Annotated in this window: 52 protein-coding genes (1 of these 52 only partly in view); 39 read left to right on the top strand and 13 right to left on the bottom strand. The window is 51.1% G+C overall.

Translation table 11 applies throughout. From position 1 onward, the window contains the following. Window positions 1–158 precede the first annotated feature (158 nt). From AC6R0R_RS16355 to AC6R0R_RS16320, 8 genes are all read left to right on the top strand, one after another. Complete coding sequence (locus AC6R0R_RS16355; protein WP_500627495.1) at window positions 159–1622, top strand: YfcC family protein; 1464 nt, start codon at window positions 159–161, stop codon at window positions 1620–1622. Between the two features lie 699 nt (window positions 1623–2321). After that, entirely contained in the window at window positions 2322–3542 is a 1221-nt protein-coding gene (gene arcA / locus AC6R0R_RS16350; protein ID WP_500627494.1) for an arginine deiminase, read from the top strand. A gap of 102 nt (window positions 3543–3644) precedes the next feature. Further along, a complete protein-coding gene (gene arcC / locus AC6R0R_RS16345) occupies window positions 3645–4556 on the top strand; it encodes a carbamate kinase (RefSeq protein WP_500627493.1) in 912 nt (303 codons plus the stop codon). A 106-nt stretch (window positions 4557–4662) separates the two neighbouring features. Then, entirely contained in the window at window positions 4663–5673 is a 1011-nt protein-coding gene (locus AC6R0R_RS16340; RefSeq protein ID WP_500627492.1) for an ornithine carbamoyltransferase, read from the top strand. 250 nt (window positions 5674–5923) lie between these two features. Next, on the top strand, window positions 5924–6415 hold the full coding sequence (locus AC6R0R_RS16335; RefSeq protein ID WP_500627491.1) for an arginine repressor: 492 nt from the start codon (window positions 5924–5926) through the stop codon (window positions 6413–6415). 112 nt (window positions 6416–6527) lie between these two features. Continuing rightward, window positions 6528–6794: a BrnT family toxin gene (locus AC6R0R_RS16330; protein ID WP_500627490.1), complete on the top strand. Its 267-nt coding sequence runs from the start codon at window positions 6528–6530 to the stop codon at window positions 6792–6794. After that, complete coding sequence (brnA, locus tag AC6R0R_RS16325) at window positions 6781–7023, top strand: type II toxin-antitoxin system BrnA family antitoxin (protein ID WP_500627489.1); 243 nt, start codon at window positions 6781–6783, stop codon at window positions 7021–7023. The genes AC6R0R_RS16330 and brnA overlap by 14 nt, the downstream gene beginning before the upstream one ends. 145 nt (window positions 7024–7168) lie before the next feature. After that, on the top strand, window positions 7169–9019 hold the full coding sequence (locus tag AC6R0R_RS16320; protein WP_500627488.1) for a protein-disulfide reductase DsbD: 1851 nt from the start codon (window positions 7169–7171) through the stop codon (window positions 9017–9019). Between the two features lie 55 nt (window positions 9020–9074). Here AC6R0R_RS16320 and AC6R0R_RS16315 read toward each other — a convergent pair whose 3' ends face one another. Beyond that, window positions 9075–9383, bottom strand: coding sequence for a hypothetical protein (locus AC6R0R_RS16315; protein ID WP_500627487.1), 309 nt, complete (start codon window positions 9381–9383; stop codon window positions 9075–9077). Between the two features lie 319 nt (window positions 9384–9702). Here AC6R0R_RS16315 and AC6R0R_RS16310 point away from each other — a divergent pair, with 319 nt between their 5' ends. Continuing rightward, window positions 9703–10332: a response regulator transcription factor gene (locus AC6R0R_RS16310; protein ID WP_334554691.1), complete on the top strand. Its 630-nt coding sequence runs from the start codon at window positions 9703–9705 to the stop codon at window positions 10330–10332. A 22-nt stretch (window positions 10333–10354) separates the two neighbouring features. Here AC6R0R_RS16310 and AC6R0R_RS16305 read toward each other — a convergent pair whose 3' ends face one another. Continuing rightward, window positions 10355–12076: a potassium/proton antiporter gene (locus tag AC6R0R_RS16305; RefSeq protein ID WP_500627544.1), complete on the bottom strand. Its 1722-nt coding sequence runs from the start codon at window positions 12074–12076 to the stop codon at window positions 10355–10357. A 384-nt stretch (window positions 12077–12460) separates the two neighbouring features. On the opposite strand from AC6R0R_RS16305, the gene AC6R0R_RS16300 reads away from it, so the two are divergent. The 3 genes from AC6R0R_RS16300 (at window position 12461) to AC6R0R_RS16290 (ending at window position 15060) form a co-directional block, all read left to right on the top strand. Beyond that, window positions 12461–12724: a DUF4212 domain-containing protein gene (locus AC6R0R_RS16300; RefSeq protein ID WP_500627486.1), complete on the top strand. Its 264-nt coding sequence runs from the start codon at window positions 12461–12463 to the stop codon at window positions 12722–12724. Window positions 12725–12736: 12 nt separating this feature from the next. Continuing rightward, window positions 12737–14464: a sodium:solute symporter family protein gene (locus AC6R0R_RS16295; RefSeq protein ID WP_487902777.1), complete on the top strand. Its 1728-nt coding sequence runs from the start codon at window positions 12737–12739 to the stop codon at window positions 14462–14464. A gap of 107 nt (window positions 14465–14571) precedes the next feature. Then, window positions 14572–15060: a hypothetical protein gene (locus AC6R0R_RS16290; RefSeq protein WP_334554697.1), complete on the top strand. Its 489-nt coding sequence runs from the start codon at window positions 14572–14574 to the stop codon at window positions 15058–15060. An 83-nt stretch (window positions 15061–15143) separates the two neighbouring features. Here AC6R0R_RS16290 and AC6R0R_RS16285 read toward each other — a convergent pair whose 3' ends face one another. Next, entirely contained in the window at window positions 15144–18635 is a 3492-nt protein-coding gene (locus AC6R0R_RS16285) for a hybrid sensor histidine kinase/response regulator (RefSeq protein ID WP_500627485.1), read from the bottom strand. Window positions 18636–18759: 124 nt separating this feature from the next. Then, window positions 18760–19992 carry a 3-phenylpropionate MFS transporter gene (locus tag AC6R0R_RS16280; protein ID WP_500627484.1) on the bottom strand — a complete coding sequence of 411 codons (1233 nt, stop codon included), beginning with the start codon at window positions 19990–19992 and terminating at the stop codon, window positions 18760–18762. A gap of 338 nt (window positions 19993–20330) precedes the next feature. On the opposite strand from AC6R0R_RS16280, the gene AC6R0R_RS16275 reads away from it, so the two are divergent. The 21 genes from AC6R0R_RS16275 (at window position 20331) to AC6R0R_RS16175 (ending at window position 45140) form a co-directional block, all read left to right on the top strand. Continuing rightward, the gene (locus tag AC6R0R_RS16275) at window positions 20331–22157 is read left to right on the top strand and encodes a DUF294 nucleotidyltransferase-like domain-containing protein (protein WP_500627483.1); all 1827 of its coding nucleotides are present in this window, start codon (window positions 20331–20333) and stop codon (window positions 22155–22157) included. An 8-nt stretch (window positions 22158–22165) separates the two neighbouring features. Beyond that, entirely contained in the window at window positions 22166–22801 is a 636-nt protein-coding gene (locus AC6R0R_RS16270) for a 3'-5' exonuclease (RefSeq protein ID WP_334554707.1), read from the top strand. Window positions 22802–23010: 209 nt separating this feature from the next. Continuing rightward, window positions 23011–24963: an acetate--CoA ligase gene (acs, locus tag AC6R0R_RS16265; protein ID WP_500627482.1), complete on the top strand. Its 1953-nt coding sequence runs from the start codon at window positions 23011–23013 to the stop codon at window positions 24961–24963. Between the two features lie 388 nt (window positions 24964–25351). Beyond that, window positions 25352–25801: a type II 3-dehydroquinate dehydratase gene (gene aroQ / locus AC6R0R_RS16260; protein WP_500627481.1), complete on the top strand. Its 450-nt coding sequence runs from the start codon at window positions 25352–25354 to the stop codon at window positions 25799–25801. Between the two features lie 95 nt (window positions 25802–25896). Continuing rightward, complete coding sequence (accB, locus tag AC6R0R_RS16255) at window positions 25897–26367, top strand: acetyl-CoA carboxylase biotin carboxyl carrier protein (RefSeq protein ID WP_500627480.1); 471 nt, start codon at window positions 25897–25899, stop codon at window positions 26365–26367. A 15-nt stretch (window positions 26368–26382) separates the two neighbouring features. Beyond that, complete coding sequence (gene accC / locus AC6R0R_RS16250) at window positions 26383–27729, top strand: acetyl-CoA carboxylase biotin carboxylase subunit (RefSeq protein WP_487902789.1); 1347 nt, start codon at window positions 26383–26385, stop codon at window positions 27727–27729. Window positions 27730–27910: 181 nt separating this feature from the next. Continuing rightward, window positions 27911–28798 (top strand): 50S ribosomal protein L11 methyltransferase, encoded by an 888-nt coding sequence (gene prmA, locus AC6R0R_RS16245; RefSeq protein WP_500627479.1) that lies wholly within the window; start codon window positions 27911–27913, stop codon window positions 28796–28798. A gap of 153 nt (window positions 28799–28951) precedes the next feature. Continuing rightward, window positions 28952–29914 carry a tRNA dihydrouridine synthase DusB gene (dusB, locus tag AC6R0R_RS16240; protein ID WP_500627543.1) on the top strand — a complete coding sequence of 321 codons (963 nt, stop codon included), beginning with the start codon at window positions 28952–28954 and terminating at the stop codon, window positions 29912–29914. A gap of 71 nt (window positions 29915–29985) precedes the next feature. Next, complete coding sequence (fis, locus tag AC6R0R_RS16235; RefSeq protein ID WP_000462885.1) at window positions 29986–30282, top strand: DNA-binding transcriptional regulator Fis; 297 nt, start codon at window positions 29986–29988, stop codon at window positions 30280–30282. A gap of 302 nt (window positions 30283–30584) precedes the next feature. Continuing rightward, window positions 30585–30758, top strand: coding sequence for an AlbA family DNA-binding domain-containing protein (locus AC6R0R_RS16230; RefSeq protein WP_500627478.1), 174 nt, complete (start codon window positions 30585–30587; stop codon window positions 30756–30758). Between the two features lie 64 nt (window positions 30759–30822). Then, window positions 30823–32490, top strand: a complete 1668-nt coding sequence (locus AC6R0R_RS16225; RefSeq protein WP_500627477.1) for a DUF8451 domain-containing protein — start codon at window positions 30823–30825, stop codon at window positions 32488–32490. Window positions 32491–32953: 463 nt separating this feature from the next. After that, entirely contained in the window at window positions 32954–33970 is a 1017-nt protein-coding gene (locus tag AC6R0R_RS16220; RefSeq protein WP_500627476.1) for a TRAP transporter substrate-binding protein, read from the top strand. Between the two features lie 57 nt (window positions 33971–34027). After that, entirely contained in the window at window positions 34028–34588 is a 561-nt protein-coding gene (locus AC6R0R_RS16215; RefSeq protein WP_500627475.1) for a TRAP transporter small permease subunit, read from the top strand. Between the two features lie 2 nt (window positions 34589–34590). Continuing rightward, the gene (locus AC6R0R_RS16210; RefSeq protein WP_500627474.1) at window positions 34591–35910 is read left to right on the top strand and encodes a TRAP transporter large permease; all 1320 of its coding nucleotides are present in this window, start codon (window positions 34591–34593) and stop codon (window positions 35908–35910) included. 77 nt (window positions 35911–35987) lie between these two features. Then, window positions 35988–36488 carry a gluconokinase gene (locus AC6R0R_RS16205; RefSeq protein ID WP_500627473.1) on the top strand — a complete coding sequence of 167 codons (501 nt, stop codon included), beginning with the start codon at window positions 35988–35990 and terminating at the stop codon, window positions 36486–36488. After that, complete coding sequence (gene gnd, locus AC6R0R_RS16200; protein WP_500627472.1) at window positions 36485–38002, top strand: NADP-dependent phosphogluconate dehydrogenase; 1518 nt, start codon at window positions 36485–36487, stop codon at window positions 38000–38002. Before AC6R0R_RS16205 ends, gnd begins: the two co-directional genes overlap by 4 nt. A 118-nt stretch (window positions 38003–38120) precedes the next feature. Further along, window positions 38121–39122 (top strand): gluconate operon transcriptional repressor GntR, encoded by a 1002-nt coding sequence (gene gntR, locus AC6R0R_RS16195; protein WP_500627471.1) that lies wholly within the window; start codon window positions 38121–38123, stop codon window positions 39120–39122. Between the two features lie 170 nt (window positions 39123–39292). Beyond that, window positions 39293–40279 carry a sensor domain-containing diguanylate cyclase gene (locus tag AC6R0R_RS16190; protein WP_500627470.1) on the top strand — a complete coding sequence of 329 codons (987 nt, stop codon included), beginning with the start codon at window positions 39293–39295 and terminating at the stop codon, window positions 40277–40279. Between the two features lie 203 nt (window positions 40280–40482). Further along, window positions 40483–42075, top strand: coding sequence for a bifunctional phosphoribosylaminoimidazolecarboxamide formyltransferase/IMP cyclohydrolase (gene purH, locus AC6R0R_RS16185; RefSeq protein WP_487902799.1), 1593 nt, complete (start codon window positions 40483–40485; stop codon window positions 42073–42075). Between the two features lie 149 nt (window positions 42076–42224). After that, window positions 42225–43511, top strand: coding sequence for a phosphoribosylamine--glycine ligase (gene purD / locus AC6R0R_RS16180; protein WP_500627469.1), 1287 nt, complete (start codon window positions 42225–42227; stop codon window positions 43509–43511). A gap of 222 nt (window positions 43512–43733) precedes the next feature. Continuing rightward, window positions 43734–45140, top strand: a complete 1407-nt coding sequence (locus tag AC6R0R_RS16175; RefSeq protein WP_500627468.1) for an EAL domain-containing protein — start codon at window positions 43734–43736, stop codon at window positions 45138–45140. 123 nt (window positions 45141–45263) lie between these two features. Here AC6R0R_RS16175 and AC6R0R_RS16170 read toward each other — a convergent pair whose 3' ends face one another. Together AC6R0R_RS16170 and hupA are read right to left on the bottom strand one after the other, a co-directional pair. Next, on the bottom strand, window positions 45264–45968 hold the full coding sequence (locus AC6R0R_RS16170) for a DUF1481 domain-containing protein (RefSeq protein ID WP_500627467.1): 705 nt from the start codon (window positions 45966–45968) through the stop codon (window positions 45264–45266). A 221-nt stretch (window positions 45969–46189) separates the two neighbouring features. After that, window positions 46190–46462, bottom strand: a complete 273-nt coding sequence (gene hupA, locus AC6R0R_RS16165) for a nucleoid-associated protein HU-alpha (RefSeq protein WP_100754166.1) — start codon at window positions 46460–46462, stop codon at window positions 46190–46192. 293 nt (window positions 46463–46755) lie between these two features. Between hupA and AC6R0R_RS16160 the strand changes: the two genes are divergently transcribed. Then, complete coding sequence (locus tag AC6R0R_RS16160) at window positions 46756–47832, top strand: CNNM domain-containing protein (protein ID WP_500627466.1); 1077 nt, start codon at window positions 46756–46758, stop codon at window positions 47830–47832. Between the two features lie 33 nt (window positions 47833–47865). On the opposite strand, the gene AC6R0R_RS16155 is transcribed toward AC6R0R_RS16160, so the two are convergent. The 3 genes from AC6R0R_RS16155 to AC6R0R_RS16145 form a co-directional block, all read right to left on the bottom strand. Then, a complete protein-coding gene (locus tag AC6R0R_RS16155; protein WP_500627465.1) occupies window positions 47866–48828 on the bottom strand; it encodes a hypothetical protein in 963 nt (320 codons plus the stop codon). Between the two features lie 168 nt (window positions 48829–48996). After that, window positions 48997–49584, bottom strand: coding sequence for a YjaG family protein (locus AC6R0R_RS16150; RefSeq protein ID WP_500627464.1), 588 nt, complete (start codon window positions 49582–49584; stop codon window positions 48997–48999). Between the two features lie 239 nt (window positions 49585–49823). After that, the gene (locus AC6R0R_RS16145; protein ID WP_500627463.1) at window positions 49824–49955 is read right to left on the bottom strand and encodes a hypothetical protein; all 132 of its coding nucleotides are present in this window, start codon (window positions 49953–49955) and stop codon (window positions 49824–49826) included. Between the two features lie 122 nt (window positions 49956–50077). Between AC6R0R_RS16145 and AC6R0R_RS16140 the strand changes: the two genes are divergently transcribed. Both AC6R0R_RS16140 and AC6R0R_RS16135 read left to right on the top strand, forming a co-directional pair. Further along, the gene (locus tag AC6R0R_RS16140; protein WP_500627462.1) at window positions 50078–51004 is read left to right on the top strand and encodes a D-2-hydroxyacid dehydrogenase; all 927 of its coding nucleotides are present in this window, start codon (window positions 50078–50080) and stop codon (window positions 51002–51004) included. After that, the gene (locus AC6R0R_RS16135) at window positions 51004–51603 is read left to right on the top strand and encodes a uracil-DNA glycosylase family protein (protein WP_500627461.1); all 600 of its coding nucleotides are present in this window, start codon (window positions 51004–51006) and stop codon (window positions 51601–51603) included. Before AC6R0R_RS16140 ends, AC6R0R_RS16135 begins: the two co-directional genes overlap by 1 nt. Here AC6R0R_RS16135 and AC6R0R_RS16130 read toward each other — a convergent pair. After that, on the bottom strand, window positions 51595–52761 hold the full coding sequence (locus tag AC6R0R_RS16130) for a nucleotide sugar dehydrogenase (RefSeq protein ID WP_500627460.1): 1167 nt from the start codon (window positions 52759–52761) through the stop codon (window positions 51595–51597). The two genes, AC6R0R_RS16135 and AC6R0R_RS16130, sit on opposite strands and share 9 nt — an antisense overlap. A gap of 170 nt (window positions 52762–52931) precedes the next feature. Between AC6R0R_RS16130 and mntA the strand changes: the two genes are divergently transcribed. Then, window positions 52932–53354, top strand: coding sequence for a type VII toxin-antitoxin system MntA family adenylyltransferase antitoxin (gene mntA, locus AC6R0R_RS16125; protein ID WP_500627459.1), 423 nt, complete (start codon window positions 52932–52934; stop codon window positions 53352–53354). Between the two features lie 157 nt (window positions 53355–53511). Here mntA and groL read toward each other — a convergent pair whose 3' ends face one another. The 3 genes from groL to AC6R0R_RS16110 form a co-directional block, all read right to left on the bottom strand. Next, entirely contained in the window at window positions 53512–55155 is a 1644-nt protein-coding gene (groL, locus tag AC6R0R_RS16120; RefSeq protein ID WP_500627458.1) for a chaperonin GroEL, read from the bottom strand. A gap of 72 nt (window positions 55156–55227) precedes the next feature. Further along, the gene (locus AC6R0R_RS16115; RefSeq protein WP_334554749.1) at window positions 55228–55518 is read right to left on the bottom strand and encodes a co-chaperone GroES; all 291 of its coding nucleotides are present in this window, start codon (window positions 55516–55518) and stop codon (window positions 55228–55230) included. A 204-nt stretch (window positions 55519–55722) separates the two neighbouring features. Next, entirely contained in the window at window positions 55723–56607 is an 885-nt protein-coding gene (locus AC6R0R_RS16110; RefSeq protein WP_500627457.1) for a LysR family transcriptional regulator, read from the bottom strand. Between the two features lie 108 nt (window positions 56608–56715). Between AC6R0R_RS16110 and AC6R0R_RS16105 the strand changes: the two genes are divergently transcribed. Together AC6R0R_RS16105 and AC6R0R_RS16100 are read left to right on the top strand one after the other, a co-directional pair. Continuing rightward, entirely contained in the window at window positions 56716–57018 is a 303-nt protein-coding gene (locus AC6R0R_RS16105) for a putative quinol monooxygenase (protein ID WP_487902810.1), read from the top strand. After that, window positions 57015–57671, top strand: the 5' portion of a protein-coding gene (locus AC6R0R_RS16100) for a Gfo/Idh/MocA family protein (protein ID WP_500627456.1). Its footprint extends 321 nt past the window's final position; only the first 657 of its 978 coding nucleotides appear in the window; the start codon lies at window positions 57015–57017; its stop codon lies off the right edge, out of view. Before AC6R0R_RS16105 ends, AC6R0R_RS16100 begins: the two co-directional genes overlap by 4 nt.

Here is a 57671-nt window from a genome sequence, read left to right as displayed (position 1 = left end):
AAAAATATAGGACAGTAATTTGTGACCCGCTCCAAGGTTAATCTTTGAGACGAAATTTACACTAGTTCTAAATTCGATCATGCCTATCAATAATAACGCTATCTATTGTCACAGATTCACTTGTATTCACCCTTTGCAATACAAGTAAGGAGATCATCATGACCACTCAAACTGTCCCTAGAGAACATAAAAACAGCGAAGAGAAAAAACGCGGCTTTTTTTCCAACTTTAAATTCCCTTCCGCCTACACCATCTTATTTGTCTTAATTGCCCTTGTGGCCATGTTGACGTGGATTATCCCCGCTGGCCAATATGACCGCGCCATGAATGAAGACCTTGGCCGTGAAGTGCCGGTGACGGGCACCTATCAGCCTGTGGAAGGTAATCCACAAGGGGTGATTGATGTCTTGCTTGCGCCGATTGATGGTTTTTATGACCACAACAGCTACGAAGCGGCCGCGATTGATGTGTCGCTGTTTATCCTCGTCATCGGCGGTTTCTTGGGCCTAGTGACCAAAACCGGCGCGATTGATGCTGGGATAGAGCGCGTCACTCACCGCCTTGAAGGGCGCGAAGAGATGATGATCCCCATCTTGATGGCACTGTTTGCCGCAGGCGGCACCGTGTATGGGATGGCGGAAGAGTCCTTGCCTTTCTATACCTTACTTGTGCCCGTGATGATGGCCGCACGGTTTGACCCTGTGGTCGCCGCCGCGACCGTGTTGCTTGGCGCCGGGATTGGCTGTTTGGGTTCAACCATCAACCCGTTCGCCACTGTGATTGCCGCCAACGCCTCTGGCATACCGTTCACCGATGGCATCATGCTACGCGCCATCATGTTGGTGATTGGCTGGGCCATCTGTGTCGCCTATGTGATGCGCTATGCACGCATGGTGCGCCAAGACCAATCCAAATCGATTGTGTTTGATAAGTATGAAGAGAACAAAGCGCACTTCTTGGGTAATCAATCCGAGCAAGGCCTTGAGTTCACCACCACACGCAAAGCGATTCTGACCATCTTTGGCCTCTCGTTCGCGGTCATGATTTACGGTGTCTCCATTGCCGGTTGGTGGATGGCCGAAATTTCAGCCATGTTCCTGGCCGCCACCATCATTGTCGGTATTGTGGCACGCATGAGTGAAGAGGAGTTCACCACCAGCTTTATTGATGGCGCCCGCGACCTACTTGGTGTTGCCCTCATCATCGGGATTGCGCGCGGTATTGTGGTGGTGATGGATCGCGGCATGATCACCGACACCATCTTGTACTCAGCGGAGCAGATGGTGACTGGGCTCTCCTCGGTCGTCTTTATTAACGTGATGTTCTTCCTAGAGATTTTGCTCTCGTTCTTGGTGCCGTCCACCTCTGGTCTTGCCGTACTCACCATGCCGATTATGGCGCCTTTGGCCGACTTTGCCGGCGTCGGTCGTGATTTGGTGATCACCGCATACCAATCAGCATCAGGGCTGGTGAACCTCATCACGCCAACCTCAGCCGTGGTGATGGGTGGCCTTGCGATCGCCCGCGTGCCTTATGTGCGCTGGGTGAAATGGGTCGCGCCGCTGCTCGCTATCTTGACTCTGTTCTGTGTGTTGGCGTTAAGCCTAGGTGCGCTACTGTAACCGCTCGCGCAAAGCCGTTAAGCAGGATAACGAAACGGTTGTCCTGCTCTCTCCCTTCTTGCAAGACTCAATCAAGAAAAGCCACGTGTGTGGCTTTTTCTTTATCTGCACTTTCTTTATCTACTCTTTCTTTATCCGTACGTTTCGATTTTTATTCCATTGGGATAATCTGGTTTTATAGACTGGGTTACTTTTTCTTATCCAAAAATAAAACCCATGCATTGATGAATAAAAACAAAAACAAGCGTGATCGCTTAGACAAATTAACACATCCGTTTATTAACAAATGCCGTCAAAAGAGAAAAAAAGTCACTATATAAATAAAAACAGCGCATAAAACCGCACGCTCATTCTATCCATTATAAATGTCGACATGAATACAATTCCCTCTCTTTACCATGACTAGCTCTCACGGCGCTATTTTACTGCCACTCGGTGAATAAAAATCCTTACAGAGCGAAAAACCAACATCATCACAGCTTGATAACAACTGCATGGATATTGTTAAAAACCTAGGCGTAGCAAGGGCTGCAAGAAAAAATGAAGTGTGACTGAGCGCAGAGAATCCTCCTCTCTAGGGCGTAATATGAATATCAGAACAACAAAGTGAATAATTAAATTCACTCTCAAATAATCCCTACACCCTTATTTAATTTGTCACAGATGCATTAAATAAAAAATAAATAGAGAGATACGATTATGAGTAAGTTATACGTAGGTTCTGAAATCGGTCAATTACGTCGCGTGTTGGTTCACCGCCCGCGTCGTGCTCTCACCCACTTAACCCCCTCGAACTGCCACGAGCTACTGTTTGACGACGTGTTAGCGGTCGAACGTGCCGGTGATGAACACGATGTGTTTACCCAGACGCTGCGCGATCAAGGGGTGGAAGTGCTGCTATTGACCGACCTGCTGGCAGAGACGCTGGCAGTACCAGAAGCCAAGGAGTGGCTACTCAATCGTCAGGTATCTGACTACCGCTTAGGCCGAACCTTTGCCAACGACGTGCGCTGCTATCTGGGCGACTTGCCCAATCTTGAATTGGCCAAGATCCTCACCGGTGGCCTCTCCTACGCGGAAATGCCTATGCGCTCTTCCTCGATGATGCAAGCGCTGCATGCACCGACCGATTTTATTATCGAGCCGCTGCCCAATCACCTCTTTACCCGTGATACCTCCTGCTGGGTCTACGGTGGCGTCTCCATCAACCCGATGGCTAAGCCGGCTCGCCAACGTGAAACCAACCATGTGCGCGCCATTTACCGCTGGCACCCAACCTTCGCTGGCCAAGACTTCATCAAATACTTTGGTGATGAAGAGGCGCTGTACGACAACTCAACCATTGAGGGCGGTGACGTATTGGTCATTGGCCGTGGCAGCGTCTTGATTGGTATGTCTGAACGCACCACACCGCAAGGGGTGGAGCACCTCGCTGCCGGCCTATTTAAACACGGCCAAGCCAAACAAGTGATTGCGATGGAGCTGCCTAAACATCGCTCTTGCATGCATTTGGATACCGTGATGACCCACATGCGTGAAGACACCTTCTCCGTCTACCCAGAAGTGGTGCGCAAAGACGTCAAATGTTGGAGCTTGACGGGTGACGAGTCTGGCGCGGTGCGTGTCAAAGAGGAAGGCTACTTTGTCTCGGCGATTGAAAGAGCGCTCGGCGTTGGCCAACTCAACCTCATCACCACGGGCGGCGATAACTTCAACGCTGAGCGTGAACAGTGGAACGACGCCAACAACGTATTGACCGTCAAACCGGGCGTCGTGATTGGCTATGAGGGCAACACCTACACCAATGAAAAATACGACAAAGCCGGCATCACGGTGCTGCCCATCCCTGGGGATGAATTGGGACGAGGCCGCGGCGGCGCTCGCTGCATGAGCTGCCCGATTGAGCGCGATGGCATCTAAGCCCGCGGTCGTCACAGACTCCATCGTTATCAACCCATTCATCCTTATCATCGGATCAACAAGGAGCAAAAGCGGGCGCTTTTGCTCTGTGGAGACAGAGCTATGAACAAACAAACCGTCGTTGTCGCCCTAGGGGGCAATGCGCTACTTCGCCGCGGTGAGCCGCTCGAAGCCGAGGTGCAGCGCCACAACATTGAAATCGCGGTCAACACCATCGCCAAAATCGCCGAGCACTACAACGTGGTGTTGGTGCATGGCAATGGCCCGCAAGTGGGGTTGCTTGCGCTGCAAGGTCTTGAGTACAAGAAAGTCGCGCCCTACCCACTCGATGTGCTAGGCAGTGAAACCCAAGGCATGATCGGCTACATGCTGATGCAAGAGTTTAAAAACCAGATGCCGAGCACCAACATCACTTGCATGTTGACGCAAATGACCGTCGACCCAAATGATCCGGCCTTCGCCAATCCAACCAAACCGATTGGACCGATTTACCAAGAAGCCGAAGCGCGCGAACTCGCCGAGCGTTATCACTGGACCGTCAAACCCGATGGCGCGCATTTTCGCCGCGTCGTACCGAGCCCTAAACCAACAGGCATCATTGAACACGAAGCCATTACCAAGTTGATCGCCGAAGGGCATTTGGTGATCTGTACCGGTGGCGGCGGCATTCCTGTCAAACGGGAAGGCGGTAAATTGATGGGCGTTGAAGCGGTGATCGACAAAGACATGTCCGCCGCCTATCTCGCCAAACAGCTCAACGCCGACGCGCTATTGATCCTGACTGACGCTGACGCCGTCTACCTTGATTGGGGCAAGCCCACTCAGCATCCTCTGCGTGCCACCACCCCTAGCGAGCTGGCGCACTATACGTTCGATGAAGGCTCGATGGGGCCAAAAATTGATGCCTCGTGCGAGTTCATTCGCCAAGGAGGCAAGGTGGTCGGCATCGGCGCCCTCGAAGATGGCCTAGCGATTTTGCAAGGCACCGCCGGCACTAATATCACCAAAGGCTAACAACATCACCAAAGGCTAACAACCAACAACGAGGCTCGGGCCATCTTCGCGCCGAGCCTAAAAAGGCATTGCACGTCATCATCTCTTTTTAAGAAGGAAATTCACCATGGCTTTCAATTTACGTAACCGCAACTTCCTTAAACTGCTCGACTTTACCCCACGTGAGATTGACCATCTGCTCGCGCTCTCTGCTGAACTGAAAAAAGCCAAATACAACGGTTACGAGCAGCCGCGCCTCAAAGGCAAAAACATCGCGCTGATTTTCGAAAAAACCTCAACCCGCACGCGCTGCGCCTTTGAAGTGGCGGCGTTTGACCAAGGCGCGCAAGTCTCCTACTTGGGCCCCTCTGGCTCACAAATCGGTCATAAAGAGTCCATGAAAGACACCGCACGCGTGCTGGGCCGCATGTATGACGGCATCGAATATCGCGGCTTTGGTCAAGAGATCGTTGAAGAGCTCGGCCGATACGCCGGTGTACCCGTCTGGAATGGCCTGACCGACGAGTTCCACCCCACCCAAATCCTCGCTGACTTCTTGACCATGATGGAACATGGCCGCGGCAAAGCGCTGCGCGACATCTCCTTTGCCTACCTTGGCGATGCACGCAACAACATGGGCAACTCCTTGATGGTGGGCGCGGCGAAAATGGGCATGGACATCCGCCTCGTTGCGCCAAAACAGTTCTGGCCAGAGGAGAGTTTGGTCGCCACCTGCCGCGACATCGCCGAGACCACAGGCGCTAAAATCACGCTCACCGACGATGTGCAAGAGGGCGTGCAAGGCTGTGACTTCCTCTACACTGACGTCTGGGTATCGATGGGCGAAGCGAAAGAAGCATGGGCAGAGCGCATCAATTTGATGCTGCCGTATCAAGTCAACATGGCGATGATCAAAGCCACCGGTAACCCGCACGTGAAATTTATGCACTGCTTACCCGCCTTCCACGGCGAAGACACCACGGTCGGCAAACAGCTCGCGAGCGAATATCCCATGCTCAAAGACGGCTGTGAAGTGACGGATGAAGTGGTCGAGTCGGACTACTCGATTGTCTTCGACGAGGCGGAAAACCGCATGCACACCATCAAAGCGGTGATGGTGGCGACCCTAGGTGCGTAACCACCGGCTTTAGATGAACTAAGAGACTCGCGGGGCTGACAACAGCCTCGCCTTATTAGAATAAATGACCAGAAAAACACTTTGTCATTAGTTTTTTATTTGGTGACAAGTGTCATATAGCCACACTTTTATTGGTGATAAACTCAGCGTGCGCGACGGCGCTTTTTCATTGAACAACCCACAAGGGTACATAGATGGAGCTGTGTACTCATTCCCATCAGGATGGCGATAATCATAATAAGGGGTCCTTATGAGTGACACTCTTCATCTCGCGGACGACCAATTTGCCGATGACAAAACCCTCACTTCAGCGTGCAAACGGCTACTGCAACAACAAAGCTTTTCCACTCAAAATGAGCTCAGAGAAGCCCTGGTGAACATCGGTTTCGAGGGCATCAGTCAATCGACCGTCTCTCGCTTACTGTCGCAACTTGGCGTCGTCAAAGTGCAAAACGCCTGCGGCAAAAAAGTCTACTGCATCACGGTCGAAACCGCACCAGTGCGCGTCGAGTCCTCCATCTCTTCGCAAATCGAGTTCATCACCCACAACCAATCCATGGTGGTCGTTAAAACCCACCCCGGCAGCGCCCAACTGGTCGCCCGCCTCGTTGACATCGACCCACACACCGAAATCCTCGGCACCGTCGGCGGCAACGACACCGTGCTCATCATCCCAAAAGACACACAAAAGATAGATGCGTGTGAGCGGATTGTGCGGATGAGGTTGGGGGTGAGTGGGTAGTGGGTAGTGGGTAGTGGGTAGTGGGTAGTGGGTAGTGGGTAGTGTCTCACCGCCTCTGTCATGTGCGAAGGCTAGAGTTGTCATGCGAGTAAAAAGGGTATAAATTTTACTCATGTTGAAATTTGAGTTTGATGAGAACAAAAGCAGGTCAAACCTTGAGAAGCATGGTATTGATTTCTATACCGCTCAAAGTTTGTGGAACGATTCTGATCTCATCGAGATCCCTGCCAATACAAGTGATGAACCTAGATATTTGGTCATCGGTATGTTAAACGATAAGCACTGGTCTGGTGTTATCACATACCGTGGATTAACGATTAGGATCATTTCCGTCAGACGTTCACGCAAAGCGGAGGTGGACTTATATGAAAGCGCATGAGTTTGATGCCAAGTTTGACAGTGACGATGACATTTTAGGAGATCTAGACCTATCGAACGTTAAGCGTCCTATGCAGAAACAGAAGCGGGTAAACGTTGATTTTCCAGCATGGATGCTCGAGTCATTAGACCGCGAAGCCAGCCGAATCGGTGTGACACGACAATCAATCATTAAGATTTGGCTCGCCGAACGGCTTGAAAATGTCGCCCATCACCACTCTCAAAAATGACCCCTTGATGTAACGATAGGGCGCGAATAGCGCCCTTTTTTATATACCTATGGTCAAGTTTTATTACCCCTTATTGAAACTTATCCATCCGATCTCCTGTCTGATTGAGTTACACTGAATCCATCTTAGTTAACGTGACGGTCTTATGCGCTTCGCTTTCTCGCTTGTTGTACTGGTTCTTTCTCTGTTTTCGAGCTCGGTGTGGGCTCTGTTTGGCAATTCGCAATCTACGTTCAGTCCTGCCAATGAGGACAATCGTTTTGTCACTGTTGATGAGGCGTTTGCCTTCAATGCGGTGCAGCAAGGCGCGCGGGTCTATCTCGATTGGCAAATCAAGCCAGATTACTACCTCTATCAAGATAAGATTGCCATCAGTGGCGAGCACATCACGTTAGGCGATATCACACTGCGCCAAGGTGAGCCCTATCATGATGAGTTTTTCGGTGACGTGAACATCTACACCACGCCGCTGTTTGTCGAGGTGCCTTTGGCCGAATATCAAGCCGGGGCTCGCTTGATGGTTCAATACCAAGGCTGCGCCAAAGCCGGTTTCTGCTATCCGCCAGAAACTAAGGTCATTGACCTGACCTCGTTTGAATTTCAAGACGCCGATGTCGTTATCGCGCCCACCTCCACCAATTCAGAAAAGACGCCTATTACGACTGACACGGCGACAGACTCATCACGCTCACAACAGGCACAGCTAGCCGATCGCATCAGCGAGAGCGTTTGGACACCGCTGCTGTTTCTCGCACTGGGTATTGGCCTCGCCTTTACCCCATGTGTCTTGCCGATGTACCCGATTTTGACCAGCATTGTGCTCGGCGGCGGTCAGATCAATACGCGCCGCGCATTGGGTCTTTCGTTTGTCTACGTGCAAGGCATGGCATTGACTTACACCTTGCTCGGTTTGGTGGTGGCGCAAGCTGGTTTGCAGTTCCAAGCGGCGATGCAGCACCCCGCGGTGTTGATAGGGCTGAGTGTGTTATTCGTCGCGCTGGCCTTATCGATGTTTGGGCTCTATACGCTGCAACTGCCGAGTCGCCTGCAAACTTGGCTCAATCAACTGAGCAGTCAGCAGCAAGGTGGCAACCTGCTCGGTGTGTTTAGCATGGGGGCGATTTCTGGTTTAGTCTGCTCACCCTGCACCACGGCGCCGCTGTCGGGGGCGCTCTTGTATGTGGCGCAAAGCGGCGACTTGTTTACCGGAGGGATCACCCTCTACGCGTTGGCACTCGGTATGGGCATTCCTCTAATTTTGGTCGCGGTATTTGGCAATCAGTTGTTGCCAAAAGCGGGAGAGTGGATGAATCGCGTCAAGACGCTATTTGGTTTTATCCTCCTCGCGGCGCCGATTTTCTTGCTTGAGCGTATCCTGCCCGATCTGTGGAGCAGTGCGCTGTGGTCGGGGCTCGGTATCGCGGCGTTTGGCTGGCTCTATCACAGTAAAAATGCACTGCCTTTTGGTGGCTGGAAGCAAAGTGTGGTGGGCATTGTTGCAGTGCTCGGTTTGTTCGCCAGCGCTCAGCCGCTGCTCAATCTTTGGTTTTATGGTCCAAGCGCCCACTCGCAAGCTTCTCCGAGCATTGAGTTTACCCGTATCAACAACGTCGCTGAGCTCAACTTGGCCCTCAGCCAAGCCCGAGAGCAAGGTAAACCTGTGATGCTCGATTTTTATGCCGACTGGTGCGTCGCGTGTAAGGAATTTGAGAAGTACACCTTCCACCAAGCCGATGTGGAAGCCAAGCTGAGTGAGTTTGTGTTGTTGCAAGCCGACGTCACCCGCAACCAAGTGCAAGACATCGAGCTACTCAAACAACTCGGCGTACTCGGTTTGCCGACCATTGATTTTTGGGATACCAATGGTCAGCCGATGCCAAATGCTCGCATCACAGGATTTATGCCAGCCGAGACGTTTTTAGCGCATTTGAAGGCTCAGCCCTTTGACCAGTCTTCTAACTTACCATTAGGTGTTCATCGAGACAGGCTAAATTAGAAAGTAAAAAGGCTGACGTGATCGCCAGCCTTTTCAACGTAAATCTGCACTTCAATTATACAGTGAAAGAACACTGCTTAACTTTTAGTACTGGACGAGCCGTTGTCGCTGCTTGCGAGTATGCCTGAGCCATGACCGCTTTTGCTTCACTCGTACCCGAATCAACACCTACTGCTGAAAGCAAGCTTGCACCTGTGTCAACGTTATCCATCTGCTCACGGTACTCTGCAAACATTGCTTGAATATCATCGCAAGACATTGAATTAAAATCAGCATTTGCGATATCTGTATCTGAGCCTCCAGTCATTTGACATCCAGACAAACCAACGACGGCCAACACTGCGAATAGACTTAATTTTTTCATTATCAGTTTCCTTTACTGCATCATTATTTGAAGTAGGTCAAAACCTAGAAGCGATTATGCAACAAACAGCTATTCACTTCTTAAATATGAGCAACATTTAAGATCAAATTGATGAATATGTGAACAAGGGCATACTGACAATCTAATTTATTGATATTAATAATATTTAACATCATATGCATCTAGTATAAACACTCAACAATAAGTGTTAAATGAAACAAAACCCGATACACTTCAGACTTTTAGCGGATAAAGATTGTCCACCGCGGAAAAGCTGACAATAATTCTATTAACTACATTATCATAAGTGTGCAACGTCATGGACTCGACCTACACCATCATCATCGCAGACGATCACCCGCTGTTTCGCAACGCGTTGTTCCAATCGGTACATATGGCGGTCAGTGGGGCTAATCTGCTTGAGGCCGATTCCCTCGATGCCTTGATGACGCTGCTCGCCAAAGAAGATGAGCCCGACTTGCTGCTGCTCGATCTGAAAATGCCAGGCGCCAATGGCATGTCTGGCTTGATTCAACTGCGCGCCGAGTACCCAGAGTTGCCAATTGTGGTGGTCTCAGCCAGTGAAGAGCCTTCGGTGGTCACGCAAGTGAAAAGCCACGGCGCGTTTGGTTTTATCCCTAAATCGAGTGACATGCGCGAGCTGGTGAAAGCCCTCAATCAAGTGCTGGCGGGCGACCCTTACTTCCCTGAGGGTTCGATTGTCGAGAATGCCGCGTGCAATGATCTCGCCGAGAAAATGGCGACCCTCACCCCGCAGCAATACAAGGTACTGGGCATGCTCTCCGACGGACTGCTCAACAAGCAGATCGCCTATGAGCTCAACGTCTCAGAAGCGACCATCAAAGCACACATGACCGCCATTTTCCGCAAGCTGGGCGTAAAAAATCGCACCCAAGCGGTAATACTACTTAGCGAACTCAACGACTAGCACTACGGGTAGTAGACCACCCCTACTCTGGCTCTTGCGAGTCCGGAAGGCACAGACCCAACTGCGTCACTTCGTAGTTCTCCACTTTGGAGATGACAAACCTCAGCCCCTGCCAATCAAAACTGTCGCCAAGCACCACTTGATGGGGCAGTTGCTCCGCCACCAACTGCTTTAGCGTGAACGTCGCGTATTCAACAGGCACATCAATGCCGTAGTGCTGACACACATCGCTAAGCGAAACCTCGGCGGCAAAAAAGAAGTCACCAAAGAAACGGGTTTGAGTTTCCGCCAAAGGCGCGGTGCTAAACAGTTGGCTTAACGGCTCAAGGTTCTCTTCTCGGCCCAGCACGCATAAAGTGTCGCCCGCTTGCAGCACAGTGCTGCCCGATGGGTGGAGCAAGGTTCGCTGACGAAACAGCGCCGCAATCCGCGTTCCATCCGGCATCGCCAACTTACTCAGCGGCTCACCAATACACCACTTCTCCGCTTCCAAGCGATAGACATAGAGCTCCCAATTGCTGGTTGGGAAAATCTCGATCCCAGCCCGCGCCACCGGCGCGGGCTGAGGTGGCAGCTCGACTTTGGCCAGCTTGGCCGCCTTGGTTAAACTCACGCCTTGCACGATCAGCGAGACCATAACGACGAAAAAGGCGATATTGAAATACATCTGCGCATTGGGCAGCCCGGCCATCAAAGGGAATACCGCCAAAATGATCGGCACAGCGCCGCGCAATCCGACCCAACTTAAAAACCACTTCTCCCTGGAGCGAAACTTGCCAAACGGCAGCAAACTGAGCCACACCGCAATAGGGCGAGCAAATACAATCATGCCAAAGGCGAGCGCCAGTGCCGGCAGTGCGATGTCGAGTAAATCTTTTGGATTGACCAACAGACCAAGCACAACAAACATGATGATCTGGCTAAACCATGTCAGTCCATCCATGACATTCAAAATCGAGTGTTTTGAGCGCGTCGGCAAATTACCCAGCAGCAAACCAAACAGATAAATGGTGAGAATGCCGCTGCCGCCCAAGGTGTTCGACAATGCAAACAGCCCAACGCCAAGCCCTGAGACCAGAATCGGGTACATGCCTTCTGGTAATTGGATGCGATTGATGATTTGCAAAGACAACCAGCCGCCACCAAGCCCAAGGGCGATGCCGATGCCAAACTGCATCACAAAACTCAGTGACACGAACCCAACGCTGAGCACCGCGGTTGGATCCGCCAGTACCGCAATCAAGGTAATGGTGAGAAACACCGCCATCGGATCATTGGTGCCTGATTCAATCTCCAACGTCGCGCCCACCCGTTCATTGATGCTGCGCCCTTTAAGGAGTGAAAAGACCGCCGCGGCATCAGTGGAACCCACTATCGCGCCAAGCAGCAAGCCTTGTAGCAAAGTGAGATTGAAGAGCCAGGTGGCAAGCAAACCGGTGAGAAACGTGGTGCAAAATACGCCAAAGGTGGCCAAAGAAAATGCCGGCCAGAACGCCAAACGAAAGCTGCTGATACGAGTGCGTAGCCCACCATCGAGCAAGATGATCGCCAGCGCTAAGTTACTGACCAGATAGGTCGTGGAGTAGCTGTCAAACTTGATGCCTCCCGGGCCGTCTTGCCCGGCCAGCATACCGACGCAGAGAAACAAAACGAGAATGGGTACACCGAGGCGCGAGGAGAGCTGGCTGAATAACACACTGATAACAAGAAGAAGCGTCCCAGTAAGAAACAGTCCATTGATCATATCTACCGTCAAGCTTTACCCCCTTAAATACAATTGGAGTCAATGAGTTATTCTACCCATAGTTTTCTCTTGGCAGTAGCGGGAAATGGTCAACCTATGCAAATTGTCGGTCAACATATCAACACTAATTGAGCGGTTCCCTTCTCAAGACATTAGACCTTTGGCTAACTTAACAAGTTATTAACATCAAAAATTTATCAGTAAACCTCGCTAAGCGCCCATTTTAGGGCCCTTTTTATCCTTATTGCCCCGACTAAAGTTGAAAGGTTTTTCGCCCATTGCCTTGCTAATGTACATGGTGAAACATTTTTTTAACAAGCACTGACCTCACTAACAGGTTAACCGAACACCCCATTTAACTAGCGAAATCGTAAGGAGGCGGCAATGGCATTCGAAAGTCAGGAAAGAGCCAAAGCCTACTGGGATAAAAACGTAAAACTGATGATCACCTTAATGGTCATCTGGTTTGTCGTATCTTTTGGCTGCGGCATATTATTTGTCGACGTACTGAATGAAATTCAAATCGGTGGATACAAACTCGGCTTCTGGTTTGCCCAGCAAGGCTCCATCTATACGTTTCTTGGCATTATTTTCTACTACGCGTGGAAGATGCGCCAACTGGACCGTGAATTCGGCGTGGATGAGTAAGGAGTCACTCAGATGGATTTGAAAACAATCACGTACCTTGTTGTGGGTGCCACTTTCATTCTCTATATCGGGATTGCGATTTGGGCACGCGCTGGGTCAACCAAAGAGTTTTATGTCGCAGGCGGCGGGGTTAACCCGATTGCCAATGGTATGGCGACCGCAGCGGACTGGATGTCAGCGGCGTCGTTCATCTCGATGGCGGGTCTGATTGCCTTTATGGGCTACGGCGGCTCCGTCTTCTTAATGGGTTGGACTGGCGGCTACGTGCTTCTCGCGCTACTGCTTGCCCCTTATCTACGTAAGTTTGGTAAGTTCACCGTACCTGAGTTTGTCGGTGAGCGTTTCTACTCCAACACCGCGCGCGTTGTGGCGGTTGTCTGTCTTATCATCGCATCGGTGACCTATGTTATCGGTCAGATGAAAGGCGTGGGCGTGGCGTTTGGTCGCTTCTTGGAAGTGGACTACTCGACTGGCCTGTTGATCGGTATGTGTATCGTGTTTGTCTACGCGGTTATGGGCGGCATGAAAGGCATCACCTACACGCAGATTGCTCAGTATTGCGTCCTCATTCTTGCTTACACTATTCCTGCAATCTTTATCTCTCTGCAACTGACCGGGCACCCTCTGCCACAAATTGGCCTGGGCAGTACCCTTTCCGGGACGGATGTCTATCTGCTCGACCGGCTAGACCAAGTGGTGACCGAACTCGGCTTTACCGAGTACACCACCCAAGTGCGGGGCGATACCCTCAACATGTTCGTCTACACCATGTCACTGATGATTGGTACGGCAGGTCTTCCGCACGTTATCATCCGTTTCTTCACGGTGCCAAAAGTGCGTGATGCGCGTACCTCTGCCGGTTGGGCATTGGTGTTCATCGCGATTCTTTACACCACAGCGCCAGCCGTATCGGCGATGGCTCGCTTGAACCTGATGGATACCGTGAACCCAGCGCCAGGCCAACATCTGGCTTATGATGAGCGTCCTGACTGGTTTAAGAACTGGGAAAAAACCGGCCTACTTGGCTTTGATGACAAAAACAACGACGGTTTGATTCAATACACATCGAGCGCTGCCACCAACGAACTGAAGGTGGACAACGACATCATGGTATTGGCTAACCCTGAGATTGCGAAACTGCCTAACTGGGTGATTGCATTAGTCGCCGCCGGTGGTCTTGCGGCAGCACTGTCGACCGCTGCGGGCTTGCTATTGGCGATCTCCTCCGCCATCTCCCATGACTTGATCAAAGGGGTCATCAACCCGAACATCTCCGAGAAGAAAGAGCTGATGGCGAGCCGGATATCCATGGCCGTCGCCATTGCAGTGGCGGGCTATCTTGGTCTCAATCCTCCCGGCTTTGCCGCAGGTACGGTCGCCTTGGCCTTTGGTCTTGCCGCCTCGTCGATCTTCCCAGCATTGATGATGGGTATCTTCAGCAAAAACATCAACAAAGAGGGCGCGATTGCAGGCATGATCGCCGGTATCACCATCACGCTGTTCTACGTATTCCAGCACAAAGGTATCTTGTTTATCTCTGACTGGACTTACCTAGAGAGCTGGGGCAGCAACTGGTTCCTAGGCATTGAGCCTAACGCCTTTGGTGCCATCGGTGCTGTCGTCAACTTCATCGTCGCGTTCGCGGTGTCGAAAGTGACTGCAGAAACGCCACAAGAAGTGAAAGATTTGGTCGAGCACGTCCGTGTTCCAGCCGGTGCTGGCGAAGCGGTTGACCATTAATCCTTAACCTCTACCACAAAAGCCCCGTTTGGGGCTTTTTTATTCTTAAAATTGGGTTAACTTACGTTTGTAACGAAAAAACTTTGAGCGGTTGCAAGGAAGCCAAGATGTTCAAAAATAAACACTTTATCATTGCTCTATTGATTGCCCCGATTCTCTCCATCATCGCCTATTTCGGTACCGATTTGGCCGTGAGTGAAAAGCCGCACGCCGCCAAAGAGGGCCAAGCGTATAAGCTGGTCAGCAAATCCAACTGCCGCTATACCAGTGGTCTGTGTGACATGGAAAATGGTGAGTTCAAAATTAAGTTTCGCTCTGAAAAGTTGACCGAAGAGACGTTAGAACTCTCAATGAGTTCGCTGCACCCACTGCAAGGGGTCAAACTCTCGCTAGTGAATGACATCGACACCACAACGACCCCCGTCGACATGCAACGCGCCGACAGTGAGGGCAAACAGTGGTATATCACCCTACCCAGCCCCGCCTCCCAAGAGAGCTGGCTTCGCGTCGCGGCGCAATCCGATGGCACCCTCTACTACGGTGACACCCAAACGGCGTTTGTGACCTATGAGACCTTGTTTACTGGCAATGAATGATGGGCCGCAAAGGAACCATGAACGAAAAGGGAAAGCGATGTTCGCTTTCCCTTTTCGTTTACACCGATGAATTTTCCGTCAGGCTAAAGCCCATTCAGCATAGCTCGCAGTTTCAGCGGCTTGACGGGCTTGGCGATAAACGCAAATCCGCTCGACTCGATGCCTTGCATCATCTCTTGGGTGCGATCGGCGCTGATGATCACCCCTTTAAATCGCGCGCCCAGTCGCAAGCGACATTGCTGCAACACTTCTAAACCCGTTCGGCCGTGATCGAGGCGGTAATCGGACAAAATCACATCCGGCTGCCACTGCTCGTCCATCGCCGCCAACGCGCTGACCAGATCGGTGGCGCTGCGCACCTCACATCCCCAGCGGCCAAGCAGCGTCTCCATCCCGACCAAAATATCCGTTTCGTTATCGACACACAGAACGCGCAAGTGGCTGAGATCGCCAACACTCGGCGCCGCGGCAGGCGCAGGAGCTGGACTGGCATGCACCGCGCGCGGCAGACGAATCGAAAACACGCTGCCACGCCCAGGCCATGAGCGCATCCCTATTTCATGATTGAGTACATGCGCGATGCCTTTGGAAATGGCGAGCCCCAGACCCAACCCTTGATCGCGTAGCCCTTGGCCATCTTGGGCATGACTGCCGCGATTGAACTCTTCAAAGATCTCTTGCTGCTTGTCTTCATCAATCCCCACGCCGTTATCCCATACCTCAATGCGTGCCCAACCTTGGATGCGGCGCACGCCGAGCACTACCTTGCCTTGTGGGTTGTAACGAAACGCATTGGTGAGGAAGTTTTGCACCACGCGGCGCAGCAGTTTAGGGTCTGACTCAACCACCAAGTCACTCGGCATCATGCGAAAGTCGATACCTTGCTTTTTCGCCAGAGCGCTAAACTCGGCATTGAGGTTGGAGAGCACATCATTGAGCGCAAAGGGGTGAATGTGCACTTCCAGCTTGCCAGACTCCAAACGCGAAATATCGAGCAGATCGCCAATCAAATCTTCTGCCGCGCCAAGGGCACTTTCGATATGGTGAGCAAGACGCTGCGCCTCGGACTCTTTCCCCTCCTCCATAGCAGTCGAAGAAGAAATAGAGACCGAGTCAGCTTTCGTCACTTCAGATAAAGAGGAGGCAAACAAGCGCGCCGCATTGAGCGGCTGCATCAAATCGTGACTCACCGCGGCCAAAAAGCGTGATTTGGACTGCGATTCGCGCTCGGAACGCTGGGTCGCACTGACCAATTTTTTGTTGAGTTTTTCCAGCTCAAAGGTGCGCTCTCGAACGCGCTCTTCTAGAGTTTCATTGGCGTCGATCAGCGCCTGCTCGGCGTCGCGGAACACGGTAATGTCGGTAAAACTCATCACAAAGCCGCCGCCGGGCATCGGGTTGCCTTGCACCTCAATCACGCGTCCATCGGGCCTGACACGTGAAGAGGTGTGGCGCGTGCCTTGTTCTAAATGATACACCCGCCTGCGAACGTGATCTTCTGGGTCACCGGGGCCACACAGCCCCTGCTCGGCGTTGTGGCGAATCACATCGGCGATCGGCCTGCCCACTTGAATCAAGCCGGGCGGAAACTCAAACAACTCAAGATAACGCTGATTCCACGCCACCAAACGCAATTGCTTGTCCACCACGGCAATGCCTTGGCCAATATGCTCAATCGCCCCTTGCAGCAAGCCGCGACTAAAGTCATACAGCTCGGAGGCCTCATCGACAATGGTCGCCACCTCTTCAAGCTGCATGTTGCGCCCTTGCAGCGCAGAGGTGAGCACCAACTTCGCTGACGAGGCACCAAACACACCGGCCAGCACCCGCTCAGTATGGCGAATCAAGGTCGAGGGCGCTTGCTGATTAGGCATCAGTGTCTCACGTTGCTGCTGCCAATATTGACGAAACGCGCTGCGCACCCGCTGCCTGCCGACAAAGCGCGACGCGAGCATTTCCAACTCACCGACCGTCACTCGGCTCTGGTAGAGGCTCATGTTCTCACTCTCTGGCAGCGGCGTACCGATAAACGAGGCTGACTGTAACCGCTCACTGAGGCTCGAGCGCGTCACGCTCGACACCAGCAAATAGAAGAACAGGTTAGCGCTGATGCTCAGCAGCATCCCCCAATCAGAGCGCGCAATGCCCAGTGATGCCAACCCTTCTGGCGGCGTGATGATCCACAACAGGAAGTTGCTTTGTGCATCCCCCGCTAAGATGCCGGTTTGGCTCATCAAGGTGATCAGCCACAAGGTAAAACCAAAACCTAGCCCGACATAGACGCCTTTGCGATTGCCTTGACGCCAGTACATACCGCCAATCAGCGCTGGGGCAAACTGGGTGATCGCCGCAAACGAGAGAAAGCCAATTGCAGAGAGCGAATGAATGCTGCCCAGCGCCTGATAAAAACCCCAAGCGCCTAGCAGTAGCAGCAAAATCAAGCCGCGACGAATGATCAACAGCAAGCCAGAGAAGTGACGATGGTTACGATGCGAGAGGCGCATACGGCGCAGCAGCAATGGCATCACCATATCATTCGACACCATGATCGCCAGCGCGATGGTCGAGACAATCACCATGCCACTGGCCGCCGAGGTGCCGCCTAAAAACGCCAGCAGAGCGAAATCTTGCGCGCCCACCGCCATCGGCAAGCTGATCACATACGTATCTGGGCTTTCGCCGCTTAAGATGCCTTGGCCGACCCACGCAATCGGCAGGACAAACAGCCCCATTAACACCAGGTAGAGCGGGAAGAGCCAGCGCGCGGTATGCAAATCTTGCGCGCGTTCGTTCTCCACCACCATGGTATGAAACTGACGCGGCAAACAGACGATCGCCATCATGGTCAGGGCGGTGTGGATCAGCAAGGTCGGGATATTGGGGGATTGATAAGTCTCGGCGGCAATCGCCATCAACTGAATGTCACTGCGGCTAAAGGCGAGATAGAGAATAAAACAGCCGACAACCAAAAACGCCACCAGCTTGACCAGCGACTCAAACGCAATCGCCATCATCATGCCGCGGTGGTGCTCGGTATTATCAATGTGACGTGTACCAAACAGCATGGTAAACACCGCTAGCGCCCCGACCACAAACCAGGACACATCAAAACCAAAGCGCGCGAAATCCTCACTCACGCTCGGCGCGATGATCTCTAGCCCCATGGTAATGCCACGCAGTTGCAGCGCGATGTAGGGCAAAATGCCAATCACAGCAATAAAGGTGATCGCTACTGCCAGCCCTTGAGATTTGCCATAACGGGCGGCGATAAAGTCGGCGATGGAAGTAATATGCTCACGCTTGGCGGTGATCACCAAGCGAGCGAGGACGCGCCAACCTAGGGTAAAGACCAGAATCGGCGCCACATAGATAGGCAGAAAGGACCAAGGATTGCTGCTCGCCTGACCGACGGTGCCATAAAACGTCCATGAGGTGCAGTAAACCGCAATCGAAAGGCTGTAGACCCAAGGCCGCCAGCGCGACAACCACTTGACGCGATTATCGCCATACCATGCGATCAAAAAAAGCAGCCCAAGATAGAGAAGCGAAACCGCGATCACCAACCAACCTTGCATTCGATATCCTTATCGTCGTTTATCGGTACTCCCCATCGCCGCGCCAGTGAGGTGAGCGATAAGGGTTAACTTATTAAACGAATTTGCTGGCGGCAACTCAATCGACTTGAGTAAATTCTGTGCTTTACGCGCCGCTTTCCGTAGCTTTTTCTCCCTCTTGCGGCTCTGCTTCTTTGGCGACTTGCGCTTCATTGACAAATTGCTCAGAGGTCACGGGATTCTCTTGTGGCGCCACTTTAATAAATAGCGACACAGCACCCATCAAGGCCATCGCCCAGAAGACGTTCGCGCCCCAGTGCTCAAAACCCCAGCCGCTTAAGGTCGTCATCAAAGCAATCACAGCGCCAAGCGGAATGGCATTGTACAAGGCTTGCAGCGCCACCATTTTTCTCTGCTCGGAGTGTTGGATGTACTGAATCGCGGCAATGTGCGCCACCGCAAAGGTCACGCCGTGCAGCAGTTGAATCAGCACCAAAGCGAGCAGTAGCGTCGTCGATGCCGTCATGCCCCAACGCACCATCACCCCAATTGAAGCAAGCGCAAACATAGCGCGCAGTGACCAACCAGAAAACAGTCGCTTGCTCAGGGCAAACACCGCCACTTCCGCCACCACCCCTAAGCTCCACAAATAGCCGATGATGTCTTCCGAGTACCCCGCCGCTTTCCAATGAATCGCACTAAAGCTGTAGTACGCCGCATGACTGCCCTGAATCAGCGCCACCAGCAGGAGAAACTTCACCACTGGTCCTTCACGCAGCAGCTCCATCAGTTTCGGTCTCACGCCTGCGCTGACATCACTGGTCACCGGCATAGGCTGGATGCGCCTTAAACTCATCAGCCAAGCCGCCAACATGCCCGCCATCGCCGTCCACACAATCATGTCGCTGCCAAAATGGGCAACCATAAACCCGACCACGGTCGAGCCGGCAATAAAGGCAATCGAGCCCCACAAGCGCGTGCGACCATAATCGAGCTTATTGAGCCGCGCGTAGTAATTGGCCATCGCATCAGAGAGCGGCACAATCGGCCCGCAGCAAAGGTTAAACAGCACCGTCGCCAGCGCCATTAACCAAAAACTTCCGCCGGTAAAAAAGTGGAAACCAACAAACAGAAGCCCCGCCAAGCTGAACCAACGCAGCGCCGGCATTAAATGCTCCACCTTATGAATGCGCGGCGTTAATACCAAGTTCGCCACGCAGCGCGTCGCAAAGCCAATCCCGACCAAGACACCAATGTCGGTCGGCGTCACTCCTTGGTTTTCAAACCACAGCGCCCAAAAAGGCAAATAGACGCCATAAGCAAAAAAGAACCCCGCAAAATATTGTGAGATCCAACCATAGGGAGAAGGAGTGAACATGCAAACCTCAGTCACGATTAGGGAGTAGACAACGGCGGCATTATGACCGCGTTTGCATGGAATAAAAAGGGAAGAAGTTCCTAGAGGGGAGTTCCTAGTTCCTAGAAGACAGTGCCTAGAAGACAGTGCCTAGAAGACAGTGCCTAGAGGCGAGTGCCTAGTTCCTAGAAGTGGGTTGCTAGAAGCACGAGCCGAGTTCCTAGAATCAGACCTCTAGGAACTAGGCACTAGAAACTAGGCACTCCCCCTATAAGACCAAAGTCGTCTGGCATTTATACGCTGATCGCGCACACTTTATTTATTCACCTACCCCTGTAGAGCGAGAGTGTAGAGCCGCTATGCCTGATAAATTCAATATGCAGTCACCGCCGTTTGATAGGCTGAGTGAAGCGCAGCAAACCGAGTTGCGCTCGGCGCTTGATGTCGCCTATTTCCGCACTAAAGAGAGCTTGATAAAGCCCGGCGCGCGTGTGGATCATCTGCATATTTTGATCAAAGGCGCGGTGGAAGAGCGCTCTCAGGATGGCAACGAAATTTTTGCTCACTACGCCAATGATGACTTGTTTGATGTGCGCGGCCTGTTTGATGGCCAATCTAAGCACCATTACGTGGCGCTAGAAGATACCCTCGCTTACCTGCTGCCCAAAGCGACCTTTATGTCGCTCTACAACGAGAATGGCCAGTTTGCCGCCTATTTTGATACTAACCTCGCGCGCCGTCAGGAATTGATTGAAGCCGCGCAGCAGCAACAAAACCTAGCCGAGTTCATTCTGACCAAAGTCGATAAAGCCATCTATCATCCACCGATGGTGATCGCCCCCAACATGCCGCTCAATGAGGTGACTCGCACACTCAAAGAGAACGCCATCGATGCCGCGCTGGTACGATTAGAAGACGATGATCCAAGGCTTGCCGACCATCCTCATGAGCTGCCCTTTGGCATTGTCACGCGCACCAATATGCTCCATGCGGTCATGCTGGATGACCACCCGCTCGACACCCCAGTGGGCGAGATCGCAACCTTTCCTGTCATCCATGTCGACGATGGCGAGTTTCTGTTTAATGCGATGATCAAAATGACGCGTCAACGCATGAAGCGCGTGATGGTCGCCGATGGTAAAGAAGCGGTCGGCATGCTGGATATGACGCAAATCCTCAGCGCCTTTTCCACTCACTCACACGTGTTGAGTTTGAGCATTGCCAGAGCGAGCAGTGTCGAAGAGCTCGCGCTCGCATCGAACCGCCAGCGCCACTTGGTCGAGAGCCTGCTTGGCAATGGTATTCGCACCCGCTTTATCATGGAGCTGATTTCTGCCGTTAATGAACAAATTATCGAGAAAGCCTTTGAACTGATTGTTCCTCCCGCCCTTCACGATCACTGCTGTTTGATCGTTTTAGGCTCAGAAGGGCGTGGGGAGCAGATCTTAAAAACCGACCAAGACAACGCGCTGATTCTCGCCCCCGATCTGGAATGGCCGCAGTGTGATGCCGTCATGCAGCAGCTGACCCATACCTTGCAGCAGTTGGGTTATCCGCTCTGCCCGGGCAATGTGATGGTCAACAATCCGCAGTGGGTCAAAAGCCAGACGCAATGGAGCGCCACCTTGAGCCGCTGGGCCAAAGCGAGCAGCGCCGATCAGATTATGAACTTGGCAATTTTCAGTGACGCACATGCGGTGGCGGGCAATCTCGCGCTCCTCGACCCCATCATGGAACACCTTCATCGATTGATGCTCAACAACATGTTGGCGCTGCAGGACTTTTGTCGTCCGGCGCTGCAATTCTCTCTGCCACTGACGCTGTTTGGCAACGTCAAAACCGACAAAAAGGGAGTCGATCTGAAAAGTGGCGGCATCTTCCCCATCGTGCATGGTATTCGTACCTTGGCACTGGAATACGGCATTGAGGAGCACAACACCTTTGAACGCATCGAAAGTCTTTCGCGCAAAAAAATCCTCGAGCCTGATACCGCTGACAACCTCAGTGAAGCGCTGAAACTGTTTTTTAAACTGCGCCTTCATCAGCAGCTTGGTAACCAACACACCCACAACCGAATTGACCTCAAACAGCTCGATCGCACCGAGCGCGATCTACTGCGCCACAGTTTGCATGTGGTGAAGAAATTTAAGCAGTTTATCAGCTATCACTACCAGATCCGAGATTGAGGTCATCCATGAACCTATTGATGCGTCGTTACTGGTACTACAAACTCAAAGGCAGCCCCTACCAATCGTTATTTGGCGCGTTGCAAAAAGGGGAGTACGTGTCACTCGATTGTGAAACCACCAGCCTCGACCCTAACCGCGCCGAGCTGGTCACCATTGCGGCGACCAAAATCATCGACAATCGCATCCTCACCAGTGCGCCCTTTGAAGTGCGCCTGCGCGCGCCGCAATCGCTCGACTCGGGCTCAGTGAAAATTCACCACATTCGCCACCAAGACTTGCTCGATGGCATCGATGAAAAGCGCGCTCTGATCAAACTGCTCGATTTTATCGGCAATCGGCCTTTAGTCGGCTATCACATCCGTTACGATAAGAAAATCCTCGACTTAGCGTGTCGTAAGCAATTGGGGTTTCCTCTGCCCAACCCACTCATCGAAGTGAGCCAGATCTACCACGACAAGCTGGAAAAACACCTACCCAACGCCTATTTCGATTTGAGCCTCGATGCCATCTGCAAACATCTCGACCTGCCGCTGCAAAGCCGCCATGACGCGCTGCAAGACGCCATCGCCGCAGCGATGGTGTTTGTGCGTTTAACACACGGCGATCTACCGAGCCTGAACTTGCCCTACGTCTCACGCTGAACGTACGCAAGGAGAGTGCGCGAGATCGCAAAGTTCGCCATTACGCCGACCACGGCCACCGATATCTCGCCCATTCATCCTAAAGTCTAATTGTCGAATCGGGGGCGGTGGCCGAAAGTGAACAGTAATTCAAACGCTCACCGTTTAAAACGACAACAAACAGGACACCTTTGCTTGGCAAGCCCAAGCAGAGCATAAGGAGATTAGCCATGAGTGAAGCCCACGTGTATCCAGTCAAAGAGAACATCAAAGCCACGACCCACGCGGACAATGACACCTACCTTGCCATGTACCAACAATCGGTCACGGACCCAACCGCGTTTTGGAGCGAGCACGGCAAAGTGGTGGATTGGATCAAACCCTTCACTAAAGTCAAAAGCACCTCGTTCGATACCGGCCACGTCGATATTCGCTGGTTTGAAGATGGCACACTGAACGTCTCCGCCAACTGTATTGACCGCCACCTCGCCGAGCGCGGCGATGACGTCGCCATCATCTGGGAAGGGGACGACCCGGCAGACGACAAAACGCTCACGTTTAACGAGTTGCACAAAGAGGTGTGCCGTTTCTCTAACGCGCTGAAAGAGCAAGGCGTACACAAAGGCGACGTGGTCTGTCTGTACATGCCGATGGTACCGGAAGCGGCGATCGCCATGCTCGCCTGTACCCGCATTGGCGCGGTGCACACCGTCGTGTTTGGCGGCTTTTCACCGGAAGCGCTCTCTGGCCGTATTATTGACTCCGACGCCAAAGTGGTGATCACCGCCGATGAAGGTGTGCGCGGCGGTCGTGCGGTGCCTTTGAAGAAAAACGTCGATGAAGCGCTCACCAACCCCGAAGTGAAAACGATTGAAAAAGTCGTGGTGCTCAAACGTACAGGCGGCGACATTGATTGGCACGATCACCGCGATGTGTGGTGGCACAAAGCCACCGCCGCAGCCTCTGATCACTGCCCACCAGAAGAGATGAAAGCCGAAGATCCGCTCTTTATCCTCTACACCTCAGGTTCAACGGGCAAACCCAAAGGCGTGCTGCACACCACTGGCGGCTACCTAGTCTACGCCACCATGACATTCAAATATGTGTTTGACTATCAACCGGGCGAAACCTTCTGGTGTACCGCCGATGTAGGTTGGATTACCGGTCACACCTATCTGATTTATGGCCCGCTCGCCAATGGCGCCAAAACCATTTTGTTTGAAGGCGTGCCTAACTATCCCAACACCAGCCGCATGAGCGAAGTGGTCGACAAGCACCAAGTCAACATTCTCTATACCGCGCCCACAGCGATTCGCGCTTTGATGGCGAAAGGCAATGAAGCCATCGAAGGCACCTCACGCGACAGCTTACGCATCATGGGCTCGGTCGGTGAACCCATTAACCCAGAAGCGTGGGAGTGGTACTACAAAACCATCGGTAATGAGCGATCTCCGATTGTCGATACCTGGTGGCAAACCGAAACCGGCGGCATTTTGATCACGCCGCTACCGGGCGCAACGGACCTCAAACCCGGCTCGGCGACCCGTCCTTTCTTTGGCGTTCAACCTGCGCTGGTCGATAACATGGGCAACGTAATTGAAGAACAAGCCGCTGAGGGTAACTTGGTGATCCTCGACTCTTGGCCAGGGCAGATGCGCACCGTGTATGGCGATCACGAGCGTTTTGAGCAAACCTATTTCTCCACCTTCAAAGGCATGTACTTTACCGGCGACGGCGCCCGTCGTGATGAAGATGGCTACTACTGGATCACCGGCCGTGTCGATGACGTGCTCAATGTCTCCGGTCACCGCATGGGTACTGCTGAAATTGAATCGGCGCTCGTTGCGCACGAGAAAATTGCCGAAGCAGCGATTGTTGGCATTCCGCACGATATTAAAGGCCAAGCCATCTACGCTTACGTGACGCTCATCGACGGCGAGTTCCCTTCTGCCGAGCTGCACAAAGAGGTCAAAGATTGGGTAAGAAAAGAGATAGGCCCAATTGCCACCCCAGATGTACTACACTGGACCGATTCGCTACCGAAAACCCGCTCGGGCAAAATCATGCGCCGCATCCTGCGCAAGATTGCCACCGGAGACACCAGTAACCTCGGCGACACCTCCACCTTGGCCGATCCAAGCGTGGTCGACAAGCTCATCAAAGAGAAAGCAGAGTTGGTTTAAGGGCCTAGTTCCTAGAGGCGAGTTCCTAGAGGGGGACAACTCCAACACTCTCGCCACTCTAGGAACTAGGAACTAGGAACTAGGAACTAAAATTACCCGCCGCGCTTACAATAAGCGCGGCGTTTTTACCTCCCCACTTCCACTCTTATTCCACCCTTATCCCACTCTTATTCATGCGCGAGAAGGCATCAAGCCTAGATCCTCGTCCCACTTCCTGGCTCCCCTACAGGTGATTAGACCAGTAAATTGCTGCTAAATGCGCTGAATTAGCTATAATCTTGGTCAATTTCAAAGATTCGGCTCCGTTTGCATTAAAAATGACATGCCCTATCCTTGATAATATGGGAATATTTGAGTTCATCTCAATAACTAGGAAGATAGCGACACAATGACAGCAAAATCACGCATTCTTGTCCTAAATGGTCCAAATCTCAACCTGCTTGGGCTAAGAGAGCCTGCCCACTACGGCTCTCACACCTTAGCGGACATTGTCGATAGCTTGATGGAACAAGCCCAGCAAGCGGATGTCGAACTGGAGCATTTGCAGTCGAACCGAGAGTATGAACTGATTGAAAAAATCCACGCGTCGCTCAACGAGGTAGACTTTATCATCATCAATCCAGCGGCCTTTACTCATACGAGTGTCGCGCTGCGCGATGCGCTGCTCGGCGTCGCGATTCCCTTTATTGAAGTGCACTTATCCAATGTGCACGCACGTGAACCCTTCCGTCATCACTCTTACCTGTCTGATAAAGCAGTGGGTGTGATTTGTGGTTTAGGTGCACAAGGTTACCAATTTGCGTTGATGGCAGCGATAAACAAGCTCAAGTCAGCGTAACAAGACAACACGCGGCGGACAGATGGACGCCGATACTCACTACTCTGCAGCGCCTTTAGGCGCTGTCTTATTCACAAGATAAAAGAGAAAGACACATGGATATCCGTAAAATTAAGAAGCTTATCGAATTAGTTGAAGAGTCTGGCATTGCTGAGCTAGAGATCTCTGAAGGTGAAGAGTCGGTACGCATCAGTCGTCACGGCGTTGCAGCGCCTGCGCAGCCTGCTCCTATCCAATACGCAGCCGCGCCAGCACCGGTTGCGGCGCCTGCGCCAGCCGCTGCGCCTGCCCCTGCTCCTGCAGCTCAAGAGTCTGCACCAGCAGCAGTGTCTGGTCACCAGGTTCTTTCTCCAATGGTCGGTACTTTCTACCGTTCGCCAAGCCCAGATGCGAAAGCGTTTGTTGAAGTTGGTCAGAAAGTGAATGCCGGCGATACGCTCTGTATCGTTGAAGCGATGAAAATGATGAACCAAATCGAAGCCGATAAATCTGGCGTCGTGACTGCCATCCTTGCTGAAGACGGCCAACCGGTAGAATTCGATCAACCGCTTGTTGTTATCGAATAATAGAGGCCCTCTGTTATGTTAGATAAAGTAGTCATCGCGAACCGAGGTGAAATCGCACTTCGTATCCTTCGCGCTTGTAAAGAGCTCGGTATCAAGACGGTAGCCGTCCACTCAACGGCTGACCGCGATCTTAAACACGTCCTGCTGGCAGACGAGACCGTCTGTATCGGCCCTGCACGTGGTATCGACAGTTACCTCAATATTCCTCGTATTATCTCTGCGGCAGAAGTGACCGGTGCGGTCGCTATCCACCCAGGTTACGGCTTCTTGTCGGAAAACGCAGACTTCGCTGAGCAAGTTGAGCGCAGCGGCTTCATCTTTGTCGGTCCAAAAGCGGAAACCATTCGCATGATGGGCGACAAAGTGTCAGCCATCACCGCAATGAAAAAAGCGGGCGTACCTTGTGTACCTGGCTCAGATGGCCCGCTCGACAACGACGAAGACAAAAACAAAGCCCACGCGAAACGCATCGGCTACCCAGTGATCATCAAAGCCTCTGGCGGCGGCGGCGGTCGTGGTATGCGTGTGGTCCGTGCTGAAAAAGACTTGGTGCAAGCCATTGCCATGACGCGCGCAGAAGCGAAAGCGGCCTTCAACAATGACATGGTCTACATGGAGAAATTCCTTGAAAACCCTCGTCACGTTGAAGTCCAGGTCATCGCAGACGGTCAAGGCGGCGCTATCCACCTTGGTGAACGTGACTGTTCTATGCAGCGTCGTCACCAAAAAGTGGTCGAAGAAGCACCGGCACCGGGCATCACGGCTGAAATGCGTAAGTACATCGGTGAGCGTTGTACCCGTGCGTGTATCGAAATCGGTTACCGCGGCGCAGGCACGTTCGAGTTCTTGTACGAAAACGGCGAGTTCTACTTCATCGAGATGAACACCCGTATTCAGGTTGAGCACCCAGTCACTGAAATGGTCACTGGCATCGACCTCATCAAAGAGCAGCTACGCGTTGCCGCAGGTCAACCTCTGTCGTTCACGCAAGATGACATCAAAATCCGCGGCCACGCGATTGAGTGTCGTATCAACGCCGAAGACCCAGAGCGCTTCCTACCTTCACCAGGTAAAATTGAGCGTTTCCACGCCCCTGGCGGCATGGGCGTACGTTGGGAATCGCACATCTACTCTGGTTACACTGTGCCACCGCACTATGACTCGATGATCGGCAAACTGATCACTTACGGTGAGAACCGTGATGTCGCGATCGCACGCATGAAGAATGCACTCGGCGAACTGATCGTCGAAGGCATCAAAACCAACGTGCCACTGCAAGAGATGATCATGAATGATGAGAACTTCCAACACGGCGGTGCCAACATTCATTACCTAGAGAAAAAGCTCGGTCTAAACCACTAATTCTCTGAGTGACAACGCTCTCTCCTAACGCCCAGCCCACCGCTGGGCGTTTTTATTCTTCACAGTCCCCCTCTAGGAACTAGGAACTAGGAACTAGCAACTAGCAACTAGCAACTCCCCCCTCTCGCTCAATTCTGCTACACTCTGCGCCAATTTCCTTTTTATCGAGCAGAGCCAGACCATGCCTTGGATTCAAATCAAACTCAACGCGACCAATGAAAACGCTGAACCGATCGGCGACATGTTAATGGAAGAGACCGGCGCCCTATCGGTCACCTTTTTAGACGCGCACGATACGCCGGTCTTCGAGCCGCTGCCGGGTGAAACGCGCTTGTGGGGCGACACCGACATCCTTGCACTCTACGATGCCGAAGCGGACACCGATTTTGTGCTGGCACAGATGACGCAAAGCGGCCTGCTTCCTCAAGGGTTTGCGTACAAAGTGGAACAGCTTGAAGACAAGGATTGGGAGCGAGAGTGGATGGACAACTTCCACCCAATGAAGTTTGGTGAGCGTTTGTGGATTTGCCCAAGCTGGCGAGATGTCCCAGAGCCAGACGCGATCAATGTGATGCTTGACCCTGGCCTAGCATTCGGTACCGGTACTCACCCCACCACGGCGCTCTGCCTAGAGTGGCTAGAGAGTCTCGATCTATCGGGCAAAACCGTGATCGACTTTGGTTGTGGCTCAGGCATTCTGGCGATTGCAGCAATCAAACTGGGCGCAGAGCGCGTCATCGGCATCGATATCGATCCGCAAGCCCTGCTCGCCTCAAGAGACAACGCAGAGCGTAACGGTGTGGCCGACAAACTCGATGTCTTCCTTCCTCAAGATCAACCAGAAGGTCTGGTTGCCGACGTCGTAGTGGCGAACATTTTGGCCGGTCCACTGCGTGAGCTTTCTGCCATCATCAAGTCTTTAGTTAAGCCCAATGGCGAGCTCGCGATGTCTGGCGTCCTCGACACTCAAGCGGAAGATGTGGCCGACTATTACCGTGATGAGTTTCACATTGATCCTATCAAAGAGCAGAGTGAGTGGTGCCGCATAGCGGGTCGCAAGCAAGGCTAGATAAGACTTTCAAGGCTAATTGACTGAATTTCATACAATTTAACAAAACAAATTGTCAATGCTCAAATATTAGTCTTTTCACGGCGTAAAAAAATGCGTAAAATGCGCGCCCTTGCTGGGGACTATTCATCGAACAGAAGCTGTGAAGACGTTTTGAAAATCGGACACTACCAACTTAAGAACAATCTCATCGTCGCGCCTATGGCGGGTGTCACGGATAAACCGTTCCGTGAGTTGTGTCTTCGATATGGGGCAGGCATGGCCGTCAGTGAAATGATGTCGTCCAATCCGAAACTATGGAAAACGTCCAAATCTAAGCAACGCATGGTGCATGAAGGCGAATCGGGCATTCGCTCTGTGCAGATTGCGGGCGCCGATCCACAGTTGATGGCCGACGCAGCGCAATTTAGCGTTGAGAACGGTGCGCAAATCATCGACATCAATATGGGTTGCCCAGCAAAAAAAGTGAATAAAAAGCTCGCGGGTTCTGCGCTGCTCAAGTTTCCAGACATCATCGAAGAGATTCTGAAAGCGGTGGTCAACGCAGTGGATGTCCCTGTGACACTCAAAACTCGCACAGGCTGGGATACAGACAACAAAAACTGTGTCCAGATCGCTCAATTAGCCGAAGACTGCGGCATTCAGGCCTTGGCGCTGCATGGCAGAACCAAAGCGTGTATGTACAAAGGTGAGGCCGAATACGACAGCATTAAAGCGGTAAAAGAGGCCATCTCAATACCGGTTATCGCGAACGGTGATATCGATAGCCCAGAGAAAGCCAAACACGTACTGGAGTACACCGGTGCGGACGCCTTAATGATTGGACGCCCTGCCCAAGGTCGTCCGTGGATTTTCCAGGAAATCCAACACTATTTGGAAAACGGTACCACGATGCCTGAGCTTCCGGTTTCGGAAGTGAAAGACATCCTGCTCGGTCATGTGAACGCTCTCCATGAGTTTTATGGTGAGTATTTAGGTCCACGCATTGCGCGTAAGCACGTGGGTTGGTACCTAAAAGAGCATGAACAAGCAAGTGAGTTTCGCCGGACCTTCAACGCCATTGATGTAGCCGAGCTGCAACTTGAAGCGTTAGAAGGGTACTTTGATTTAGCCTAATTGGCGGTCGCTACGACGCAGCCATGCGGGTTTAACGTTGCATCATAATTAAGAGAAGAGCTAGACCGAATATGTTCGAACAAAATCTGACTTCAGAAGCATTAACAGTAACTACAGTAACGTCGCAAGACCAGATTACTCAAAAGCCTTTACGTGACTCTGTTAAAGCATCTCTTAAAAACTACTTGGCACAACTGAACGGCCAAGAAGTCACAGAACTCTACGAATTAGTTCTAGCTGAAGTAGAACAGCCACTACTAGACACCATCATGCAGTACACTCGCGGTAACCAAACGCGCGCAGCAACCATGATGGGTATCAACCGCGGTACTCTTCGCAAGAAACTTAAGAAATACGGCATGAACTAATCATTCATTGCTCAATGATTAACATTGAAGGCCTGTGTAATCACACAGGCCTTTTTATTTATCCCTTGATCAGCGTTGCCCCTCAAATTCCCTCTAACACTCAAAGGATCTCTGCTCGATATTGTGCCGTTTCTGGTACAATCAGGCGCATAAACTCTTTGTAAATTTGCCGTCGCAGAGCAAATTGAGCAGACCAAGCAATTTAAAAAAGCCCGTTGCAACAGATATTTGTGTGAGGAACCATTGCAGAGTTAACCATAAATAGCCTCGAAGATATTCACGCCCTGCAAGAGAGCGCTGAAGTGGAGTGCAAACTCGCGGGTGGTCGTGACGGCAAAGGCGCAGTCCCTAACGATATGTGGGAAACCTATAGCGCGTTTGCTAACACCCGTGGTGGCGTCATTCTGCTGGGTATTAAAGAAAAACGCGGTCAGTTTACCTTTGAAGGCATCGTAAACCCTGCCCCCCTTGGTTAAGAACATTGTTGATACGGCCAACAATCCCAACAAGGTAAGCTGCAATCTGCTCAGCGAGCGAGACGTGTGCGTTGAGGTTATCGATGGTAAGTCTCTTATTCGTATCGATGTACCGAGAGCGCCGCGCAAAGAGCGGCCAGTTTATATCAATGGTAACCCTCTTACAGGTAGCTTTGTTCGCCGTTACGAAGCAGACCAGAAGTGCTCTGCTGATAGCGTCAAACAGATGATGGCCGAGCAAGAGAACGAGCGTGACCAACGCATTTTAGAGCACTTTACCCTTGATGATATTGAGTCAGAAAGTCTGCGCGTTTATCGTCAAATGTTTAAAGATGCCAAGCCTCAGCACCCTTTTTTAGAACTCTCTGATCAAGAATTCCTGCGCTCAATTCGTGCTTGGCGGCGAGATCGCGCATCGGGTATTGAAGGGTTAACATTAGCAGGCCTAGTGATGTTTGGCCGCTGGGATGCCCTACAGGATGCTTTTCCGGCTTACTCTCTAGACTACCAGGAGAAGGACGACAGCTCGCACCGCTGGATAGACCGTATCTACACTGATGGTTCGTGGTCTGGCAATGCTTTTGATTTCTACCGTAAGGTTTATCGTAAACTCACCGCCGACTTAAAAGTGAGCTTCCAGTTGAGTAATGGTCAACGCCTCGACACCTCTCCGGCACATGAAGCCATTCGAGAAGCTTTGGTTAACACGCTGGCTCATGCTGACTTTGATTCAGAAGACAATATTTTAATTGAAAAGCACCCCGATTTTATTGGTTTTCGTAATCCTGGCTTAATGCGCATTCCAGTACTGGAAGCCATTGCTGGTGGCAACAGCCAGTGCCGCAACCCCGCTATTCATCAAATGTTCTTAAACATTGGTCTGAGTGAAAAAGCAGGCTCCGGCATTCCTAAAATATACAGCAACTGCCGCAGCCAAAACTGGCAACCGCCGCACCTCTATGAAAAGCACGAACTAGGTCAAACGCTGCTCGAACTGCGTATGGTGAATTTATTGTCACCAGAGCTCCACCAGCAGCTCGTCGACCTGTTTGGTGAAAACTACAAACAGTTGAGCGAGCTAAAACGCACCATACTGATCACGGCGGTCACTGAATCTTGGTTTAACCATGAGCGCATCTGCTCCCTCACCTCTGAGCACACCCGAGAGGTCACACTGGCGCTGAGCCAATTGGTCTCGGCAGGGTATTTAGAGTCGGCAGGCAAACACAAAGGTAAAATCTATCACCTAAAAGGGATTGAAGTCCCTACCCCAGAGAATGAGGCGGGCAAGAGCATTAGTTTTGTCGCCTCACCGAGTACGGCGCAACTGTCTTTGTTTGATAGCGAAGTGCCGGAGTTAAACTCACAAAGTCCGGACCTAACGACTCAAGGTCCGGACCTAACTCCGGAGCAACATGACAAGTTTGATCAGCAAGCTCAAAATTTATGGGCTGAGCTTAAGAAAATAGCCAACTCCGTTGCTCAACTCACTGGCAGAAACAAATCGAAAGCAATCATCGAGCAAACCCTGATTGAGTTATGCCGAGCCGCTGAACCTCAGTGTCTCAAGCTAGCAGATATCGCCAGTTTATTGGATATGAAGCCAGACACACTCAGAAGAAACTACCTAAGCCAGATGGTAAAACAACAGAAACTTTTCTTAGTCTATCCGACTATCCCAAACCATCCAGAGCAAGGCTATACCACTAAAAACAATACTAAACAGGACTAAAGCAGCACAAGAAGGCAATAACAACAATGGCTTATCAATCAAACTAACCGTTAGAAGATAACCTGATCACGTAGCTCAGTATGCAGGGCTTTGAGATTGTCGCACTCAAAGACAACGACGCCCTTGAAGCGAACCTTAAAGCGCAGTTAGAGCGAGTTAATCACTGCGTACTGTCGGAGTCCGTTTTTTCAAACGCATCTCAAAGGGTCTTTCGCAAGAAAGACCCTTTTTCTTTGTCTGTACTTTGCCATCGGCAGGATGAGACCTGCCTCTCACTCTAATCAATCATTCCTTTCATCAATAGATAAATGCGATCTATCTCACTGCGCAAGTTAAATGTTACCGGTAACATTTTAACAATAAGTTACCGGTAACATAACAATTACATCCGTACCTGGCCGACGTGATTGGCCAAGGTGGTTAACTTGGAAAACGTGAACATCAAAAAAAGGATACCCCTACTATGAAACCTCTCTCTCAAACCCTGCTGACGATCACCATGACGGGACTCTTCTCTGCCTCTGCGTTGGCAGCGGACTTTACCTTGAAGATTCAATCGTCGGATCCCTCGGGTGATTTGAACTTCAAAGTACAGCAACGCTGGGCTGAGCGCGTTGAAACCATGTCTAGCGGTCGTATTGACATCGACCTTCTGCCTGTCGGCTCGGTCGTCAAACACACTGAAACCTTGGGTGCGATTAAGATGGGCATCCTAGATGGCCAAGTGACGGCGACTGGCTACTTCTCTGGCAAAGATCCGGCGTTTGGCTTGATTGGTAACATGGTGGGTGCGTGGTCCGATACGACTCAGCTGCTGCAATACATGAATTATGGTGGCGGTAACGAGTTGATGACCGAGTTGTATGCGCCCTACGGCGTGAAATTTGTCGGCGCCTCGACCACGGGTGTGGAATCCTTCATCTCGAAAAAACCACTCAACGGCGTAGATGATCTGAAAGGATTGAAACTGCGCGCCCCTGAAGGTTTGGTGCAGCAGGTCTTCGCGGCAGCGGGGGCAACACCAGTGAACTTGCCGGGCTCTGAAGTCTTTACCGGCCTGAGCAAAGGCGTGATTGACGCGGCGGATTACACCGTGTTCTCCACCAACCAAAAAGCGGGCATGAATGACATCGCCCCTCACCCTGTCCAGCCGGGCTTCCACTCTTTACCGTTGATTGATATCTCTATCTCGCAGAAAAAATGGGACAAGATGCCAGCCGACCTGCAAACCATCTTGCAAACTTCAGTGCGTGATTTCTCTTACGACATGACCACTCAGCTGAAAATTGCCGACCAAGCAGCAGTCAAAGAGGCGCAAGCCAATCCAGACATCACCATTCATAACTGGTCAGATGAAGAGCGTAAGAAGTTCCGCGAAATCGCCAAAACACAATGGAAAGTGTTCGCTGAGCGCTCACCTAACGCGCAGAAGGTGTACGACTCTGTGACCAGCTTCCTGGAAAACAACGGCTTACTATAACGTCTCACACCCCCATTGGGAGGGCGCACTTGCCCTCCCTTTAGCTTGGAAAAGATTATGCCCGAGAAAATGCCTCACACGCCATCGGCGCCTGAGGAGCGTCCACGCAATCTATTGGACGCGGCCATCATTAAATTGAGCCACCTCCTCAGCAGCCTGTTTATCGTCACCGTACTGATTTCCTTTTATGAAGTGGTGATGCGCTACGCCTTCGACGCCCCGACCACCTGGGTACATGAAACGGCGTCCTTTATCGGCGGCAGCTTGTTTGTGGTCGGCGGCATCTATGCCTTTGCGACCAACAAACACGTGCGCGTCGTGCTGATTTACGATGCGGTGTCAGCAAGAACACGCCAATACCTGAATATTGTCCATCATATTGTGGGCCTCGCCTTTGCGGGCATGTTGGCGTACGCCGCCTATTCATTGGCCGAAGAGTCTTGGTTCACCCCTTGGGGCGAAATGCGCTTAGAAACCTCAGGTTCGGTGCTCAATGCCCCTTACCCTGCGCTACTGAAAGGGCTGATTTTTGTTGTGCTGTGCATACTGGTCGTCCAATTTATCCTTCACCTTATTCAAGACATTGCCGGACTCAAGCCGTCAAATAAGGAAGAGTAACCATGTTTGATTTATCTTCTATCGGAATCGCTTGGGGCAGTGTGCTGATGCTGGTGATGATGATCGCCTTACTGCTCACGGGTATGCAGCTGGCCTTTGTCACAGGTTTTGTCGCGATCTTCTTTACTCTGTGCTGGTTTGGGCCCGATGCTTTGCCTCTCATCGCCAGCCGTACCTATAGCTTTACCTCGGGCTATGTGTTTCTCGCTGTGCCTATGTTTGTCTTAATGGCGGCGCTGCTCGACCGCTCGGGCATCGCCAAAGATCTGTTTGATGCCATGAAATCACTCGGGCGCAAAGTGCGCGGCGGGGTGGCGGTCCAAACCTTGTTGGTTGCCGTGTTGCTTGCCTCTATGTCCGGCGTGATTGGCGGCGAGACGGTACTGCTTGGCATCTTGGCCTTGCCACAAATGCTGCGCCTTGGCTATGACCGTAAACTTGCCATCGGCACCACCTGTGCGGGCGGCGCATTAGGGACCATGCTGCCACCGAGTATCGTGTTGATCATCTACGGCATGACAGCCAGCGTCTCGATTGGCGATCTGTTTAAAGCGTCTTTCTTGCCGGCCTTTATCTTAGCGGGCTGTTACATCGCTTATGTATTGATTCGTTGTAAGCTCAACCCCGCCCTCGCCCCGATCCCCAGTGATAGCGGTGAAGACGACGACGAACCACAAGTCAGTTACTTCAAAGCGCTATTCTTCCCACTGCTTTCTGTTGCCGTGGTACTGGGCAGCATTTACACCGGGGTGGCCTCCGTCACCGAAGCGTCTGCATTGGGTGTGGTGGGTATCATGCTATCGGCGCTTATCCGCGGTGAGATGAACTACACCATGCTCAAAGAAAGCGCCATCGCGACCATGCGTACCTGCGGTATGATCATGTGGATCGGCATCGGCGCCAGTGCACTGGTGGGCATTTACAACCTAATGGGCGGCATCGATTTTGTTGAGGAGGTCATTCTCAACCTCAGTGGTGGTAGCGCGATCGGTACCTTGCTGATCATGATGGTGATTCTGCTCGTGTTGGGGATGTTCCTCGACTGGGTTGGCGTTGCCTTACTGACCATGCCTATTTTCGTTCCAATTATTACCGGATTGGGTTTTGATCCGATTTGGTTTGGTGTGGTGTTCTGCTTAAACATGCAAGTGTCGTTTTTATCACCGCCGTTTGGCCCCGCTGCGTTTTACCTGAAATCCGTTGCGCCGCCAGACATTAGCCTTGGTGAGATTTTCACCTCGCTGCTGCCGTTCATTGCACTGCAAGTATTTGTGCTGAGCTTGGTGATCGTATTCCCTGAATTAGCCATGTGGTGGCGCTAGCCACCACCACAGACATTCGTCTTTTCTTTGTATTGATGCCCTAGCGGTTTTGTTAGGGCTAAGGATCGTATTGTCCAATGAAAGCAAAAAAAATCTTAGTGATGGGCGTCTCGGGCTGCGGCAAAAGCACCGTCGGTCAAGCGATCGCACGCGCCCTCTCCCTGCCCTTTTTCGACGGGGACGATTACCATCCTCCCGCGAATGTGAGCAAAATGCGTCAAGGCATTCCACTCGATGATGAAGACAGAGCCGACTGGCTCGCCACGCTCAACCGCCTCTACCTTGAGCATGACGCCGCCGTTATTGCCTGCTCCGCTCTCAAGCCGGAATACCGTGAGCGACTGCGCCGCAACAATGAGCAATTAGTAGTGGTGTATCTCAAAGGGGATTTTGACACCATTTGGTCACGCCACCAAAAACGGGCCAACCACTATTTTAATGGTGAAGCCATGCTGCGTAGCCAGTTTGAAGCGCTCACTGAGCCAAGTGAAAGCGAAGCCTTACACATCCCTATCGATGGCTCGTTGGATACCGTGGTCGCGCGCGCGATTAGCGCCATCAAGGAGGCAAACGCATGAAGCACGCCGATATCGCCATGATTGGCCTTGGCGTCATGGGACGCAGTTTGGCGCTGAATCTGGTCGAGCATGGCTTTCAAGTCACGGGCTATGACATCAGCGATGCTCACCGTCAGCGTGCCGCCGACGAGGCGAAGGCGCTCTCAAGCCCTGACGGCGCGCTGTTGGTCGCCTGTGATCTCAAACAACTCATCACCACACTCAGCCCGCCACGGGTGATCGCGCTATCAGTGCCCGCTGGTGAGATTGTCGATAACGTCATTGACGACCTATTAGCGGCAGGGCTTGAGTCCCAAGATATTGTCATCGATACCGGCAATAGTTTGTGGCGTGATAGCGAAGCACGCGAGACGCGCTATGACGGACAATGTCATTTTTTCTCCACCGCTGTGTCGGGTGGAGAAGTCGGTGCCAGGCATGGCCCTTCATTGATGGCCAGTGGCAATCCAGAGGCCTGGCAGCGCATTCAACCGATGTGGACGGCGATTGCCGCGAAAGTGGATAACCAAGGTCAACCGGTCGGCCCATTTGATGACGGCGAGCCCTGCGCTGCCTACCTTGGCCCTGCGGGCGCAGGTCATTACGTGAAAATGGTCCACAACGGGATTGAATACGCCGACATGCAGTTGATTTGTGAGGCGTACCATTTTATGTCGAGTGCGTTAGCGCTCAGCGCTGGCGAGATTGGCGAGATATTTACCCGTTGGAACCAAGGCGTACTCAACAGCTATTTGCTTGAAATCAGTGCGGACATCTTGCAAACCCAAGACCCAGTGACCGGCGCTGCCTTTGTCGATATTGTACTCGATAAAGCGGAGCAAAAAGGCACCGGACTGTGGACCGCCGTCAACGCGCTGCAAAGCGGCATTCCTGCCCCGACCATTGCTCAAGCCGTCTTTAGCCGCGCGCAAAGCAGCCAAAAATCACTGCGCCTGCAAGCGGCCTGTCACTTTGACAACAAGTACTTTGACGACAAGCACTTTGCCGAACGTACGCTTGCACTCCAAGCACATGAGCGTGACGCTGCGCTGAGCGATCTGCACGATGCGCTATACTGCGCCAAACTGGTGGCGTACGCGCAAGGGTTTGATCTGATGAGCGCGACGTCAAAAGAGCAAGGCTGGGACTTAGACTTTGCCACCATTGCGAAAATATGGCGGGCAGGCTGTATTATCCGGGCGGGCTTTTTGCACTCGATTCGCCAAGCGTTCGACGCAGACCCTACCCTGGCGCATTTATTACTGGCACCCACCTTTAGCGCGCAGCTCAAGCGCTATCATCAAGGCTTTCGCCACACCATAGCTCGCAGTGCACAACTCGGCATCCCCATGCCGGCCATGAGCTCAGCGCTGCACTATTTTGACGGCCTGCGCACGCCCATCTTACCCGCCAATCTGCTGCAAGCGCAGCGCGATTACTTTGGCTCACACACCTACTCTCGCATCGACGAAGATGAACATCGCAAGTTCCATCTCAACTGGAGCGATGTGCCACGGACACAGTCAAACGCCTAAAAAAACCGCGCTCAACCTCGGATGAGCGCGGTTTTTGTTACCTGAACCAACAAACTGCGCGCCATTTACCGCTATGATGTTACCAGTAACACTGCCCTATCCATTGTAGATAAGTTTGATGGCCACCAAGAAAAAACGCCCCACATTACAAGATATCGCCACCCGAGTTGGCGTCACCAAAATGACCGTCAGTCGCTGCTTGCGCGATCCTTCTCAAGTCTCTGAATCCCTGAAAGACAAAATTCAGCAAGCGGTGGATGAGCTCGGTTATATCCCCAATCGCGCACCGGATATTTTATCCAATGCCAAATCCAATGCCATCGGTGTGCTCGTCCCCTCGCTCACCAACCAGGTGTTTGCGGAGGTGATTCGTGGTATAGAGTCGGTGACGTCGCCCGCCGGTTATCAAACCATGATTGCCCACTACAGCTACAGCACGGAGCTAGAAGAGCAAAGCATTGCCTCGCTACTCTCGTACAATGTGGATGCGATCATTTTGTCTGAAAACGTCCATACCGACAAAGCGCGCAAAATGCTGCAAACCGCCGCTATCCCGGTGGTTGAGATCATGGACAGCGTTTCTCCTCGAATCGAGCAAGCCGTAGGGTTTGATAATGCCAGTGCGTCCAAGGCGATGACTCAAGCACTGATCGACAACGGCCGTCAACACATTGCCTATTTTGCCGCGCGATTAGATGAACGTACTCGACAAAAGCTGGCAGGCTATCAAGATGCGATGACACGCGCGGGCCTCACCCCTATCCGTTTACTCACTGAAGAAGCCTCTTCTTTTACGCTCGGCGCCAAACTGCTGCGCCAAGTGATGCAAGAACACCCCAAGGTGGATGGCATCGTATGCACCAACGATGATTTGGCCATCGGGGCGTTTTACGAGTGCCAGCGTCGTGGCGTAGAAGTACCCCAGCACATGGCCATCGCAGGTTTCCACGGCCATGATATTAGCCAGGTGATGAAGCCACGCCTCGCCACTGTTGTGACGCCGCGTGAAGCGATTGGCCGAGTCGCCGCAGAGCAGCTGATTGCGCGGCTGCAAGGTCAAAGTGAGTGGCAAAGCTGCATCGATCTTGGTTATCGCATCGAAATGGGCGAGAGCATTTGAGCTCAATTTGCACACGCGTTGTGATATTGAGCGAAAAGTCAGTCATTCAAATCACTAATTAGATTGACAATTTAGCAACAACTTAGACCCGAAGTGTGACCTAGAGCGATTACACTGGCTGTCTCATCCGTTAAAATAACGTTTTTGCTCAATTATCAGGAAGATAGATCATGCCAACAGACAGCCGAGAAGAGTGGCTGAGCTATGTGCTAAGCTCGTTGCCTGATCACGTCTTTATTCTCGATGAGCAAGGTCACTATACCGACAGCTTTGGCGGCGCGCACTTTGCCGCAGGGTTTGATGTCGAGCGCTATACGGGCCTCCACCTTAGCGACGTTTTGGTCGCCAACAAAGCCAATCAACTGCTCAGCTACTTAGAAGAAGTGTTTGAGCACAAACGCGACAAAGTGGTCAAATACGCCATCGCCCCGACCGACTTACTGATGATGCCGATTGATAGCATTGAGTCGATGGGTGCAGAGAGCGAAAACTGGTTTGAAGCGATCCTGCGCTACGTGCCGAAAAGCTCGGCCCACGGCCCGCGCGTAATTTGGTCAGTGCGCGACGTCACCCGTACGCACCTGTTAGAGCAAGAGCTAAAAACCTTATCAGAGACTGATGAGCTCACGGAAATTCTCAATCGCCGCGCGTTTTTCTCTGGCCTCGATAGTGCCTTACTCCGAGCTCAAAAGCAGCAAGTGCCGCTCGCTTGTCTGATGATAGACATTGACCACTTCAAAGAAATTAACGACCAAGTCGGTCATTTGTCTGGCGATGAGGTGATCAAGCACGTCGCGCAGATCTGTAAACAGGTGGTGCGAGGCAGCGATTATCTTGGGCGTCTCGGCGGTGAAGAGTTCGGTGTCGTGCTCAGCCACACCAACGCGATTGACGCCTACGACGTCGCAGAGCGCATCCGTGAGTCGATCGCAACGACGGAATGCCAAGTGGAAGGCCACGCCATTCATCCTACCGTCAGTATTGGCATTTCGGAGGTCACCTCCTCCATCGCCTCAAGCAAAGACCTGCTAATCCAAGCCGATAAAGCGATGTACTACTCCAAACAGACCGGCCGCAACCAAGTCACCCTCTACCACGATGGTCTCCCTGACATGAAAGCCAGCGCAACCAACGCCAAAATCCTCTACGCCTCCTAACCCTCTTCCTTCCACTCCCCCTCTAGGAACTAGGCACTAGGAACTCTCCCTCTAGCAACAATAAATTTGATTTTTTTTGCGATGCCAAACGATTGCGCGAGCTTTTTAGCGCTAACTTGGTTAGAATACGCGCCATAAATTACCCCTGACTATTGTTAATCGTTCATTTGATTGAACTTCGTGAATTTGAGGAAGATGGAAGCATGACTAACGCTCGTCCTATTCGCCGCGCTCTGTTAAGCGTTTCAGACAAAACCGGTATCGTTGAGTTTGCCCAAGCACTCGCTGACCGTGGTGTTGATATTCTATCGACTGGTGGTACGGCTCGCCTATTGGCAGAGCAAGGTATCGCGGTCACTGAAGTGTCTGACTACACCGGTTTCCCAGAAATGATGGATGGCCGCGTTAAGACGCTCCACCCGAAAGTTCACGGTGGCGTACTGGGTCGTCGTGGTCAAGATGACGACGTGATGGCGACGCACGGCATCAACCCAATCGATATGGTGGTGGTGAACCTCTACCCGTTTGCACAAACGGTTGCCAAAGAAGGCTGCACACTCGAAGACGCAGTGGAGAACATCGATATCGGTGGTCCAACCATGGTTCGCTCTGCGGCGAAAAACCACAAAGACGTGACCATCGTTGTCAACGCGCACGACTACGACCGCGTTATTGCAGAAATGGACGCGAACGAGAAATCTCTCACTCTAGAGACGCGTTTTGACCTCGCTATCGCGGCATTCGAACACACCGCAGCTTACGACGGTATGATCGCGAACTACTTCGGCACTATGGTTCCTTCATATGGAGAGAACAAAGAGGGTGACGAAGAGAGCAAATTCCCTCGCACGTTCAATCAGCAGTTCATCAAAAAGCAAGACATGCGTTACGGCGAAAACAGCCACCAAGCGGCGGCGTTTTATGTGGAAGCCAACCCAGAAGAAGCGTCTGTGTCTACTGCGCGTCAAATCCAAGGTAAAGCGCTCTCTTACAACAACATCGCGGACACTGACGCCGCGCTTGAGTGTGTGAAAGAGTTCGATGCGCCAGCGTGTGTGATCGTTAAGCACGCGAACCCATGTGGTGTTGCGCTGGGCGACAACATCCTAGACGCTTACGACCGCGCATTCAAAACAGACCCAACCTCTGCGTTTGGCGGCATTATCGCCTTCAACCGTGAGCTCGATGCAAAAACGGCAACGGCGATCACTGAACGTCAATTTGTTGAGGTGATCATCGCACCTTCTGTGTCTGCAGAAGCGATCGACATCGTGGCAGCGAAAAAGAACGTTCGTCTGCTTGAGTGTGGCGAGTGGACAACTAAGACCACAGGCTTTGACCTGAAACGCGTTAACGGTGGCCTGCTTGTTCAAGACCGTGACCAAGGTATGGTCGATATGTCTGACCTGAAAGTGGTCTCTAAGCGTCAACCCACAGAAGAAGAGCTGAAAGACGCACTATTCTGCTGGAAAGTCGCGAAATACGTGAAATCGAACGCGATTGTTTACTCTAAAGGCGACATGACTGTTGGTGTAGGCGCTGGCCAAATGAGCCGTGTTTACTCGGCGAAAATCGCTGGCATCAAAGCCGCTGACGAAGGTCTGCAGGTTGAAGGCTGCGTCATGGCCTCTGATGCCTTCTTCCCATTCCGCGACGGTATCGATGCGGCAGCAGAAGCGGGTATCAAGTGTGTGATTCAACCAGGTGGCTCAATGCGTGATGACGAAGTGATCGCTGCGGCAGATGAGCATGGTATGGCGATGATCTTTACAGGCATGCGCCACTTCCGTCACTAATTACTCGTCGCATTGGGCGCGGTAGCGGCGTTAGCGCTTTCATTCACCCTGGTCACATAGCTAGGCTATGCTCCCGGGGATGAATTCAAGCACTGCCTTGCTACCACACCCACTGCTTAGAGTAATCCAACTTTTGAAAGGATTATTAAATGAATGTTCTAATCATTGGTGCGGGCGGTCGTGAGCACGCACTGGGCTGGAAAGCCGCGCAAAACCCTAAAGTAGAGACGGTTTTCGTTGCACCGGGTAATGCGGGTACGGCGCTTGAGCCAAAACTGGAAAACGTCAACATCGGCGTGGAAGATATCGAAGCGCTGGTGGCATTTGCCAAAGAGAAAGCGATTGAGCTCACTATCGTTGGCCCTGAAGCGCCGCTTGTTATCGGTGTGGTGGATGCCTTTCGCGCTGCGGGTCTGCCTATCTTTGGCCCAACAGAAGCGGCGGCTCAGCTTGAAGGCTCTAAGGCATTCACGAAGGACTTCCTCGCGCGTCACGCTATCCCAACGGGTGCCTACACGAACTTCACTGACATCGAGCCTGCGCTTGCTTACGTACGTGAACAAGGCGCACCTATTGTGGTTAAGGCTGACGGCCTAGCGGCAGGTAAAGGTGTGATTGTTGCGATGACACTGGAAGAAGCGGAAGACGCCATCAAAGACATGCTCGCAGGCAACGCGTTTGGCGAAGCAGGCAGCCGCGTGGTGATCGAAGAGTTCCTTGACGGTGAAGAAGCGAGCTTTATCGTGATGGTCGATGGCGAGAATGTACTGCCAATGGCCACCAGCCAAGACCACAAACGTGTTGGCGATAAAGACACCGGCCCAAACACCGGCGGTATGGGCGCGTACTCACCCGCACCAGTGGTCACCCCTGAGATCCACAACCGCATTATGGATGAAGTGATTTACCCTACCGTGCGCGGCATGGCAGCAGAAGGTCACCCATACACAGGTTTCCTTTACGCAGGTCTGATGATCGATAGCGACGGCACGCCAAAAGTGATCGAGTACAACTGCCGCTTTGGTGACCCAGAAACGCAACCTATCATGATGCGTATGGAATCAGACCTAGTTGAGCTTTGCCTAGCGGCCATCGACAAGAAGCTGGATCAAGTGGAGTCAAAGTGGGACTCACGTGCGTCCATCGGTATTGTTCTCGCGGCGGGCGGTTACCCAGGTGATTACAACAAAGGCGATGTCATTTCTGGCCTACCGACCAGCGAAGTGGAAGGCGAGAAAGTGTTCCACGCCGGCACGACCGAGAAAGACGGCAACGTCACCACCAACGGCGGCCGCGTTCTGTGCGCCACAGCCCTTGGCAACACCGTCTCTGAAGCGCAAGCACGCGCTTACCAACTGGCCAAACAGATCAGCTGGGATGGCATGTTCCACCGCAACGACATAGGCTACCGCGCCATCGCTCGTGAGCACTCATAAACTTCTTACTCTTGGCCATTGACGACATCTCGCCAATGGCCGTTTTCTCCTAACACCTTTACCACCTAGCCCTCTCCCCCGCATAAGTCTCAATGTTGAGAATGCGTCTATTTGTCATATTGCTCTCACTCGATTGTGGTATTTTCCAATTCCAACCATCGCATGAATGAACGGACAGCCATTCATCATTAGAAACCATGGACTTACAATGAGTTTGCCGTTTTGAAATCAGATATTTTTCGCTCAAATAGACACTTTTTTCTTCTTTTCGCTGTCGGTGCGTTGCTGATTAGCTTGGCCTTTAAAACCACAACGCTTGTATTCTCTTTGGAGCAAAAGTCTACCGCTGTGTCGACCAACGCAGTGATGTCGATAAAACTGCTCGGCGACATATCGACGGAGTTTGCAAGAATGAGGACATTGGAGGCAGAGCACGCAATCGCCCACCACCGCTTTCCACCGCCGCACGAGTTAACTATCGACCGTGTTCATGAAGATATCGATACTCTATTTCATCAATATCGACACTTGATCACGAGCAATGAAGAGTCAGCCTTAATGATTGAACTCGAAAATCACTACCAAGCGTATCTTGAAGTACAAACAGAAATTTTCAACTCAGACTTTGCCGGTTACGACGAACAAACCTATTTAATGCACTCCTCTTTTGAGATATACCACTCGTTGATGGAGACACTAACTTCACTCGTCAACTTGAATGAAGAGATCGCACTTAAGGCCGATGACTACGGTCATCTTGTTTATACTGAAATAAAAAATGCGGCCACTTTTATCATTGTCAGTGCCGGCACAACCCTCTTGCTATTGGGTTATTTGCTAACACGAGAGCTCATACAAACCAGAAATTCTCTTCGAAAACGTGTACAGCGTGCTTTAAAGAACAATGACTTCCATTGTGTCTATCAACCCCTTGTAGACTTAAAATCAGGCCATACGGCAGGTTTTGAGGTGCTATCAAGACTTCGCGATGAGTATGGGGTCATCACTCCCGATGTATTCATTCCAATCATCTCTGAACAGAAACGCACTTGGTCATTCACACAGAGCATGCTAGAGCGAGCCCTCGACGAACTCGCCCACTACCCTGTGACCAATGACTTCAAACTCAGTGTAAATATTTTCCCATGCGATATTAATGATGGGAGCGTGAAACGCATTTTGGACATACCCGGGATCGAGCGTTTCAAAGGGGTTATTGCGCTTGAAATCACCGAAAGTGAAGTCTTGGATTATGACGCTGCGAAAGAGCACCTTAATCTGCTATCCACACATGGATTCCAAATCGCCATCGATGACTTTGGTACCGGGTACTCAAATTTTGCCGAACTTGAAGTTATAGCCGCCGATTATCTAAAAATTGACCGCAGCTTCGTTAATGATATGGAAAGTAAGTCAATAAAATCGGTCCTAATCAGCCATATTCTTCCCATCGCAAAAGAGCTCAATATGAAAGTAATCGCTGAAGGCGTCGAAAACTCAAAACAATACGCTTTACTCGCAGAAATGGGGGTCGATTATGGACAGGGATGGACGTTTGGAAAACCATTACCAATGACAGAGTATCTCAGCTCTATCGAGACGACTCCCGACATTCTACAACCCGCATGATCACAAAAGGCACGCCCCGCGTGCCTTTTCTCTCTTTCTTTCCCTTACCCATCACCTATCACCCATTACCTACCACCCATTACCCACTAGGCACTAGCCACAAGGAACTAGGCACTTCATCCCCTACTCCACCAACACCGTCCGCTGCAGACAATCATGGCTATCTTCCGCCAACATCAGCAACTCCTCGACCACTACACGATTGCCGCGAGTCGATCCTAGAAACGCCACATAGCTATCAATTGACGCCAAACGGCTCACCACAAACGACGGCAGCGTCTGGTTGAACTCAATCTCGGTGTAACTGCGCCCTTCACAGCTTTCAAACTCACTGCCATCCCAGTAGCCTTGGACGAGCTCAATCCCTTGCTTCGCTTGCTGCTTGGTTTGCACACCGATATTGCGCGCCTCTTGTTGTAACTGATCCATCATGGACGCGCGCAGCGGGAACACCTTGCCGTCCATCCGGTATTGCTGATAAATCGCCTCACCGTTTTTATTGAAGCGAGCGTGAATGCGATATGGCACGAGTTCTTGCTCATTACTCTGCTGCAGGCTCAGTTGCTCACCTTCTCGAATCAACTCACGCAGCTCACCTTCATCCCAACGGTAATCGGTCTTATACCAACCATACTCCCCGGCCGTAATGTAATCGGCCGCCGTAAACGGGCTTGAGAGGTATTCGGTGTACCAAAACAGACTGGTCGTGTCCCCCATCACCGATCCGCCAGAATACTCGGAAAATTGGTCAAGATTAGGAGTAGAGACCGTTGACGAGCAGCCAACCATCAATGAAGACAACAAGAGAGGAAGAATAAGCTTTTTCATAGTAAGACTTTCATATCAAGAAACCAACGCAGAAAAGGACACGCCAGAAAAAATACCAGACATAAAAAACGCCAAGGTATCGATACCTTGGCGTAGTGTAACCCATTTTGTTTCATTGCCTAATGACATTTGACAACATAAACCCTGTCGCTGAGTGCTCAGATTTACGTCATTGATTCAATATCGTGCTTAGGAAGGCAATAGAAGATGAAACAAGTCGATTACTTTACAGAATCTTTCAGAGCTTTACCTGCAACGAAAGCTGGCACGTTAGCTGCTGCGATTTGGATCTCAGCACCTGTTTTAGGGTTACGGCCAGTGCGCGCTGCACGGTGATTTACTTTGAATGTACCAAAACCAATTAGTTGAACCTGGTCACCCTCTTTAAGTGCGTCAGTCACACCGTCAAGAGTTGCTTCAAGAGCAGCTTTAGCTTGCGCTTTAGATAGGTCTGCTTTTTCTGCGATAAAGTCGATTAATTGGGTCTTGTTCATTAGGTTTCCCTTCTCATAGGTTATCGAATTCAACTCACTCTAAAACATAAATGCCCCATCTGGCAAAGGTTTGTCGGCGATCTTTGACTTTCATGGCGTACTTTTAGCCATAATATGAGCTTCAACTCACAATTTGTTACTTTCACACTGTGATCGGATGCTTGTTTTTTCAGTGAATTAGCCGTATTTATTACCTCAGAATGGGCTTCGACGTCGGTTATCACTGGCGTCAATACCATGCTACGCTACCCGAATGCGTGCAATTTTCGGGTTGTTTTTGCTATAGGAACTGTATGTTACTGCTCATTATTTACGTCTCTGTTGCGATTGGCGTATCGTTTATTTGCTCCGTGTTAGAAGCGGTGCTGCTAAGTATCAGCCCAAGTTACATTGCCCAGCTTCGTCAGCAAGGTCACCCTGCGGCAAGCAAACTGGCGACCTTAAAACAGGACATCGATCGCCCATTGGCCTCGATTCTTACCCTCAATACCATCGCCCACACCATTGGCGCGGCCAGTGCAGGCGCTCAGGCGGCGGTGGTGTTTGGCAATCAGTGGTTGGGTGTGTTCTCTGGCGTACTGACGCTCGGCATTTTGGTGCTGTCTGAGATTGTGCCGAAAACCCTAGGTGCTACCTACTGGCGCCAACTCGCGCCTGCTTCAGCGATTGCTTTGCGTTGGATGGTGTGGGCCCTAACGCCGTTTGTGTGGTTTTCAGAGCAAATCACCAAGCGCCTAGCCAGCGGCCATCAAGCGCCGAAAATGCGCGATGAGCTCTCCGCGATGGCGATCTTAGCCCGTGAAAGCGGCGAGTTTGCTGAAGGTGAGTCAAAGATACTCACCAACTTGCTCGGCATCCAAGATGTGCCCGTCACCCAAGTGATGACGCCAAGACCGGTGGTGTTTCGTGTCGATGCTGAGATGACGATTGTAGAGTTTCTCAAAACCTACCCAGACACGCCGTTTTCGCGCCCACTGATTTACAGCCAGTCAAAGGACAACATCCTTGGCTTTGTGCACCGATTGGAGCTGTATAAGCTCAAGCAGCAGGGCCACGGCGACAAACAGTTGGGTTCGGTGATGCGCCCGATTCATGTACTGCTCAACACTCTGTCGCTACCAAGAGCCTTTGAGCAGATGATGGCAAAACGCTTACAACTGGCGATGGTGGTCGATGAGTACGGTACCATCCAAGGGATTTTGACTCTAGAGGACATCTTTGAGCACTTAGTCGGTGAGAACATCGTCGACGAGGCTGACCACACCACCAACATGCAAGAGTTGGCGTTTGAGCGCTGGGAAGTGTGGAAACAAACCCACGGCGTGATTGAAAAGCGTGATGATAATGACAAAGATAACGCAGACAAATAGCAAAGGGGCGCCGATAGCGCCCCTTAAAATGGTCTATCGGACAGACCATCTTTCTACGGTTTTCTCTTTACCATCATTATGGATATCGACCGTTACAAGCCAACTGTTTGTCCTTACATCCAACAAACCAATTACATATCCATCAACGTAAAGATCTCCTGAGTTCGCGCTAAATTGTGCTCCCAAAGAGTTAAAGATGCCCCAACCATCCCCAAAAGCCGAGAAGTATATATAGTCATTATCAGTCTCAGCCCCAAACGCGTACTCCTTACCGTCAGGTCTTGTCACGGTTTTTCCAACAACTAACTCTGGGGTGAAAATATCGCTACCCTGCTGAGATAACGTTGATTTCAACTCAGACTCAGCCGTAGCGCTGTCTACAAAGTTACTTTTTTGTAGATTGTTATTTGTGTTGGTATTCGCCAAGACAAAGTCGTTAAAGAGCGATTGTGTGAGCACTGTTGTTGCATCGGTATCGGGCGTTGCAATCAAAGTCGTCAATGTATTGCGAAGATCAACGCCATTGTCATTGAACAGCAAACCAGATACATCTAACCGCCCAGTAGCATCGGTTGAGTTAAAAGATTTAAGCAAAGTTGCGATCGTCACGGCATTGACAGATTGACTTGAACTGGATACATCAATAGTTAAGTCGTAGGGAGTCGTTAAACTTGTAGGAACAGAAACTGAACCGATCAACACCTTCTGATCTTCAAGTGTCGGTTGGTTATTCTCGTCACACACTCCCAAGTAAAATGATACTACCTCGTCCGCTAGCGCTTGATATTCACCACTTTCATTTGTACATCCAGTTTGAGTGGCTGACTCGAAGTATAAACCTTTTACTGGTTCATCAATAAATGAGTAAGTTCCTGCTGTAGCCGTTGAGCCCGTATCTGTTGAGCCCGTATCTGATAGGCCTGTATCTGATGAGCCATTGCAACCCACTAACATAGCGCCTAAAACGAAGGTTGCCACCACTGACATTTTTATCATTATGTTTTTCCTATATTTTATGAATAAAACAGGAAAAACTTATCACACATAAATATGAAACAAGTGTGTATAAAAGTCGTACTATCGATTATTTTTCTTTTGTTTGAAGCTCATCACCGTATGCCTTTGTATCTTCGCCCTATTCGGGCGAAGTTTACGGCGACATGACTAAAGTTGTACACCAATATTACTTACACCTTCGTCCTTAAGCTCTAGGCGTAAGTCTTTAATCAAATCGATGTCGCGTTCGGTGGCCTCTTTCAGTGGTCTAAAGATCGCCCACTGCACATCCCACTCTGCGCATACGGCTTCGTTTTGCTTTTGGTTGTCGTTGGTGATGGCGACGCCAGTTTGCGCTTCTTCGAGGTTGGCAACCGTCATCACAGAAAGCTGACTGACTTTCTGCATGTTGTCGTAGAGGTAGTCTCGGTCAAGCAAGCCGTGCAATAGCGTCGATAAGCCGACACACGCATCAATGGCCGGGAACACGCCGTAGAAATCAAAATCTTCCGAGCTTGGGATCAGCTCTTCGAGTTTTTCAAGCTGACGCTCAAAGTTCACCTTGGCGGTTTTTACCGTCAGTTGCTCCCAAATACTGTCTAGAATGTCACGGTAGATGCGCGGCTGCGCAAATTCGGTACTTTCGCAAAATAGGGCATAGTTGGGGTACATACGTTCACACAGACACGCCATAAAGGTAATCTGTTTCCAAGGCTCTAACTTCTCTAGGCGAAGCTGAAGAGGATTTTGTAGCATAGTGGCTCACTGATTGCGAAAAGGAGAGAAACAAGCAAACCAAGGGTTTACTCAAAAACCCCAGAGTTTACTCGATATCGGTGAGTGAAAAAAGAACTGCCGATCTTAATGATGCATGATAGAGGTTCGCTGAGCTAGCGTTGGTACTTATCGTAGATAATCGCAAAACAACCGATAGAAAACACCGAGGCGAGGATCATTAGCATCGCGAGAGTAAAGTACGTCATCTTAAGCTCCTACTATTTTCTTTTCGCATTGTCACTGATACGCTTCTCTAAACACGCGATCAAACGTTCTGAATTAAAGGTAAGGAAAGCGACGGCGCTGCCTATCAGCAACATCACCAGCAGAAAAATCGTCGTCGTACTCATATGGCCTCCGAGCGCGAGATTGATTGAGTCACCATTGTCAGTGTAACGGGTATCATTGAATAAAACCAATGAATAGATAAGCCATCGTTCGCCCGCCAGACTATATCAATAAGGATGTTTCCATGACCTTTGCCTCCCACAATGTCTACCTGTTGACTGAGCACAACGAGCGCTATCTGGCGTTACTCAATGCGTTGGATTTACCGGATCTCACGTTCACGCAAGACAAAGCCGAAGCGACGATCTTGCTGGCCGCGCCGCCGATGGCCGCTAAAGCCATGGATCAATTTCCCAACCTAGAGTGGATTCAATCTATCTATGCGGGTGTCGATGCACTGGTGCCGCACTTGCAAGACTTTGAAGGTGTGCTGACCAACGTGAAGGGCATATTCGGTCAGCAGATTTCGGAGTATGTGCTCGGTTATGTGATTGCCCACCAGCGTCATTTTGCCCACTATCAAAGCGAGCAGAAAAAAGCGCAATGGACGCCCAAGCCCTACAGCTCTTTAAATGAACTCAATATGGTCATCCTCGGCACCGGCTCGATTGGTACTCACCTCGCCCAAAGTGCCAAGGCACTGGGCATGCGCGTCTCTGGCGTGAATCGCAGCGGGATCCCGAGCAAGCACTCGCCATTCGATGCGCTCTACCATGTGCAAGAGCTAACAACTGCGCTGGCGGGCGCGAATGTGGTGGTCAACACCCTGCCCAACACGCCGGACACTCAGCATATTCTCAACCATCAGACCTTAAGTCACTTAGACCAAGCCTTGCTGTTTAACGTTGGCCGAGGCGCGGCGTTAGATGAACATGCGTTGATTGAAGCCATTGAGCAAGGCTGCGTGCAGCATGCGTTTTTGGATGTGTTTGAGCAAGAGCCACTGCATGACGAGCATCCATTTTGGTCCCACCCTCATATCACCGTCACGCCACACATTGCTGCGCTGAGCTTTCCAGAGCAGGCGGCAGAGATATTTGCCGAAAACTACGCGAGATGGCGTGACGGGTTTCGTTTGCTGCATGTGGTGGAGCCAAAGCGAGGCTACTGATGCTGGATTCACTGCTGAGCGAGATTCGCGCCTGTCGCCACTGCGAGGCACACCTGCCGCTGGGCGCCAATCCGGTGATCCAAGCCCATCAGGATGCCAGGCTAATGATTATCGGCCAAGCGCCTGGCACCCGTGTTCATCACAGCTCCATTCCATGGAATGACCCTAGTGGCGACCGGCTGCGAGATTGGCTAGGCTTGGACAAGACTCAATTCTATGACGCCAAGAACATTGCGATTATGCCGATGGGGTTGTGTTATCCCGGCAAAGGCCACTCTGGAGATCTGCCCCCGCGCAAAGAGTGCGCGCCAATGTGGCATCAAAAGGTGCTTGAGGCGCTGCCCAATATCGGTATGACACTGCTGATTGGCCAATACGCACAGCGCTACTACCTCTCAGACAAACCCCGCTCACTCACCGAGACAGTCAAACAGTGGCAAACTTGGGCGCCCCATACGCTCCCCCTGCCTCACCCTTCACCGCGAAATACTTTATGGCTAAAGCGCAACCCGTGGTTTGAGGCGGAGGTAGTGCCTTATATTCGCCAGTATGTGCATGAGCATTTGTGCCTACCCAATGACAAGGTTCACTCAATCTGAACCAAACAAATCTCGCGTGTATACCTTCTCTTTCACATCCATCAGCGCTTCACAGCGTCGGTTCGAGACGATCACGTCGGCGCGTGATTTAAATGCGTCAAGATCACGAATGACGGGCGAATTGAAAAAGTGCGGCTCAGTGATGACAGGCTCATACACAATCACTTCAATCCCTCTGGCCTTCAAACGCTTCATGATCCCCTGTATCGATGACGAGCGAAAGTTGTCCGAGCCAGACTTCATGATCAAACGATAAATCCCCACCACCTTGGGTTGGCGCTTTAAGATCGCTTCTGCAATCACATCTTTGCGAGTTTTGTTCGCCGCCACAATCGCAGCAATCAAGTTGTTCGGCACGTCACGGTAGTTCGCGAGCAACTGTTTGGTGTCTTTCGGTAAACAGTAACCGCCATAACCAAAGGATGGATTATTGTAGTGATGGCCGATACGTGGATCGAGCCCGACACCTTCAATGATTTGCTTGGTATCTAAGCCATGACTCTCGGCGTAAGAGTCCAATTCATTAAAGTACGCAACGCGCATCGCTAGGTAGGTATTAGAGAACAGCTTGACCGCTTCGGCCTCTGTCGAATCGGTAAACAATACCGGGATATCGGTCTTGATCGCCCCGTCGGTCAGTAACGCAGCAAACTGCTCGGCCCGCTCACTCTGCTCTCCTACAATAATACGAGAGGGATACAGGTTGTCATACAACGCTTTGCCTTCACGAAGAAACTCAGGCGAAAATAATATCTGATCACATTGGAAACGCGCTTTGACTTGCTCAGTATAGCCCACGGGAACTGTGGATTTGATCACCATGATCGCCGATGCGTTTAACGCCAGCACCTGATGAATAACACTTTCAACAGAGTGCGTATCAAATGTATTGGTCACCGGATCATAGTCTGTCGGCGTAGCAATAATGACAAACTGGGCACCCTCTAGCGCTTCTTGCATGTCAGTGGTGGCTCGAAAATTGAGCGGTTTCTCGCGTAAAAACAGCTCTATTTCCGGATCTCGAATGGGGGATATACGGTCGTTGAGCTTATCGACTTTGCTTGCCACCACATCCACAGCCATCACTTGGTGATGCTGGGCTAAAAGTAGTACGTTAGATAGCCCGACATACCCACACCCTATCACTGCAATCTTCATTGCGCGGTTCCTATTTCTCGTTAATACCCCATCTAGAAATAAAATCCGCAGGTTGCAGTGAAAAGACACTCTGTTGACGATTTTACGACAATGTGTCGCTGTCTAAGATGTCCGCTTGTTGATTAATTCGTTATACTTTTGACCTAGGATACCGAAAAAAGAACGCCAAAATGGAAAGTGTGAGGCTGGATACCGAAACGATCATCTCGCGTGTTTTAGAGCAAGCGGCAACATCTCCAGATATCGAGGTGGTATGGCTGTATGGCTCAAGAGCTCAAGGGAAAGAACACGATGATAGTGACATTGACTTAGCGATTGCTTTTCATGACTTTTCGTTGTCATCGTTTGAAAAATACCTTCGCCCTAATACCCTTACCTTAGATTGGGCACAATCACTTGACCTACCAAGTGACCAGCTAAGTATTGTCGATATCAATCAGGTGCCAGCTTATTTAGGTTTTAGTATCGTAAACGAAGGCCGTGTCATTTACGGAGCCGATTGCTCGCGAGCATACCGAGAATCGAGTCGAATTTACTCAATGTATGAACATCAGCTCGTCAGTGCAAGGCATGAGAAACGACTTGGTGCATGACTTCGCAACCAAAGCGATTCATGCGCTATCAAAGGTTAATTGAAGCCGTCACTGACCACCATTAATTAAAAGAATGAGAAAAAAAACGGAGGCCGAAGCCTCCGTATGATGTCCCGCCTGAGCGAGACCTCTCTTTCAACCAGAAGGGTTGGGATGATTACATCATGCCCATGCCACCCATTCCGCCCATGCCGCCCATATCAGGCATTGCTGGTGCCTCTTTTTGTGGTAGGTCGGTGACCATGGCTTCAGTGGTAATCATAAGACCTGCAACAGACGCTGCGAATTGAAGTGCAGAGCGAGTCACTTTCGTTGGGTCTAGGATACCCATCTCAATCATGTCGCCGTATTCGCCGGTTGCCGCATTGTAACCGTAGTTACCTTCGCCAGCGCGAACGTTGTTCGCTACGACAGATTCTTCATCACCGGCGTTCTTAGTGATTTGACGGATTGGCGCTTCCATCGCACGAAGTGCCACGCGGATACCGACGTTTTGCTCTTCGTTGTCACCTTCAAGGTTCGCCACTTTCGATGCTGCGCGAATAAGAGCAACACCACCACCGGCCACCACGCCTTCTTCTACTGCAGCGCGAGTCGCGTGCAACGCATCTTCAACGCGGTCTTTCTTCTCTTTCATTTCCACTTCTGTCGCTGCGCCCACTTTGATCACAGCCACACCGCCGGCAAGTTTCGCCACGCGCTCTTGAAGTTTTTCTTTGTCGTAATCTGAGGTTGCGTCTTCGATTTGCTGACGAATCTGCGCCACGCGACCTTGGATCATCTCTTGCTCACCCACGCCATCGATGATGGTGGTGTTTTCTTTGGTGATGGTCACGCGCTTCGCTTGACCTAGGTCTTCTAGCGTTACTTTTTCTAGCTCTAGACCGATCTCTTCAGAGATGACCGTACCGCCAGTCAAAATCGCGATGTCTTGCAGCATCGCTTTACGACGATCGCCAAAGCCTGGTGCTTTCACTGCCGCCACTTTCACGATACCGCGCATGTTGTTGACAACCAGTGTCGCCAGCGCTTCACCTTCGACATCTTCTGCAATGATAAGCAGAGGACGAGACGCTTTTGCTACCGCTTCTAGCGTTGGAAGAAGCTCGCGGATGTTCGAGACTTTCTTGTCGATCAGAAGAATGAATGGGTTTTCTAGATCAACCGAGCCCGCTTCTTGGTTGTTGATGAAGTAAGGCGATAGGTAGCCACGGTCAAACTGCATACCTTCTACCACATCGAGCTCATCTTGCAGGGCTTGACCTTCTTCTACTGTGATAACGCCATCACGGCCCACTTTTTCCATCGCTTCAGCAATGATGTTACCTACGGTTGCGTCAGAGTTGGCAGAAATCGTACCGACCTGTGCAATCGCTTTGGTGTCTGAACAAGGCACAGAGAGCGCTTTAAGCTCTTCTACGGCAGCCGTCACGGCTTTGTCGATGCCGCGCTTAAGATCCATTGGGTTCATACCCGCTGCTACCGCTTTTAGACCTTCATTAACAATCGCTTGCGCCAATACAGTCGCGGTAGTGGTACCGTCACCTGCCGCGTCGTTTGCTTGAGACGCGACTTCTTTGACCATTTGTGCGCCCATGTTTTGGAACTTGTCTTCCAATTCAATTTCACGCGCAACAGAAACACCATCTTTCGTGATGGTTGGTGCACCGAACGATTTGTCCAGTACTACGTTGCGGCCTTTAGGGCCCAGCGTCACTTTTACTGCGTCAGCCAGAACGTTCACACCTTCTAGCATTTTAATACGTGCATCGTTACCAAATTTTACGTCTTTAGCAGCCATCTTTATCTTCCTTTCTAAATTCGATTGATTTTGTTAGTTGGGATTCAGAATTGAATTACTCAACGTTTGCTATTACTCAACGATAGCCATGATGTCGTTTTCAGACATGATCAGAACTTCTTTACCGTCGACTTTTTCGGTTCTTGTGCCGTAGCCTTCAGCAAAAATCACCGTATCACCCACTTTAACGTCTAGAGGCTGAACTGAGCCATTTTCTAGAATGCGGCCTTTACCCACAGCGAGTACTACGCCGCGAGTTGATTTTTCTGCCGCTGAACCAGTAAGAACGATGCCACCGGCTGACTTAGATTCAACTTCTTGGCGTTCTACGATAACTCGGTCGTGTAATGGACGAATGTTCATCGGTCGTCTCTCCTGATAATTTCCATTTAGGTTTGATAACGCCCCCAGAGCAGTAGCTCTGAGGCTTTAAAGTCTTGTGCTGACTATTTCAGTCGCGTGCTAACTATATGAGGGATGGTTTGGGTAAACCCAAGGGGGAGAGATGAAAAATTTGTGATCGAGGTTGAAGAAGTGGTGGGTTACCCACGTTCGGACTTCTCATGGTTATGTTTTGGCGTTTACCGCTGCAACGACAAAATCAACAAAGGTCCGGTTTTTGAGTGACAAATTTTTGGAGCGATACAGCAGGTGTATCGGCTTAGCTTTAGGAACGGCATCTTGAAGGATCTCCATCAACTGGCCGGACTCAATCTCTGGCTCGACCAACAGCTTCGGCTGCAACAGAACACCACATCCTTGGATCGCCGCGAATTTCAATACGTCACCATTGTTTGAGGCAAGCCTAATGCGGCTTTGATCAAAGGTGCTAGTGGGCAGATTCATCACTTGTTGGCTTTCACCTTGGTGATAGTGAAAACCCAAACAGCAGTGATGTCTGAGATCTTCCAATGATTGAATCCGTCCATGCGCGTTGAGATACGAAGGCGCGGCACAATAGGTCATCGGATAATCGCCTAGCTTTCTTGCAACCAGTGAAGAGTCCACCAGTTCACCTATACGGATAATAACATCGGCATCCGTTCGAAACGGGTCAATCAGGTTATTGTCGAGCAACATTTCTACATTGATATCAGGATGCTCAGAGAGAAAGTCGGCGACAATCGGCGCCAATACCGTCTTTCCATAGGTGACAGGACAATTCACTTTGACCGTACCACGGGGCCGATTGATCAGCGTATGAATCAAATTTTCGGCGTTGGCGATGTCTTCAATAATCCGATGGCACTCTTGGTAGTAGAGTTTGCCCGCTTCGGTGAGTGACTGTTTTCGGGTGGTGCGATGAATCAATTGTGTCCCTACACTTTGTTCTAGAAATCGAACATGTTTGCCGATCATGGTAGGAGACAGCTCGAAGTGATGGGCTGCGCTGCGAAAACTGCCCTGTTCAACCACGCAGGCAAAGACTTTCATACTGGTCAGCTTGTCCATTGCGCACCTATAGTTAATAAAGAATAAACTGGCGGAAAGTTTATCAATTAGAACGCGTCAATTAAAGTTGACCTTGAACATCCAAAGCCAACAACACAGAGACCACTCATGAGCCAAACGATTTTTGTCACCGCTGAGCTGAGAATGAATGCTGACCAACCAAGAGCGACGGTTATCCAAGCCATCGAGCAATTTTGCCTTGATATGCAAAGTGAAGCCGGCTGCTTACAAGCAATGGCGACGTACGATGACAACATGCCACAACGAGTGATTTTGTGGGAACGTTATGAGAATCGTGCGGCTATTGAAGCCCATTTCACTATGGCCCATACCCGCGCATTTATCGCTTCGGAGATGACCGAGTTGGTTCAGGCTTTTGAAACACAACAAAATGGAGCGCAAGTATCATGAAATGGGGCATTCTTGGAACCAGTTTTATCTCTGGCGTGATGGCAGAAGCCATTAAACAGGATAGTCAAAGTGAACTGTACGCGGTAGCGGGGCGCTCTGAGAGCAATTTAGCAGCCTTTGCCAAGCAGTACGGCATTGCAAACACATTCACAGATTACGACGCGCTACTGAGTGATGAGCAAGTCGATATTATCTACATTGCCTTGCCGAACCATCTTCACCATGACTTTATTATTAAGGCGGCTCAACAAGGTAAAGCGATTTTGTGTGAGAAATCGCTTTCCATCGATATGGAAAAGACGGAACTGGCGCTACAAGCGGTCAAAGAGCATCAGGTGTTTTTCGCCGAAGGCTTGATGTACCTGCATCACCCTTTGATTCAAGAGCTGGTTACCATACTCAAATCCGGTGAGATTGGTGAACTGCGCTCGATTCATACCTCTTACATTGCCTCCATCGCCAAGTTCGTCAATCCAGACAGCAAAGGGGCGATATACAACCTTGGTTGCTACCCAATCTCGTTACTGTACCTGGTTGTGAAAACCCTGCTGGGAGAAGACGCTTTTGCGAATCGTTCTCTCAAGGCCATCAGCCGAAGAGGCGCCGACAACAACATCTGTGAAACCACATTGTTGATGAGTTTTGGCGACCAC

The sequence above is a fragment of the Vibrio sp. R12-SW3-ISO1 genome (genome assembly GCF_059834005.1).
Note: the sequence above shows the minus strand (reverse complement) of the source record. Positions and strands in the feature narration are given on the sequence as shown.

Bases quoted from the DNA above. Each gene is read 5' to 3' on its own strand.
- brnA (WP_500627489.1), top strand. From the start codon at position 6,781: ATGAAAGCGCATGAGTTTGATGCCAAGTTTGACAGTGACGATGACATT.
- AC6R0R_RS16330 (WP_500627490.1), top strand. From the start codon at position 6,528: ATGTTGAAATTTGAGTTTGATGAGAACAAAAGCAGGTCAAACCTTGAG.
- AC6R0R_RS16115 (WP_334554749.1), bottom strand. From the start codon at position 55,518: ATGAACATTCGTCCATTACACGACCGAGTTATCGTAGAACGCCAAGAA.
- AC6R0R_RS16305 (WP_500627544.1), bottom strand. From the start codon at position 12,076: ATGATCAATGGACTGTTTCTTACTGGGACGCTTCTTCTTGTTATCAGT.
- AC6R0R_RS16155 (WP_500627465.1), bottom strand. From the start codon at position 48,828: ATGATAAAAATGTCAGTGGTGGCAACCTTCGTTTTAGGCGCTATGTTA.
- AC6R0R_RS16310 (WP_334554691.1), top strand. From the start codon at position 9,703: ATGGACTCGACCTACACCATCATCATCGCAGACGATCACCCGCTGTTT.
- arcC (WP_500627493.1), top strand. From the start codon at position 3,645: ATGAACAAACAAACCGTCGTTGTCGCCCTAGGGGGCAATGCGCTACTT.
- AC6R0R_RS16190 (WP_500627470.1), top strand. From the start codon at position 39,293: ATGCCAACAGACAGCCGAGAAGAGTGGCTGAGCTATGTGCTAAGCTCG.
- AC6R0R_RS16280 (WP_500627484.1), bottom strand. From the start codon at position 19,992: ATGTTCACTCCTTCTCCCTATGGTTGGATCTCACAATATTTTGCGGGG.
- accC (WP_487902789.1), top strand. From the start codon at position 26,383: ATGTTAGATAAAGTAGTCATCGCGAACCGAGGTGAAATCGCACTTCGT.
- AC6R0R_RS16295 (WP_487902777.1), top strand. From the start codon at position 12,737: ATGGATTTGAAAACAATCACGTACCTTGTTGTGGGTGCCACTTTCATT.
- AC6R0R_RS16320 (WP_500627488.1), top strand. From the start codon at position 7,169: ATGCGCTTCGCTTTCTCGCTTGTTGTACTGGTTCTTTCTCTGTTTTCG.
- AC6R0R_RS16170 (WP_500627467.1), bottom strand. From the start codon at position 45,968: ATGAAAAAGCTTATTCTTCCTCTCTTGTTGTCTTCATTGATGGTTGGC.
- AC6R0R_RS16275 (WP_500627483.1), top strand. From the start codon at position 20,331: ATGCCTGATAAATTCAATATGCAGTCACCGCCGTTTGATAGGCTGAGT.
- AC6R0R_RS16355 (WP_500627495.1), top strand. From the start codon at position 159: ATGACCACTCAAACTGTCCCTAGAGAACATAAAAACAGCGAAGAGAAA.
- mntA (WP_500627459.1), top strand. From the start codon at position 52,932: ATGGAAAGTGTGAGGCTGGATACCGAAACGATCATCTCGCGTGTTTTA.
- AC6R0R_RS16130 (WP_500627460.1), bottom strand. From the start codon at position 52,761: ATGAAGATTGCAGTGATAGGGTGTGGGTATGTCGGGCTATCTAACGTA.
- AC6R0R_RS16140 (WP_500627462.1), top strand. From the start codon at position 50,078: ATGACCTTTGCCTCCCACAATGTCTACCTGTTGACTGAGCACAACGAG.
- AC6R0R_RS16300 (WP_500627486.1), top strand. From the start codon at position 12,461: ATGGCATTCGAAAGTCAGGAAAGAGCCAAAGCCTACTGGGATAAAAAC.
- AC6R0R_RS16340 (WP_500627492.1), top strand. From the start codon at position 4,663: ATGGCTTTCAATTTACGTAACCGCAACTTCCTTAAACTGCTCGACTTT.
- prmA (WP_500627479.1), top strand. From the start codon at position 27,911: ATGCCTTGGATTCAAATCAAACTCAACGCGACCAATGAAAACGCTGAA.
- AC6R0R_RS16285 (WP_500627485.1), bottom strand. From the start codon at position 18,635: ATGCAAGGTTGGTTGGTGATCGCGGTTTCGCTTCTCTATCTTGGGCTG.
- AC6R0R_RS16210 (WP_500627474.1), top strand. From the start codon at position 34,591: ATGTTTGATTTATCTTCTATCGGAATCGCTTGGGGCAGTGTGCTGATG.
- AC6R0R_RS16270 (WP_334554707.1), top strand. From the start codon at position 22,166: ATGAACCTATTGATGCGTCGTTACTGGTACTACAAACTCAAAGGCAGC.
- AC6R0R_RS16110 (WP_500627457.1), bottom strand. From the start codon at position 56,607: ATGGACAAGCTGACCAGTATGAAAGTCTTTGCCTGCGTGGTTGAACAG.
- arcA (WP_500627494.1), top strand. From the start codon at position 2,322: ATGAGTAAGTTATACGTAGGTTCTGAAATCGGTCAATTACGTCGCGTG.
- AC6R0R_RS16150 (WP_500627464.1), bottom strand. From the start codon at position 49,584: ATGCTACAAAATCCTCTTCAGCTTCGCCTAGAGAAGTTAGAGCCTTGG.
- gnd (WP_500627472.1), top strand. From the start codon at position 36,485: ATGAAGCACGCCGATATCGCCATGATTGGCCTTGGCGTCATGGGACGC.
- AC6R0R_RS16105 (WP_487902810.1), top strand. From the start codon at position 56,716: ATGAGCCAAACGATTTTTGTCACCGCTGAGCTGAGAATGAATGCTGAC.
- aroQ (WP_500627481.1), top strand. From the start codon at position 25,352: ATGACAGCAAAATCACGCATTCTTGTCCTAAATGGTCCAAATCTCAAC.
- accB (WP_500627480.1), top strand. From the start codon at position 25,897: ATGGATATCCGTAAAATTAAGAAGCTTATCGAATTAGTTGAAGAGTCT.
- AC6R0R_RS16135 (WP_500627461.1), top strand. From the start codon at position 51,004: ATGCTGGATTCACTGCTGAGCGAGATTCGCGCCTGTCGCCACTGCGAG.
- AC6R0R_RS16220 (WP_500627476.1), top strand. From the start codon at position 32,954: ATGAAACCTCTCTCTCAAACCCTGCTGACGATCACCATGACGGGACTC.
- AC6R0R_RS16290 (WP_334554697.1), top strand. From the start codon at position 14,572: ATGTTCAAAAATAAACACTTTATCATTGCTCTATTGATTGCCCCGATT.
- AC6R0R_RS16145 (WP_500627463.1), bottom strand. From the start codon at position 49,955: ATGAGTACGACGACGATTTTTCTGCTGGTGATGTTGCTGATAGGCAGC.
- acs (WP_500627482.1), top strand. From the start codon at position 23,011: ATGAGTGAAGCCCACGTGTATCCAGTCAAAGAGAACATCAAAGCCACG.
- AC6R0R_RS16215 (WP_500627475.1), top strand. From the start codon at position 34,028: ATGCCCGAGAAAATGCCTCACACGCCATCGGCGCCTGAGGAGCGTCCA.
- purH (WP_487902799.1), top strand. From the start codon at position 40,483: ATGACTAACGCTCGTCCTATTCGCCGCGCTCTGTTAAGCGTTTCAGAC.
- fis (WP_000462885.1), top strand. From the start codon at position 29,986: ATGTTCGAACAAAATCTGACTTCAGAAGCATTAACAGTAACTACAGTA.
- AC6R0R_RS16205 (WP_500627473.1), top strand. From the start codon at position 35,988: ATGAAAGCAAAAAAAATCTTAGTGATGGGCGTCTCGGGCTGCGGCAAA.
- AC6R0R_RS16335 (WP_500627491.1), top strand. From the start codon at position 5,924: ATGAGTGACACTCTTCATCTCGCGGACGACCAATTTGCCGATGACAAA.
- AC6R0R_RS16315 (WP_500627487.1), bottom strand. From the start codon at position 9,383: ATGAAAAAATTAAGTCTATTCGCAGTGTTGGCCGTCGTTGGTTTGTCT.
- groL (WP_500627458.1), bottom strand. From the start codon at position 55,155: ATGGCTGCTAAAGACGTAAAATTTGGTAACGATGCACGTATTAAAATG.
- AC6R0R_RS16160 (WP_500627466.1), top strand. From the start codon at position 46,756: ATGTTACTGCTCATTATTTACGTCTCTGTTGCGATTGGCGTATCGTTT.
- hupA (WP_100754166.1), bottom strand. From the start codon at position 46,462: ATGAACAAGACCCAATTAATCGACTTTATCGCAGAAAAAGCAGACCTA.
- purD (WP_500627469.1), top strand. From the start codon at position 42,225: ATGAATGTTCTAATCATTGGTGCGGGCGGTCGTGAGCACGCACTGGGC.
- gntR (WP_500627471.1), top strand. From the start codon at position 38,121: ATGGCCACCAAGAAAAAACGCCCCACATTACAAGATATCGCCACCCGA.